We start from the raw sequence: 57671 nt of genomic DNA, 5'->3' as shown, positions 1-57671 counted from the left end.
AAACCAAATACATATGTATATTCACTTGGATTTTTACTACCAAGCCCATAAGCAAATCCGTACCATATTATAAAATTGATAATAGCAAGTCCAAGACCAATTAACGCTTCTCTATGGGCGATTCGAAAGCGTGGATCATCATGATAATTCTTCATTTTTCTCCCTCCTCTCACGATGTATTATTGTACCATTGTTCTTCTAGTTTTTCCTACTAGAAAGCAAAAACAAGCAGGATTTTTTATAATCATATAGAAGACTTTCTTACATTACATATTTTTTACAATTGTAACACAAATGAAATTTGAATTTTCAGTATTTGTTAATTATGATTTTAATTAGAGGCTTTCCATCTAGTTTCCACATCCTTGATTTCGGAATAAACGCCGTCTCGTACTGCGTTTACATTATATTTTCAAGGGGGTTATACAATGAGTCAACTAGCTGTAAATCTTCATGAAAAGGTAGAAAAGTTTCTTCAAGGTACAAAAAAGTTATATGTGAATGGATCTTTCATTGAAAGCGCTTCCGGTAAAACGTTTAACACACCTAACCCAGCAACTGGCGAAACACTTGCCGTCGTTTCTGAAGCTGGTCGCGAAGATATTCATAAAGCTGTCGTTGCAGCTCGCATAGCTTTTGACGAAGGTCCTTGGTCTCGCATGAGCACTGCTGAGCGAAGCCGGCTTATGTACAAGTTAGCTGATTTAATGGAAGAACATAAAGAAGAGCTTGCACAGCTTGAAACGTTAGATAACGGAAAGCCAATCCGTGAAACAATGGCAGCAGACATACCACTTGCAATTGAGCATATGCGCTATTATGCTGGCTGGGCGACGAAAATCGTTGGTCAAACAATCCCTGTTTCCGGTGATTACTTTAACTATACACGTCATGAAGCTGTTGGTGTCGTTGGTCAAATTATCCCTTGGAACTTCCCACTTCTTATGGCAATGTGGAAAATGGGAGCAGCGCTTGCTACAGGATGTACAATCGTTTTAAAACCTGCAGAACAAACTCCACTATCTGCCTTATACTTAGCTGAATTAATTGAAGAAGCTGGATTCCCGAAAGGTGTTATTAATATCGTTCCTGGATTCGGTGAATCAGCTGGACAAGCTCTTGTTAATCATCCACTCGTTGATAAAATTGCATTTACTGGTTCTACTCCAGTCGGTAAGCAAATTATGCGCCAAGCATCTGAAACATTAAAGCGTGTTACACTTGAGTTAGGCGGTAAATCACCAAATATCATCTTGCCAGATGCTGATTTATCTCGCGCGATTCCTGGTGCACTTTCTGGTGTTATGTTTAACCAAGGACAAGTATGCTCTGCTGGATCACGTTTATTTGTTCCGAAGAAAATGTATGATAATGTCATGGCTGACCTTGTCCTTTACTCTAAAAAATTAAATCAAGGTGCTGGCTTAAGTCCAGAAACTACAATCGGTCCTCTCGTTTCCGAAGAACAACAAAAACGTGTAATGGGCTACATCGAAAAAGGGATTGAAGAAGGTGCTGAAGTACTTTGCGGAGGAAGTAATCCATTTGATCAAGGCTACTTCGTTTCTCCTACAGTATTCGCTGACGTAAATGATGAAATGACGATTGCAAAAGAAGAAATTTTCGGTCCAGTTATTTCTGCTATACCGTTTAACGATATTGATGAAGTAATTGAACGTGCAAATAAATCACAATTCGGCTTAGCAGCTGGTGTGTGGACAGAAAATGTTAAAACAGCACACTACGTTGCAAGTAAAGTACGTGCTGGTACAGTATGGGTAAACTGTTATAACGTCTTTGATGCAGCATCTCCATTTGGAGGATTTAAACAATCCGGTCTTGGCCGTGAAATGGGATCTTATGCATTAAATAACTATACAGAAGTGAAGAGCGTTTGGCTTAACTTAAATTAAAGAGAAAGAACCTGACCTATCCGGTCAGGTTCTTTTCATTATGTATGTCTTTAAACTTGCAGTCCCCCGCTCACATTTAATACTTCTCCTGTAATATAGGATGCGTATTCTGATGCTAAGAAGGCAGCTGCGTTCGCAATATCTTCTGGCGTTCCAATTCTACCAACCGGAATCGCGCCGACCATCTTTTCTTTCACTTTATCTGGTATCGTTTTTGTCATATCTGTATCCATAAATCCTGGGCAAATCGCATTACACGTAATACCGAAATTTCCAACTTCTTTCGCTGCCGTTTTCGTTAAACCTACAACGCCTGCCTTCGTAGCTGCATAGTTTGCTTGACCTATGTTTCCTTCTCTACTAATTGAAGATATATTAATAATACGTCCATACCCTTGTTGTCTCATGTAAAGCAGCGCTGGTTGCATACAATAAAAAACTCCAGTTAAGTTCACTTGTAATACTTGTTCCCAAGCAGACTTCTCCATTTTATGTAACATTGCATCCCTTGTAATCCCAGCGTTATTCACCAAAATATGTAATGTTCCGAATTTTTGAACCGCATATTCAATTAACGACTTTGCTTCATTTTGATTACTCACATCACATCGATATAAGCTCACTTCATATCCTTCATCCAAGAACTCACGTGTCGTTTTTTGTAATTTCTCTTCATTTACATCGCTAATTAATACTTTCGCCCCTAGTTTTGCATACACCCTTGCAATCTCTTTTCCAATTCCCTGTGCAGCTCCTGTTACAACAGCTGTTTTCCCGTTTAAAAACTCCATACCTATCCCCCATTTCTATTACTTATACTGTATATTTCGGCTTTTTACTTTCCAATTCCTCTTTGTATAAAAAAGTCTATTTGTGTCAAACTAACTTTGCAACGTCGCATAAAGTGCAACTTTAATCAGTGGGATTTTCTTCATCCCCACTGATTATCAGCCCTCACCAATCGGACTTTTATGGGCAGTTGATTCCCCACCTCACTTCTTTGCTTTCACTAAATTTTAAGGTGGGGGTCTTACTGCCCATTAAAGCGGGATAAAGTGCAAGGAGATTGTGTCGAATGAACAAAAAAAATTTCAAACAAAACAAAGCTACTGATGGCATTGATGTAGAGTTCTCTCGTGAACTTGCTGACCACAATGACTTAGAAGCAAACGCACGTGCAAATGCCGCTGATGCACGTCAAAAACGCCAGTCAACTGAAAAATAAGGAAAGCACAACCTTATTCTTTTCAACAGGGACCTACTACCCAACAAAATAAACCGAGAGATATCTCTCGGTTTATTTTCTATATTTTTTTGTATAATGTGCCAAAGTAAGTAGCGGATAAATTTGGGCATAGCTATGATAACGAATATAAAACCCACCAGGTAAACCTGTTCCAGTAGGATATTTTTCATTCACATAAGGATTCGCAAGCAAATATGAAATGCCTTTTCGAATAGCTGGCGTTTCTGTATCATAGTAAGAAATGAGAGCATCTAACGCCCATGCTGTTTGAGATGGTGTACTAAATGGTAAAGTAATGAATCTTTTCTCCATACTACTTTGGCATGATTCTCCCCATCCACCATCTTCATGCTGTATATGTTCAAGCCATAAAGCTGCTCGTTTCAATGATGGATTGTTAGATGGAATTCCGAGTGACCGTAAACCTGTCATAACAGCCCACGTACCATATATATAACAAATCCCCCATTTCCCATACCATGATCCATTTTCCTCTTGTGCATTCATTAACCAATTTATCGCACTTTGTTTTTGTTTCTCAGGTAATTCATTTTGCGTATATGTCCCGAAAAGCTCTAACACTCTTCCTGTAATATCTGGTGTGGAAGGATCTGTAATCATATCACTTGCATTTTCGATTGGTAAATTTGCTAATAATTTGCTCGTCACACCTTTTTCAAACGCTCCCCAGCCCCCATCATTATTTTGTAATCCTTTAACCCAATCAATCCCTTTCTGCCAAGCATTATTTACCTTTTCATTCTCTCTACTTCTTGCCAACACTCTTAGTACAGCAGTTGTATCATCAACATCTGGAACTGTCGTATTTACATCCGAAAAACCCCAACCGCCAGGAGTAAGTGCGGGAGCATGTACGCTCCAATCAGCTTTTTTTGTATGCTGTTTTTTTAATAAATATGTTATTGTCTGTTGAATCATCTTGTGATCTTTCGGAACTTGTGCCTCTTGTAACGCATAGCTGAGTAAAGCCGTATCCCATACAGTTGAAGGAGAGTTTTGCAAGTGACTCCCTCTTTCCATCTTCCATATATAAGATGTTATACCAGCTATAGCCTTTTGAATCATTGATGATTGAAGAGAATGCCCTAACGCAAGTAAAGCATAAATCATATAAAACGAGGCAGTTGCGTAACTATATAACGTTCCATTTTCATCAATACGCTCTTTCATGAAACGTTCGACTTCCTCATATCCTTTATGATGTAACGAAAGTGGATACGAGATAATTTGTTTTACATCACTTAATAACGTTTGAAACAAAGGAGACCGATCCTCCCGAAACCATTCTCCGCCCCCGCCCGCAATATGATTTAAATTTGGCAATAACTTTTTCCCTACTCGAAATCTTTTATTTAAACACACCATCATCGGAATTAAATGGATACGTGCTGAGCTACTCAATTCAAATATACTGAGGGGGGAATCATTCTGTAGAAACATGATTGGTGTTGGTACATGAAAGAGTGAAGGATATTCATATTCTCCATGAATTGCTAATAAAAACTTTGTCATAAAATGAGCACGCGCCACGCCTCCGCGTTCCTTAATGAAATTTTCCGCTCGCTTCATATTCGCATCTTCTTTTGTATATTTTTGCGAAGCAAGTAAGGCGGCATAAGATTGAATGGTAGCTGATAAATTACCTCCCACTTCATCTTCATACAATTTCCACGTTCCTTCATTTGTTTGAAGTGATGCTAACCTTTTTACAAACGGTTCTATCTCTTTATCTCTACCTAATAATTTTAATAAAAAAATCATATGGCAATCTGTTAATGGAGCTCCTTCAAAACAAAATCGCCACGTACCATCTTGCCGTTGCATCGTTTGAAGTGCAGTTGCTCTTCTCGCTATTTCTTCATGCACTTTTTCATATAATAACAAGTTACTCACCCACCCTTTCGAAATCCGTATAACGATATTCAAGAAAGTAGCTGAATATGTATGAATACAAAGAAAAGCAGAACATATAAGATGCTCTGCTTATAAACAATATCCTACTCCGACAATAATCCCTAATAAAGCACCAACTACTACTTCATACGGCGTATGCCCGACAAGTTCATTTAACTTCTTATATTCTGTTTGTCTACCGTGAAAAAACTCATTCAATATTTTCGCCTGTTTACTTACTGCAAGCCTTACTCCTGAAGCGTCATACATAACTATAATGGCAAAAATAGCAGCAATTGCAAATAAAGTACTTTCCACACCTTCCACAACGCCAACACCTGTCGCCAGTGCTGTAACAGTTGAAGCATGAGAACTTGGCATCCCACCTGAAGCGAAAAACTTTGCAAAATCAAATTCACCCGTTTTAAATAATTTAAAGACTACTTTCGTTAATTGTGCTAAAAACCATGAAATTACAGCGGCCATAAGCGGATCGTTATGTAAAATCGTTTCCACGTTCTCAGCTCCCTACTAGCTATAATGGAAATCCTATAGTATCAGTATAAAGAAAAATGCGTAGAAAATACTACGCATTACGATACTTTTGCTGATTTATTTTTTATAAATTTCGGTTGTTTCTGCACCAAGAACTTTGTTTTCGCTACCGAGAATACAACTAATGCAACCCATATACAGAAAAATGCAATCATATGAGTAGATGTGAAATGTTCACCAAATACGAATACACCTAAAATCAAACTAATTGTTGGTGCAATATATTGTAAAAACCCTACCATATAAAGCGGAATAAGTTGGGCTCCTTTTGCAAAATAAAAAAGTGGCAATGCTGTAACAATGCCCGCTCCTATTAATAGTAATGTCGATGACATTGAGATCGAGCCAAATGAGCCGAAACCATGTACTCCTGTCATTACTAAATAAATAATCGCAAACGGCGTTACTAACATCGTTTCCATCGTAAGTCCAATTGTCGCATCATAGTTTAACATTTTTTTTGTTAATCCATATAATCCAAATGAAAGGGCAAGTGATAAAGAAACCCACGGAATAGCCCCGAAACGTACTGTTAAAATGATAACCCCTACTCCAGCTAAGCCAACTGCAACGTATTGCCAAAAGTTTAACTTTTCCTTTAAAACGACTGTACCAAGTAAAATACTAATAAGCGGATTAATATAATAGCCAAGACTTGCTTCAATGACATGATTATGATTAACGGCCCATATGTAGACAAACCAGTTTCCGCTAATCAAGACTGAAGCTATTGTTAATGACATTAATAATTTAGGTCGTTTAAAAAGATTCACGAACTCCCCAATAAACTGACGAAATCTCTTCGTAACACCTAATACGATTAACATAAACACGAATGCCCAAACGATGCGGTGTGCTAATATTTCATCTGCTGGGACTTCCTCAACCCATTTCCAATAGATTGGTAGTATTCCCCACATCGTATACGCACCAGCCGCATATATAATCCCTTTTTTTTGCTCTGCTGATTGACTCCCCATCTTCCTTTTTCTCCTCTTCTCATTTTTTCTCCATTATACGTTCCCACGTGCTCACTTTACCAATAATCAATCTGCATTTCTTTCGACATTTCTCATACAACGAATAATAAACATACCGTTATTACAACAAGTAACGGTATGCCGAAAACAAATTTCTTTTTATGAGTTTTATGATGAAACATATACATACCGATCCAAGCACCAACTGCGCCCCCAGCTGCCGCTGATAAAAACAACGTACTTTCTGGCGTTCTCCACTGTTTCTTCTTCGCTTTCCGTTTATCAAGCCCCATAAGGCTAAAAGCTATAACGTTAATAAGAATAAAATAAATCCATTTCATCGCTTTCTCTCCCTATGAAAAATTCGCTTAATCGTAACATGAAAAAACGATGGAAACAACTGAAGAACACTTTTTATCAAACTAGTTTAATTCATTACTTGCATATTTATATAACCAATTAAAATCGCAGTTATAGCAATTAAATAGAAAAATGTTATGAGCAAAATCTTATACTTCATTTCCTTCACCCACGACCATATCATCGAAAAAACTTCTCTCAATCACTTTTTCATCAAAGTGAAGAACTACAATTAGCCCTACATATAAAGAAACGAAATTTAAAAACCATTCCCCATTATCATCCTTATTAGCTAAACATTTAAATATCTCTTGAAATTGCATACGCTCGTCTATAGCAACAACCGGTCGCACACCAAAATATTTCAATACGAAATGTAAATCAAGCTGCACGGATAAGGATAAAATATATTTTAATAACTCCGTATAATGAGCAACATTTTTTTGACTATATAGCTTCACGAGCTTTTGATGAAAATGAGCAATCGATAATTCTTCATCAGTCATTTTTGTTGCTTCTATCGTTTCAATCATCTTCTTCATATTCATTACATTTACCCCTCCTGTTACAAAACAAAAGCCAAAGCTTATTTATTTTATAATCAGCAATAATTGAGTATTTCTCGTCTCTCTTTCTTCTTCACTAACTAAGTCATACTTTTTTAGAAGATGAAAGACATCATTTAATATTTCTTGTGAGTGATTACCTTGCAAAAAATTTTTTAATCCTTTAAAAATCTCTTCAGATAAAAAACTCTTTTGACTTTCAAGTTTATTCATTACATCTTCAATAGAATGATCGATATTACACACCATAAAAATCCCTCCTCTATCCTTTATAAATAATATCTTCTGCTAACGCTGTAAACACTTCTCCAACAAGAGAATCTTCATCATATACAGATGAACCGTTATTTTCTTCACGTTTTGCAAAAGGTACTTGTGCGATTACTTCTGTTTTCAATTGTTCTGCCAACATTTCGCCGCCGCCTTTGCCGAACAGATAATTTTTCGATCCATCTTGTTCTTCATAATAAGCCATGTTTTCCACAATACCTAAAATCTCGTGTTTCGTATGTTTTGCCATTACACCTACTCTAGATGCTACGAATGAAGCTACATTGTGCGGAGTTGTAACGATAATTTCTTTCGCCTGCGGAATCATTGCTGCAACATCAATAGCAACATCTCCTGTACCAGGTGGTAAATCAAGAAGTAAATAATCTAATTCTCCCCAGTGCGTATTCGCAAGGAAATTTTGAATCCATTTATTTAACATCGGTCCGCGCCACATAACCGGATTATTTCCTTCTGTAAAAAATCCCATAGACATAATTTTAACACCGTGACTAATAACTGGAATTGCTGTTTGATCAATCATCGTTGGTTTTTGATTCGTTTCCATCATAGCTGGAATGCTAAAACCATATATATCTGCATCTAATATCCCCACTTTTTTGCCCATACGAGCTAAAGCTGTTGCAAGATTAATTGTTACAGTTGATTTTCCGACTCCACCTTTTCCGCTCGTTACAGTAAGAAATTGTACTCCTGAATCAGGACGAAGCATGCTTGGCATACCAGTTTCTGTTCTAGTATTTTTCTTTAACTTCTCTGTTAAGACTGCACGTTCTTCTTTTGTCATAGAACTAAATGTTACAGCCACTTTAGAGGCACCAATTGCGTGAAGCGATTCTTCAATATCTTGTTGAATTTTTGATTTTAACGGACACCCTTGAATCGTTAGCACTACTTCAAGTTTAACCTCTGTTCCATTCATTTGTATATTTCTAACCATGTTTAACTCCACAATACTTTTGTGTAATTCTGGATCCTCTACGTGTTTTAACGCATTCATTATTTTTTCTTGAGTAAGCATAGAACTCATCCCTTCTCGTATTCGAATTTATATATAGCATCTTCTTATCGTTTCAAGAAACGCTTATTATCCACCACTAACAGGCGGGATGAATGCGACAATATCTCCAGCTCGTATCATCTCTTCATTCGTTACAAACTCTTCATTAACAGCCACCATCACTCTATCAAGCGATTGTAAACTATAGTTTGCTTTGAGCCATTCTTTTAATTGCTGCACAGTCATTTCTTGTTTTTCAGAAATTACGAATCGATCTAACCCGACTTCCTCACGCAAATTTGCAAACAGTAAAATTGTAATCATTTTCTCATTCTTCCTTCTTCGGTTTTCCTGCTGGATATGGTGTATTTTCAAGTTGATCGCCAATCCACATCGTCCCATCTTCCCAAAATTCTTTTTTCCATATTGGGACGATTCGCTTTATACGTTCAATTGCGTATTCATTCGCTTCATAAGCTACTTTACGATGCGGTGATGAAACTGCAATGACTACCGCAATATCCATTATTTCTAGCCGTCCTACTCGGTGCGTAATTGCTATTTTTGCGTCCGGCCATCTTTCACTAATTTCTTCACCAATTCTCATAAGTTGTTTTACTGCCATCGTTTCATATGCTTCATACTCTAAATGTAGCGTTCGTCTTCCTTTTGTTAATTCTCTCACTGTACCAATAAAAGTTGTAATCGCACCTGCGTCTCTTCTTGCAACCTTATTTGTTACTTCTTCAACTACAATCGGTATATCTACAATTTCAAATAGCACTTGTCCCATTAGAATCACCTCTCACTTTATAAAATGTCCAAGGCCATTCACTACCTTCGTTATCTTCCAACAAGAGAACATCTACGAACATATCTTTTTTATACCCTCTCGTACCACCTGGAAGTACAATAAATATATTTGTCTCTGCTAGAGAAGAAACTGAGCTAGATTTATCAAACCCTGACGGATAAGCGATTAACTGCCCTTCGTTATATGTTAGTTTTCCTCGTACAAATCTTGTAAATGGATTTGGCTTTAAAAAGTCTTCTCCTAATAACGCTTTTTCTCTTTTTACATGTGCTTTTTCACTAAACATATACGTCCGAATACAAGGTCTTACAAACAATTCAAACCCTACGTAACAAGCAGATGGATTTCCTGATAAACCAAATAATAACTTTCCATTTAATTGCGCTACAGTCGTTACACTTCCTGGCCGCATTGCAACTTTATTAAAAAGAACTGATGCACCTAATTTTTCGTATATAGCTGGCAAATAATCGTAATCCCCTACGGATACACCACCTGTTGTAATGAGCATATCTACTTGGCTTAATGCTTCTTTTACAGCCGTAAAACACGTATGAAAATCATCGCTAAACTTCCCAAAATATTTTACTCTTCCGCCTGCTCTTCGGATTTGAGACAATATCATATACGTATTACTATTTCGGATTTTCCCTGGCTGTAATGAATCGTTTACATCCAGTAATTCACTGCCAGTCGCTAATAGTCCAACTACAGGCTTTCTCGCAACTGGCACCTCGCTATACCCGAATGTAGCAAGAAGAGCTGAAATACCTGGATTAATGTATGTTCCTTTCTTTACAAGAACCGCTCCTTTACGAGCATCTTCACCTTGAAAAGAAATATTATCGCCCGCTTTGAATGACCGCTTCAATTCCATATACTTACTGCCAGCCTCCTCATATTGACGAGTCAGCTCTAGCATAACAACTGCATCACATCCATTCGGAATTTGCGCTCCCGTCATAATTCGAACTGCTTGAAACGGACCTACTTTCTCATCGAATAGCGATCCTGCACCAATTTCACCCACTACTTCAAATACAATTGGCGTTTCATAACTTGCTAAATTCGTATCTTCTGCTCTAATAGCAAATCCGTCATACGGGGAACGATTGAATGAAGGTACGTCATAGTCAGCTACTAAATCCTCCGCTAATACACGTCCATAAGCTAATTCAATAGGTAGTAGCTCCTTTAAACCCTCATTAGCAAATTCCATTACTTTACGAACAGCTTCTTCAACCGTAATTGGCACTCTTCTTTCCATTATTGACAACCCTTTCTATTAACCGAATACGCGATAATATAACTGTTTCGCTTTTGAAATATCATTTGTACCATGAATGAAAACACGACCATCTCGAAAAATAACGACGCGGTACTCATCTAGTTGGCAAGATAGTAAATACGGATTCCGATCTACTTCCCCCAGTTTTTTTAATACTTTTTCTATATCATCAAAATTGTACTGTCTACTTTCTACCGTTCTAATTTGAACTGTATTTCTTCCGCACAAAACAGCTACCTTCGTTTGATTTTCGTATGATAAATAAGGATAAGTTCGATTCAAACCGCACGAAGGGCAATCGTCTGTCTTGATTTTTCCTAGTTTTATAAAATGGTTTTGATTACTCCATATATCAAACATAAAAAATGTTTTTCTAATTGCTGCAAAATCTTCTACTAAAATTTTGAGTGCTTCCGCCACTTGATATGCTGCAACGATTTGAACAGTCGGACTAATAATTCCAGCTGTATCACACGTCACACCTGTAACTGGAACGTTCTTCAGCACACAATGTAAACACGGTGTCTCTTGCGAAATAATTGTATAACTCATACCGTACGAGCCAACGCAAGAACCATATACCCACGGGATATTATATTTTTGTGATAAATCATTTATTATAAATCGGATATCGAAATTATCTGTTGCATCAATGATTACATCAACATTTTCTAATAGTCCTTCCAAGTTTTCTGCACATGCATCCATTACGAAAGCATCTATTTGTACTTCCGAATTAAGTTTTTCTAGCCGATTTTTAGCAGCGATTGCTTTTGGAAATTTCTCTCTCGCATCTTCTTCAGAGTACAGTTGTTGTCTTTGTAAATTACTCCATTCAACATAATCACGATCAATAATCGTCAACTTCCCAATGCCTGCACGTACGAAACTTTCAGCACTTGCACTTCCTAATGCGCCTGCCCCTACAATTAACACATGTTTATTTCGAATCTTTTCTTGTCCTCTACCCCCAATCGGTTTGAACAACTGTTGTCGTGAATACCGCTCAGCCATTACATACCCTTCCTCTCACGAACTCTATTTCATATTAGAATGCTGTTTTTGATAACAAGCATAGTAAGCAAACCCAACAAATCCAGCTCCTCCAATTACATTCCCGATAAAAACAGGAACAAAATTTCTAGCAAGATCCATCCACGTCAGATGCCCTGCAAAAATGACTGCTGAGATGACGAACATATTTGCTACTACTTGCTGAAATCCAATCACTACAAATGCCATTATTGGAATCCAAATTCCGATTATTTTTCCGACAAAATCACTCGTCCCATAAGCGAGCCAAAGCGCCAAACAAACGAGCCAATTACACCCAATTGCTAAAATTAAAGTTCTTCCAAAAGATTCATGTAACTTGCCTTCTGCTATCGCTACCGTTTTATTTAAATAATCCCCCTCTGTTAATCCGCCAAGATGACCGAAACAATACGCTACGAAAATAGCTCCTACAAAATTCATGAAAGTAATCCAAATCCAGTTATTTAGCACACTAACCAATGTAATTTTCTTTGCATAAAGCGCCATAGACATTGACATCATATTTCCGGTAATTAATTCTCCTCCTGCTAATACGACGAGCATGAGTCCAACAGGAAAAACCGCGCCTCCTAAAACATTTACTAAACTCCCCCAGCGCTCAGGTAAATTACCTAAAACGCGAATGTTAAGTAAAAAACCGAGCGAAATAAATGCTCCTCCTAAAAAACCGAGAATAAGCATTGCTGGCAAGGTCTGACTTACTTTTTGAACACCGGCCTCAATAACAAGCTCAGCAATTTGTTCCGGTTTATGAAATGACATTACCAATTCCTCCATTTTCTCCAAATAAAAAAGCAGCTTCAAAAAACCTCTTCAAAATAAAGGTTTTTGAATGCTGCTTAATTTCTCTGCACATCTTTTACAGAGAGATCAATCATCACTTTTACTATAAAATAGAAAATCTACAATTCTTGTACACCTTCCATTTTTCACTTTTATGTCAACTTTATATTAACCACCGATATGTGACATTTCAATTTTAGGCATAGCTTTTTTATTACTATTACTTAACCGTTCATCTGAATAACGATCTTCTCGGTTGTTCCATATGTCCCGTACGACATCTGTTATTTCCTCGTCAGTGCAGTCAGATCGAAGCAGGTCTCTCAAGTCATTTCCTTTAGAAGCGAATAAACAAGTATATAATTTTCCTTCTGCAGAAATACGAGCTCTCGTACATGAGGAGCAGAAGGAGTCTGTTACTGATGAAATAATACCTATTTCTTCATCACTTCCAATATAACGATAGCGAGTCGCAACCTCTCCTGCATAATTCGCTTCTATTCGTTCTAATGGCATAACTTGATGAATCGTATCTACTATTTCTTGTTTAGAGACAACCTCTTTTAAATCCCAACCGTTATAATTTCCAACGTCCATATACTCAATAAAACGAAGAATATGTTTATTTTCCTTAAAGTATTGCGCCATCTGCAAGATGTCCTGTTCGTTTTTCCCCTTTTGAACGACCATGTTTATTTTAATTTTCATACCGACTTCAGCTGCAGCTTGTATTCCTTCCAGAACCCTTTGTACTTTGCTTCTATTACCATTCAAATAGAAAAACCGCTCTTCTTCTAAGGAATCTAAACTAACTGTCACACGTGATAAACCCGCCTTATATAAATCAGGAGCAAACTTTTTAAGTAACGACCCATTAGTTGTTAAACCGATATCCTCCACACCATCTATTTTATTCAGGCGTTCGATAAGCTGCGGAAGACCTCTTCGAAGTAACGGTTCTCCGCCTGTAATCCGTAATTTTCTAACACCTAAAGAAACGAAAATACGCGTTATCCTTTCAATTTCATCAAAAGATAAAATTTTATCATTAGACAAAAACGAGTAATCAGGACCAAATATTTCTTCTGGCATACAATATCGACAGCGAAAATTACAGCGATCAGTAACTGAAATACGTAAATCCTTTAACGGACGTTGTAGTTTGTCTAATGTGACAGATTTCATATTTATTGCCTCGCTTTTACTTAGTTTATATTTAAAACACGCTCCGGATGCGTATATACATTTAAGGATTCATTCCGAATAAATCCTATCGTAGTAATACCTAATTCTTCAGCTAGCTGTAAAGCCAACTCAGTTGGAGCTGATTTTGACAGTATAATTTCACAACCAATTTTTGCAACTTTCAATAATATTTCCGAAGAAATACGACCGCTAAAAACAATAATTTTATCTCTTATAGAAATATTATTTTTTAAACAATAACCGTAAATTTTATCTAACGCATTATGCCTTCCGATATCCATTCGACTTAAAATAATACCATTCACATTGCACAAAGATGCATTATGAACGCCCCCTGTATGACGAAATGTCTCCGCAGATTGCTGCATTTCTTTCATTAATCGAAAACAGTCTTCTGCAGTAACCTGTACATGGACGCCATTCATTTTCTTTGCGCTTAGTGCATCATTTGCAAAAACAAATCCTTGTCTACTCATACCACAGCATGAAGTAATATAACGTTTATTTTGCATTTGTTCGTAATACGGATTTACTTTTGCCGTCGTGACATGTACAAATCCTTCTTTCTCTTGTACCCATATGTCATCAATATCTTCATACTTCCGAATGATTCCTTCAGATGCTAAGAAGCCTATTACCATATCTTCTATATATTCTGGAGTACTAACCATTGTAACAAACTCCTGTCCGTTCATTTTAATCGTGACTGGAAACTCTGTTACAATGCTGTCCTCTATATGTTTAAACGCCCCTTGTTCATAACGAAAGATTTCTCTTTCTACCTGTATCGGTTTCACGATCAGTATCCTTCTCTCACGTTATATTTTTATCAAAAACAAATACCGAAACTGCAATATCTTCTTCTACTTTCATATCTGAAAATAGGTTCACTAATTTCGCTCCAACAAGTTCCTCCAAATGTTCACGGGAATTTGCAGCATACACTTCTTGAATCATTTTCGTTCTAGCCATATGAACCATTTCCGCACCGTCCATCGTACTTGAAATGAATTTTTCAGTAGGTGTTAAGTTTCCGTAAAGAGTCGCAATCGCCATATTTTCAGCGAAAACAGTATGAATTCGTTCTGGCCCTTTTCCGAAAAGTTCCTTTCGAAGTTTTCGAATCATATCATTAAATTCATGTACTTTTTTTGACATACAATTATACCTCCCAAAAAACCTCATTTTACTTTATTATATATTTTACCAAAATGAGCCTTCCGCCCAAACTATTTCGTACAAACATTTGGGCGAAAAGATTCACTTCGTGAAGGTTACTCGTCTTTTAACCCTTTACCCATACCTTTTAAGAAATGAAGCCCAAATCCGATAGCACGGTTAATGTCTGGGTCTTTCAATACTTTCATAAGATCGAATACCCCTACCTTTTTATTACTCTCTAGATGTTCATTACCTTCTTCTAGCCCTACCAATAAGCTACCTATAAGCTTTTTCGTAAGCTCCGGATCAAGTTCTGTTAAAGCACCCGCAGCCCCCATCATATTATTAATTAAATTTGTAACGGGCTCACGAGTCACTTGACCAAGAACAATCTTTGCGATTGGTTCTTTCGCCTTTAGCATAGAATTTGCTGCTTCTAGCATGCCAATATCATTCAATTCCCCTACTATATTAAACATTTGATTTAGAGCGTCTTCATTATTAGCTAGAAGCTCTTTTAAATCGTCTAATTTTTTCTGTTTTATTTCTTCCTCAGTTAATTCTTGTTTTTGAATCATTTTTATAGGTGCAGCCATATTTTTCTCCTCCTACTTATCCGTTAAATGCACATACCCTGGACGTGCCCACTTACGATGTACCTCAATACCAGATTGAGGATGACGTTTTTTATTACGCGGGTTCGCTTTTGGCATCGGATTTTCGCCATCAACTTCCAGCACTTCCATACGCACTTTCGTCTGTTTATAAGCAGGTGTGTTCGTACGCGTATCAACGGCAGGACCTGTTAAGAAATTAATTGCTGTTTCATTATCTGTAGAGTTCATCGGTAAATATAACTCATTCGCTTTTACACGATCTGTTACAAGTGCACGTAATTTTAACGCTCCAAACGGAGAGACAAGACGGACTAATGAACCAGTTTTTACTCCACGTTCTTTTGCAAGTGCTGGAGAAACTTCAACGAAAACGCCAGGCACTTTCGTTTGAATACCTGTTGATTTATTTGTCATATTCCCTTCATGGAAGTGCTCAAGCATACGACCATTGTTAATATGAAGGTCGAACTCAGCTGGGAATTCAGCTGGGCGCACCCAGTCAGCAATCGCAAAACGAGCTTTTTTATCCGGGAAGTTAAATCCATCTTGGAAAAGAAGCGGTGTATTCGTTCCATCAAAACTTCCCCAATGGAAACTATTCCATCCTTCCAATACTTCATAGTTTGCTTGTGAAAATAGTGGTGATAAACTTGCCATTTCAGCAAAAATTTCACTTGGATGACTATAACTCCAGTTTGCACCTAATTTATTCGCAACTTCCTGCACAATCCACCAGTCTGGCTTCGCATCTCCAAGCGTAGGAAGAACTTGATATAGTCTTTGAACACGACGCTCTGTATTTGTAAAAGTACCTTCTTTTTCAAGAGATGGCGCTGCTGGTAATACAACATCTGCATATTGAGCCGTTTTAGATAAGAAAACATCTTGCACAACGAAGAAATCAAGGCTTGATAATACTTCATGTACATGATTCGCATTAGAGTCTACAAGAGCCATGTCTTCTCCGACAAGATACATAGCTTTCATTTTCCCTTCGTCAATCGCGTGAAGCATTTCAATATTATTCAGACCTGGTTCGCTATTAATTTTCACTCCATAAGCCATTTCAAATTTCGCACGTTCCATATCGTTCGTAACGTGTTGATATCCAGGAAGCCATCCTGGTAAAGTACCCATATCACAAGCACCTTGTACGTTATTATGACCTCGAAGCGGATATGCACCAGCGCCTGGACGACGATAATTACCTGTTGCAAGTAGTAAGTTTGAAATCGCAGCGGAAGTATCAGATCCACCTGTATTTTGCGTTACCCCCATTCCCCAAAGGATACATGTACCATCTGCATCACGAATCATTTCAGCCATTTGAATCAGTGTTTCTTTTGAAATACCAGTCATTTCTTCTGCATATTCAAGTGTATATGCTGTAAGGCTCTCTTTGAAATCTTCAAAGAAATTTACATTCTCATCAATAAATCGTTGATTGTGCCAGCCTTGATCAATCATATATTTCGTAACAGCCATTAACCATACTTGATCTGTTCCTTGTTTTGGACTAATAAAGACATCTGAACGCTCTGCCATTTCTGTTTTACGAAGATCAGCCACAATTAATTTTTGTCCGTGTAATTTATGTGCACGTTTAATACGTGTAGCTAAAACAGGATGACCTTCTGTCGGATTACAACCTACAATAATAACAAGACCAGATTGTGCAATATCTTTAATCGTTCCAGCATCTCCGCCCATACCAATTGTACGGAATAATCCGTCTGTCGCTGGTGATTGACAATAACGTGAGCAGTTATCAATATTATTCGTTTCAAATACTTGTCGAGCTAATTTTTGAATCACATAATTATCTTCATTCGTAATTTTAGATGAAGAAATAAAACCGATAGCATCTTTACCGTACTCTTCTTTAATCGATCCTAATTTACTTGCAACTACATTCAACGCTTCTTCCCATGTTGATTCAACAAACGTTCCATTTTTACGAATTAAAGGTTTCGTAATTCGTTCTTTAGAATTTACGAAATCCCAACCAAATTTTCCTTTTACACAAGTAGAAATTGCGTTAACTGGCGCATCAGAAGAAGGTTGTACTTTAAGAATTTTACGCCCTTTCGTCCACACTTCAAATGAACAACCTACACCACAAAATGTACATACTGTTTTCGTTTTCTTCGTACGAGTATCACGCATGGCCGCTTCCACTTCTGATACCGCAAAAATACCGCTATATCCAGGCTCTACTTCTTTAATTAAATCTACCATCGGTTCAAGAATATCTGGCTTTAGTCCCGTCATAAATCCAGCTTCACCGAGCATCGTTTTCTCCATTAAAGCGTTACAAGGACAAATGGTTACACATTGACCACAACTAACGCATGAAGAATCATTAATATTTACTCCTTCATCCCAAATCACTCGTGGGCGTTCCGCTTCCCAGTCTATCGATAATGTTTCATTTACTTGTAAGTTTTGACACACCTCTACACATTGACCACATGCAATACATTGATTCGGGTCATAACGATAAAACGGATGCGTCATATCAACTTCACTTACATCTACTTTCGGTTCATAAGGATATTTTTGATGTTCAATTTCCATTAATTCTGCTGTATTATGCAGTTTACAGTTCCCATTGTTGTTGTCACATACTGTACAGTATAATAAATGATTTTCTAGTAACCGATCCATCGCCTCTGTTTGTGCTTCTTTCGCACGAGTAGAATTACGTTCAATGTTCATACCTTCTGTCGCTACTGTCGAACAAGAGCGCATTAACTTTCCGTCAACTTCTACAATACAAGTGTCACATGTTTGAATAGGATCTACTTCTGGCACGTAACAAATTTGCGGATGTTCAATCCCGTTCTCATTTATCACACCCAATATCGTTGAACCGGGCTCCGCTGTATACTTTTTTCCGTCAATTGTAATATGAACCATGTTGTTATTCATGGTCTTTCCCCCTTTTTGAGAATAAAAAAACTCCACCACGAAAATATACGCACCACATTTCGGCACGTTATTATCATGGTGGAGTAGTTTATTAGCACATCTTGCTAAAATACCAATCCATTTATTCATAAATAAAACGATAGAGTCATAACAGGTCATATCACGATTCCATCTTTAACACTATAATTATAGCGTTAAAGTTAAAAATATACAATATAAAATTTAAACTACGCATATGTCCGTATGGAACTATCCATAATAACCCATATAAAGTGAAACTTTAATCAGCCCTCACCAATCGGGATAAAACATAACAAGGAGTAAGCAAACAAATGGGGTCTTTTAATAAATGGATTCGTGGTGAAAAATCTTTTTCTAACCAAGAGCAAGCTGATCACACATTAAATAAATCTATTTCTTCTTCCCTTTCCCTTAATTTAAAGCACTTGTCCAAACTGTTTAGCGGTATTCCAGAATTAATAACACGCAATTTTCCATTAAAAAACGGACAGGAAGCTGCACTTATATATATGGAAGGACTTGTAGACAAAACTGTTATTAACGTAAACATCCTTCGTCCTCTCTTATTTAAAGAGTGGAATGAAGACGATTTTTGGGAAGCCTCTGTTTCTATCGGAAATATTAAAAAGATTGAGCAGTGGACAGACATTGAACAATCTCTTTTACACGGCAAAAGTATTTTATTTATAAACGGGCAATTATCCGCTTTAGAGCTTGATACGCAAGCGGCACCAAAAAGGAGCATTGAAGAGCCTACAACAGAGAGCTCCATAAAAAGCTCACACGAAGGATTTAATGAAGTAGCGAGCGACAGCCTTGCACTTATTCGTCGATATATTCCAAATCGCGAATTGAAAGTGAAGGAATTCACTGTTGGTGAACGAGCTACTTCAAAGGTTTTTTTGCTTTATCTAGCAGATGTTGCGGACGAAGATGTCGTAAAAGAAATGGCATCCCGTATCGAATCAGTAAAAGTGGATGCGATTCTTACTACCGGAGAATTAGAAGGATTTGTTGAAGATAATTCCTATACTCTCTTTCCGCAATTATCAATAACTGAACGTCCTGACACAACAGCACATCATATTCTAGATGGGCGAATTGCTGTTGTTGTAGATCGTTCACCAGGCGTATTAATAGGACCAATGACTTTTTCAGCTTTTTTTCAGACGATAGATGATTACAGCTTCAGACCAATGATTCCATCTTTTATACGATTACTTCGTTTCACTGGATTATTTATTGCAATTTTTGCTCCTGCTCTTTATATTGCTATGATTTCCTTTCATTATGAAGTGATTCCACTTAAATTATTGTTAACGATTGGAGAATCTCGAGCTAAAATTCCTTTTCCTCCTATATTAGAAGCACTTTTGATGGAATTAGTACTTGAAATGCTCCGCGAAGCTGCAGTTCGGCTTCCGGGTCCCGTTGGACAAACCATTGGCGTCGTAGGAGGGATTGTCATCGGACAAGCTGCAGTTCAAGCAGGAATAGTAAGTAATGTCATGGTTATCGTCGTATCTATTACTGCAGTCGCTTCTTTCATCATCCCTAATCTAGAAATGTCTGCAGGAATTCGACTTCTTCGCTTCCCAATGATGATAATTGCCTCTTTATTTGGTGTCATTGGCATTATGGTTGGGATGGCAATCATTATTATTCATATACTTTCTATGGAATCTCTCGGTGTTCCTTATGGTAGTCCTTTTTCTCCGTTATTTGCTTCGGATTTAAAAGATATTCTTATACGTTTACCATGGAAAATAATGAAGAAGCGCCCACTATCCCTTAACTTAAAACAAGAGAATCGACAACGCGATATAGAAGGAACGGAGGAAGAGAAGTGACAAAGCGTGCAAAGAGGGAGATTAGTTTATTTCAATACATTTTAACGATTAGTGGTGTTCAAGTAGGATTCGGTGTCCTTACACTTCCTCGTGAAGTTGCACAAGGGGCGAATACAGATGGATGGATTTCTATTATTATTGGATGCGCTATCACTACTTTAGTCAGTCTATGTATTGTAAAAATTATGGAAAAGCATCCTGGGTATACTTTACTTGATGTGCTGACTCGTTATCTTGGGAAGTGGCTAGGAAAATTCGCTATGCTTCTTTGGATTTTATACGCTATACTTGCTGCGGTCTCCTTAATCTTTTCTCTTTTATATGTCATTCACATTTGGATTTTACCTAGAACTCCAATGTTTTTAATTATGATTTTGCTTTCTATTCCAATGCTTATGCTTGCATGTAAAGGTGTACTTATTATTAGTCGCTTTGCCGTTTTCACTGTGCTTTTTACCCTCTGGATACCATTACTATTGTTTATCCCTCTTAAAGATGGTCATTGGATATATCTTCTTCCCTTTCTAAAGGAAGGATGGCTACCAGTTGTAACCACAGTGAAATCAACTATCATTGCGTCTCTCGGATTCGAGTTTGCATTCGTCCTTTATCCCTATCTAACTAACAAATCAGCTGCAAAAAAAGGCATCGTTCTTGCAAATATGATTACGTTATTCGTCTACCTACAAGTTACGTTCGTTTCTTTCGTTTATTTTAGCCCAGATGGTATAACTAAGTTTTTATGGCCGACTCTTTCTCTTATTACACCATTTCACTTTTCATTTCTGGAACGGTTTGAAATTATCTTTTTGTCATTTTACCTCTTCATTATTTTCGATTCGTGCATTCCTTATATTTTTACCGCTTCAGATGGAATCAATCAATTACTTAACAAAAAAGGGAGTTCGTTACCTGTTTGGATTTTATTATTCGGATGCATTTTCGTTCTATTCTTTTATATCCCTTCCTCTTACCAAATAAGTGCGTTGCGAGAATTTTGGGGAGCTGCCAGTTATTTTATCGTTTTTCTATTTCCAGTCGTATTTCTCTTATACATGACACTATATCAGTATTGGGAAAGGAGAAGAGTTTAAATGAGGCGCTTTATTCATTTCACTATACTTTGCTTTCTCATAACCTTTTTAACAGGCTGTGGAGATCGTCTAGACTTAGAAAAACAATCGATTTCATTAATTTACGGCTTTGACGCAAAAGCAAAAGGTAAATTAATTGTGTACCACGTAAACCCTATTTTTAATGAAGATGTGGAGAAAAAGTACGAAACTCATGAAGCGAAAGTACGTACACCCCGAGAAGCAAAAGCAACGTTTAATAGTTCAAGTAGCGGTTTAGTGTCTACAGAAAAGTTACAGCTCATTTTATTTAGCACGAAATTTTTAAAACAAGAAGGTGCTATGCCTTACCTTGATGTTTGGTACCGCGATCCTAAAAATACCGGAAACATGCGCATGGTTGCAGTAGACGGGCCAATTTCTTCTGTTATATATAATAACTTTAAAGATAAACCTGCTCTTCCTGAGTATTTAACAGATTTAATTAATACAAATAAATTATACAATCGGACAGTTTTCACACCATTTCATGAATTTCATAGACAAACGTTTAATAAAGGTATAACACCTGCTATTTCAGAAATAAAAAAAGGAAAAAAAGATGTTATCGTTACAGGCTCTGCACTTTTAACTTCTCGCGGAATTTATAAGATGTCTTTAAATCGCTATGAAAGTGCCCTTCTGCTCATGTTGCAAAAAAAAGCTAATATACCTGTTTCACTTACAATGAAAATCCCTTCGCATTCAGTTGAAAGTAATAGTCATCTAAAAGATACAGAAGGTGAAGATTTCGTATCAATAAACGTTCTTAGCATGAATCGTGATATCCGTACAGGCTATAGCGATAACCACTTCAAATTTAATATTAAAATAGATTTAAAAATTGCCGTATCTGAACTTACATTCAATATGGATATAGATAAAGATAGGAAGAAATTAACTTCTCTTATTACAAAACAACTAAACAAAGATTTGAACAATTTAATCCACAAAATTCAAAAACAACAACTCGATCCATTCGGATTTGGTGATTATGCGAGAGCGTTTCAATATGAAGAATGGAAAAAAGTTGAAGACGCTTGGCCGAGTGTCTTTTCAAAAGCTAACGTGAAAGTAACACCTACGATTAAAATTTTAGAAAATGGGATTATTAAATAGCAAAAAAACACGCTACTTGCTCTTATACGTTTAAAGAGTAAGTGGCGTGTTATCATTTTTATTTTGAAGCTTCTTATACAGTTACACTTCTGTTTCTTGTTCTTCACTTTCCGCTTGTTCCAATCTTTGCTGCTCCGCAATTTCAGCTGAAATCATCCCATAATAAATTTCTGGATACAATCCAAATATTTGATATACACTTCCTAAAAATGGCATCGGAATCCCTCTTTTCTAAAGTTGTATTGCCACTTTTAAGGATTCCCTTTTCATTCATTATACATTCGTTTTTGGCGTTTCTTCTTCATCATGAACGCTTAATAAATTTTGCCATTTTTTATAAGGCGCACTATTTGGATCTACGTATCCTTTCGCGTACGAACGATCCCACAATTGTTTAATAAACATTTCTTTCTCTTTCTTGGCAACCATATCGGCACCTGTACCGTAATAGTTTTGGAAATATAACTCAATTTCATCAAGGAATAACCTTAATAATTCATCAGAAGTTTCTTCTAACGTTGGATCATATTTCGCTTCACGGTCATACATTAAAATCATATCTAAAATATTATGGACATGCTCTTTACGTAGCCATCTAATATCTTGAGCACCTAATACAAATGGATGTGTATATAAATGCCCACCTTGTATCATCGCCTTTTCTTGTTCTTCTTCAAACCTGGATAAGATGTTTTCATAAATGAACGGATTATGAAGTAACGCTCTGTGCAATTTATAACTTTCGCTTGAAATATTTTTCCCCATCGACTGAATTAAGAAACTACGTCCAACGCCGTTATATTGATACACGAATTGACCATCAACAGCAACTAAACTAATCCAGCGATATATATACGCGTATAGAAGAGCTCGATTACATTTATCATAATCTAACTTCGTTTGCGTTGCATTTAAGTCTGGCATGAATGCTGGTAAGTGCCAATACTTATCTAAATGCGGTGTTAAACTAGATTTTTTACTATTCAACTTGTTTACACGGCGATAGTACGACTGAAAATAATCACCTTTATCATTCATAAATCCATTTGCAATATGTCCAGACGAAAGCTTAGGAAAGTCTTGTAGTGATAAACCGTAATGTGCACGATAACAAATGACTTCAAATGGCGAGAAAGCTTCATTTACTGTATCTTTTTCTTTAAACATTTCTTGCATTAATTCCTCTTGCAGTTCTTTCTTTAAAGATGGGTGTATACCCCAATATTGTAATTCCCTATGATGAGAAACTTTCGGCACGAATGGACTTGCTAAATGGAACAAGTCTTCAATTTTCTCACGAACATATTCATCACGATCACGATTCTTATAATCCGCTTCTTTTCGTAATGCCTCAACGATATTCAGCTCTAATTTATCGCGATAGCGTATTTGTAATTCATCATAGCAATAACTTAGTATGTGCTCACGATAAAAGTCTTCTACCTTTTTCGATTGAATTTCTTCTGTTTTCGCATCCCGGCAATATTCCCCGTATAAGCTCATATAAATTTCTGCTGATATATCTTTCGGTAATACACCTAAATTTAAATGTTGTTGCATATCTTGCCATATCTTTTCTTGTAACTTCTCTTCCGCTAATACGTATACATTCGTTGGGTTTGTTTTCCCTTCAAATTCTTTGCTTCGTTTTTGAATTTCGAACAATAAATTTTCACGTGTTTCATGTAAATTATCAAAAAACCTTTCCCAATATTGAATCATTTTATTAACCGCTTGATATAACGATTGATAAACGAGTTCTAATAGCATTTCTTTACGGTATTCGTTTAATTTGTGTACGTACTGCGTTACAATATCCTCAAATTCCTTTTTAAATAAACGCTGCTGGTTATTAATCATTTTTCCGAACCAACCTTGTTGTTGCGCAATTTCTACTCGGCGTACAGCTGTTACCGTTCCATCAATGTTACTCACATTAAATTTCTTATCGTAATTTTGAATTAAATTACGCTTTTGTTCATTATTTTCATGTAGTCGATTCATTTTTTCCACTAACTGCTTTCGAATTTCATACAACATAAAACGAGCTGCTACTGGATGAACTGGATCTGTTTTCTTTAAAAACCATGTATTTAATTGATATGACTGGCCTTCAGAACCACTTGGTGAAAAACGGTCTGATTCAATCATGTCATATAAAAGTGTCGTTACATGTTCATGTACACGGCTCGGAATCGCATACGCATATAAACGAACCGCATGATCGACCCTTGCTACTTCACCTTTCATTTGTTCCGTCATTTTTAGCTTCGCAGCCGAAATTTTACACTCATGCTGCAGACGATTTAATTCCTCGTCTTTTTGTACCGTACGCTGTACATAACTCTCTACAGCTTCTAAAAACAGTTTAGATTTCGCAACACCAACCTTGCCGCCTTCTGCTCCTTCACGCGTTTCATTGTACATTTGTCTATAGAAAATATGAGCCTGCTCTGGACGAGTAGCAAGATGTTCTAAATCTTCTAAATAACTTTTCCCGCGCTCTGGCTTTTCACGCTGCATACCACGTTTTACATCTTGGTCATATCTATGCTTCTTCTCTTGAAACAATTGATCTAAATGAAGCCACGATTCATCTAAACCTTGCACGGCCCATTTTAAAGCACAATATTTTAACACATGCTCATATGGATAAATAATCTTTGCCGTTCCGGCCCCGCAATATCGCCCTTTCCCGCTTGATTCTGCTAATTGCTGAATTTGATTATCTTCCTGTGCAAAATGATTTGCAGACATCGGACTAAATAATTGTAAATAAATCGTATTTGCCATTTGCTCCATATAATCTGATAAATTATGCAGATGGTGTCCATGTAAATTTTCGTAATCGTATAAAAAACAATAATTGTACGGTAAATGGTGTTGTTTAATCGTGTGATTTGTTCTCCCATCCTCATCTACTTGATCCGGTCGATACTCTAATTCAATCGTAACCCCGCCGCGTTTGGATAGTTCTCCTGTAGAACCGAGCGTAATGGCATGTAATTCTTTTAACGAGGCATAGCCGTTTGCTTGCACCGTTTCAAACTCTTTCGCACTAACTGTTCTCGTCTTCACTAACACATCCGGCATTAGAAACGCACCACGTATTAAAATGTTGTGATGTTGCAGTTTTTTTCGAAGCATTTCACGTAAATATAATGCAATTTGTAGAAACATTCCTGAACCTGTTCCGCCCGCTAGTGATGTTACGATAATGACACGTACTCCATATTCCGTTTGATCGCTTGTAACTGGAAAAATCTTCTCGATTTCTTGCCAAAAGGACGTTAATTTATCTTCTTTCATCGCAGCACGTAACGCTAAACGGGAAATGACGCGTAACTGTCCTGCTCCTTCTGTTAATGGTTTATCAAGTATAGTTGGATCCATCGGAAACCACTCTGGAATCGTCGGATCTCCCGCAATATACTCCCTAGGTGTTTTACTAGAGCTCGTTTGCGTCTTAAACTTTCGAATATGATCGAATTTACTCAATGTATTCACATCTGTATCAAATACGTGCATTGCTACTTTTTTCCGACGCTCCTCAGGTAGTCTTTCATATATTTGATGTGTCACAGTACTACCGATTCCACCTAAACCAATTAATATTGTTGGAACTTGTAACGTCATGTGAACCACCTTCCTATTCTTGCTTGTTTGAAAAAAGGAGGGAAAAATAATACTCTCCTCTTTTCCTCATCTACTATTCACACTCGTATTTGTAAATCTCCTTACCATATCCTCTATCAATTACTAAAAGTTCATTTGGATATAGTGTCTTATGTTCCATTCCAACCTCATCCTCTGTTATAAACATCCCATCAATAATCATTCCTACTACTTGTGACTCTTTCGCTACAAATATCGATTTCGATCCTTTCTTTGCTATAAACGTAACGGATTGCACAGTCTTTCTTTCTGCTCTATACGGAATACCAAAATAATGTTTCCACCATTTATTTTTGAGTAACTCTGGCTCAGATTGATATAACCAATCTTTCGCTACCTCTTGATCCCATTCGTAATACAATAATGCTTTCCGGTGAAATCTTGGACGGACAATCCATCCTAAAACGATTATTCCTACTATTAACAGTAATAAAGTGATAGGAATAACAAGCTTAAAAATAAGCGCATACTTTTCATAAAACGGCGCATTTTGAATATGGAGTGTTATATCTTTCTTTACTTTTGGTAATTTTGAATCCTGCACTACGATGGTAGCTTCTACGGTGCCGGTATCTGTAAAATTGAACGTGTCGGAGTAATGCGGTCGAGGATAAATGTAAATTTGATTACCATGCTGTTTTATTTCATAGTTGATTGATTGTTTAGATGTGACACCAGTAGATTTTAATAGTTTTTTTACAGCCTCTTCTGTCATCGGCTTATCATCTAACTGTGGTTGTATAATAAATGGTTTACTATTCTCTAAATTTGTTACTTTTTCTTCATAATCTTTCGTGACAGTTTGAAGTGATAATTTAGGCTTTTTCGTTGTTTCGATTTTAAATTCTTTCGTCTGTCTGTAAAACCCCTTTATGTTCATATGAACTTTCCCGCGTACTAATCCTTTAGTAAGCTTCGTTTCGTAATAAAATACATGTCTTTTATCGTCCCACTTCATCGCATATTGCTTCCCGTCTATTTCTACTTCGGCCTGAAAGTAAGAAGACTGAACTGGCAACTCAGTAGGTTTTGCTTCAATAACAGCTGTCACATCTTCATACATTTCCTCAACATTTTTTCTATCCTTATCCTCTTTGTCATAAGTAGAAACAGTATAATTAAGTGCCGGTTCGACTAGTACTTGTAACCCTTCTTTCTCAATATCCTGGTCCACTTCTATCGTATAAGTTCCTGGTTTAATAACTTCCTCATTTTCCGTACTTATATGAACTATATTTCCGAACAATTTCGCTTCGCCTGGTGCATGTATAGAAAAAGAAGATTGTAATTGTAATGGTTTAGAAATTTGTGTGACCTGATAATCGGGCAGAGAAGGCGATTGTCGCACAAGCGTCATACGCTTTAACGGAAATGGTGTTGTAATCTCTACTTTCTTCCCTACTACTTTCGTTTTTACAATCGATTCAACAGAGGAGAACGGATCACGATTTGCAACTAATGCCGCCACTTGATTGACGCTTTTTACAATACCATCCTCTCCACTAGATGGCATCGTAACTCCATTTATCTCTTTCTTCCATATTTCTTTAAACGTATTTAGTTGTGCCTTTTCTTGCTGTCCTAAATCCTCTTCCATCGTAATTAAAATTGGATGTAACGATATCTTTTTTGCATCCATTTCTTTCTTAAACTGTACTAACTTCTGTGTAATTTGTTCTTTTCCGCCAATCTTATCTTTCTCTAAATCATTAAATGCCCCGTCAGTTAACACAATAAGCCAAAATTCACGTTTCCCATCTATATCTGCTTCCTTTTTTATAGATTGCATCGCCGTTTCTACTGCGCTAAACGGAGTATTTAAATACGTTTTCCACGCTCCAATTCCCTCAATTTCCGTTTGTCTCTTATCCTTCGTTAACGAAATGTTTAATTGATCATTCGGCTTGCTCATTGGAACGTAAGAAAATGTATCTTTTTCATCTAATAGCGCAACTAAACTTTGCAAAGCATAATTGGCATATTTCCAGCGATCGTTATTTCTCATGCTGCCCGAATCATCATATACAAGTGAAACGACCCTTTCCTTTGCCTCCTCTCCTTTTGCAAAAGTCCAAAAAGGATGTAACCATATAAATAGAAACAACATGAATGTGGCACAAATTCGAATTTTCATGATGAGGCTTCGCCACCTTTGTAGACAAATTCCTATGTTTAAATTTATGAGAGGATACAAGATATATGACTTGTATTTTAGGACAACGAACGTAGCATAACTTTATTATGTAAACAGTTATAAAAACTGAATATGATTCCTTCTAGCGTTTTCTATCCGATCATATAAGTAAAAAAGCCTGTTTAAGCTCTACACTTAAAACAGACTTTTCCTACTTTTTATTTTAAAAACACATAACAAAAAGTTTGATTTTTGACTTAACACATCACTTCTATTGTAAATCCACCAGGTGCTTCAACGTAAAACGTATACGCATGTGCACGTTTAGGAGCCTCAACCAAAAATCCATCTTCCTTCAATCTTTGATTTATCTTATCTACTTGTTCTTCACTTTCTTGTGGAAATCCTACATGAAATGTTTTTGGATACTGAACTTCTTTTCCTTTCATTAAAGTTAGTATAAATCCATCATTATCACGCATAACTGCAAAGCCATTTCCCCTTGTTCCGCTACAAGTTAAGCCAAAATACTTTTCTAAAAACTCGCTCGCAGCTACTACATCTGCAACTGTTAAATTAAGATGTTTAATTTTCAAACCATCAACACCTTTCTTAATTTTCTAACATTTTATCATAAAATTAAAAAACACGCCTTCACAGCGTGTTTCATTTCTTCACATACACTTCAACAATCGGATTATCTTTATGATCCGCATGTAAGCGTATATTCTCTTCACTTGTACGATAAATGCCAGCTAATAACATAATCGTTAACACGTTAGGAGTTTTTGCATCACTCCCGTATTTCCTTTCCAGCGCTTCCTTATATTCAAAATCCAAATCCCCCTGCACATATGTATACACTTCAAAACCATCTTCTAAATTGCAAACTACTGTATCAATAATATCTGTCCCTACTTGCTTTTTCATTTCCTCTCGCAATGCTTCAATAAATTCTTCCCACGGTACTTCGTATGTCTGAAACTGATCTGTAGATTTCATGCCTTTTCCTCCTTATATATCCTCTTCCTATATTTCCCCTTTCCTATAACAATTATGATAGTTAGGGCATTCGTACAAGCCGCACTTGTCCCCCTTACATATCGTATTACTGTAATGGGGAAGGAGGAATGAATATGCATAGACAAAAATGTTATGATACGTGCCGACGTTACTTCGGAAAAGTTGTTCGGATTGAAGACCGTGATGGCCGTATACATTTAGGTAAAATAATCGATGTGACACAAAACTCTGTATGGATTGAACCGGTGCAACAGCGCTCATCTTTTGATTCAGGATTCGGATACTATGATGCATATGCAAACGGTGGTTGTGATCTTTGCGGCGGCCTTAGCAGATGTGATAGTTGCGGATTTGGTTGTGGTGGTGGATTCAGCGGCTGTGGATGTGGTGGTCGTGGTTGTAGTAATTGTGGTTGCGGTGGCTGGGGAGGCGGCGGTTGTGGCTGGGGTGTTGAACTCGGATTTGGTTTCATCTTCGGAATTACATTAGCTGCATTATTTTTCATTTAACATAAGTAAAGAGTTGACTATCTTTGGCCAACTCTTTTTCTTTATTTTTCACATATAAAAATACGATGACCTAAAATATGTTGGTACATAAGTCGTACATTTTCATGCTGTACCCATGCCTCATATAACTCATTCGGAATAAATTGTGATACATTCCATTCCGGCTCTTCTATATAGCTAGAGATTGTTTCTGCAATTGTACCACCGCCAGCAATAGTAACCCGCCGAAAATTTGCTTTCTGAAATAATTGTACCCACTCGCTCTCAGTTAATAGTTCTTTCATCCCGTATAATTGAGCGATTTTTTCTTCCTCTCCCTTATCAATGTGCCTATCAATAATCATTTCAATGACAACAAGCTTACCGTCTTTCTGTAATACACGATAACACTCTGAAATAACCTTTTCTTTTTCTGTAAAAGCGAGTATCGATTCTCCGAGTACGAACTCAAATGAGTCATGTAAACAAGGTAATTGCTCTACACTTCCTTCAATTAATTGAATATCTATTCCCTCAAACGACCATCTATCTTTCGCCTTTTGAAGCATAATCTCATTCTGTTCAACCGCTGTTACTCTATAACCATATTCTTTTGTCATATACGCTGCTGTTTTCCCCGTACCGCAGCCGAGTTCAAGGACATTTGCTCCATATCTAAAAGGCAATTGTGCTAACAGTTGTTTTGTTAACGTAAAACCACCAGGATGAGCACTCCCTATTCCATAATAAGCTAGGAAATCAATGTATTTGTTTCGTTTCATAAAATTCTCCTTTAAATTTTCTATAATACATATATTCACCCATCCATAATTAGTGCACATAAAAAAGCATTCCCAAGTGCGATACCGCAACTTGAAAATGCTCTTCTCTTTTTTATTTCTCTTCAATATACGCCCATTTAAAGCTATATTCCGGACTAATATTATGTTTCACAATTCCCTTTACATTCGGTTTCATAACATATGATTTAGCACTTTGATATAAAGGTACGAGCGCTACATCTTCCTCAAGTAATAATTTCTCTGCCTTACCTAACTCTGTCCAACGTTTTTTTGCATCAGCCATCCATTCTGTCTTACTTTTAGTAATAATGTCATCATATTTTGAATTTGAGTAGCTCATCTGGTTTTGCGAATTTTTTGTTTCAAACATATCAAGATATGTCATTGGATCCGCATAATCTGGATTCCAGCCACCATATGAAAAATCATAATCTTGGTCTGATTCTAATTTTAGTTTTTGTTTAAATGGTTGCAACTTAATATTTACTGTCACACCTTTTAAATTCTTTTCAACTTGATCTTTTACATACTCCCCAACTTTTTTCGCATTACCAGTATCATAATTTAATAACTCTATTGTCACTTGATCTTTTCCAAGTTCTTTTTTCGCTTCTTCCCATGCTGCTGCTGCCTTTTTGGAGTCTTGTTTTAAACCATTCTTAAACGTTTCTGCGAAATCTTTACCGTCTGGTCCACTTGCTAAACCTTTTGGTACTAAGTAATCCACTGGTTTTGAACCATCATTTAAAATAACATTCGTTAAAGCTTTCTTATCAATTGATAACGCAATTGCTTCACGTAATTTTTTACTCTTTAGAGGTGTATCTTGACCACCACGTTTTTGATTTAGACGTAAGTAAAACGTACTTGTTTCCGAATAGGCCCCAAACTCTTCTTTATTGTTTCTATACTTATCCACGAATTCACCTGATAATAGCGCGAAATCAATTGCACCTGTATCATATAAATTTACTCTAGTAGCTGGTTCTTTTACTACACTATAGTTGATTTCCTCTAGTTTTACAGTCTTTTTATCCCAATACTGATCATTTTTCTTTAATTTCCAGCCTTGCTCATGTTTCCAGTCTGTAAGCACAAATGGACCATTATACAGTGTTGTATCAGACTCTAAACCGAATTTATTTCCTTTTTCTTTTACGAACTTTTCATTTAATGGATAGTATGACGCAAATGCCATTAAGTTCAAGAAATAGGGTACAGGTCTTTCTAGTTCTACTTCAAGCGTATAATCATCTACCGCTTTTACACCTAATGTCGAAACTTCTCCTTTTCCTTGATTAATCGCTTCTGCATTTTTAAGATAGTAAGCAATAAATGCATACTCAGCAGCTGTTTTTGGATCTACTAGACGTTGCCATGCAAATACGAAATCTTTCGCTGTTACAGGATCACCATTTGACCATTTTGCATCTTTCCGTAATTTAAATGTATATTTTTTGCCATCCTCGCTTTTTGTGCTAGATTCCGCTACAGCTGGGATTGGCTTATTATCTTTATCAAGGCGATATAAACCTTCCATTGTATTCCCTAAAATTTGTGAGCCAAGTGTATCTGTATTTTTTGAAGTATCCATCGTCGGAATTTCATTCGTTTCTGTACGATTTAGCACTTGCTTTGCCGCATATTTAATATCAGATTTCTTCTCTTCTCCACCATTATTAGATGTCGTTGTCGTTTTCTTCTCCCCACCTGAAGATCCAGAACACGCTGTTAACGCCATACTCATCGCTAAAACTGGTGCTACAACCGCCGTAAACTTTTTCATCTTTTTCTTCATTCTTGTACCCTCCCCAATTTATATGTACGAAACTAACTTTGAGAGATTTCTAATTTAAATTATCAGAAAATTATTACTAATTATTATTCTACTAATTTCCCTTGGAATGTAAAGTGTTTTTAAAATATTCATAATAATTAATTTATTTACTTCGATAACAATCTATTACTACTATACGAATTCTCCCCCATCTACTATATGTAAGTACCACTTTTCTTATTCTTCTCTATCTATTTAAATTTAATTGGATAGCAAAAGAGCGTTTTAAAAAAATAAATAATATATTTTTCAAACGCTCTTTTTTCTTATTTCCCTTCCGTTACATACGCCCACTTAAAGCTATATTCTGGACTAATATTGTGTTTCACAATTCCTTTAACAGTCGGTTTCATTACATACGCTCTTCCTGTTTGATATAAAGGAACTAGCCCAGCATCTTCTTCAAGGAATAGTTTTTCAGCTTTTCCTAACGTTTCCCAACGTTTCTTCGCATCACCCATTAATTCATTACCTGCTTTTTGTACCATTTCGTCGTATTTTGCATTTGAATAACTCATTTGGTTATATGGACTCTTCGATTCAAACATATCAATAAATGTCATTGGATCCGCATAGTCTGGACTCCAACCTGCATAAGAAATTTCATAATCTTGTGCAGTCTCTAATTTTAATTTTTGTTTGAACGGCTGAATTTTTGTATTAATTGTTACACCTTTTAAATTTTTCTCAATTTGATCTTTAACATAATCAGCAATCTTTTTCGCAGTTCCATCATCATAGCTTAGTAATTCAATTGTAACTTGATCTTTTCCAAGTTCTTTTTTCGCTGCTTCCCAAGCTGCTGCACCTTTTTTCGGATCATATTTCAGGCCATTTTTAAATGTATCTTGGTAATCTTTACCATCTGGTCCTGTCGCAAGTCCTTTTGGTACTAATTGATCTGTTGCTTTTGAACCATTATTTAAAATAACGTTTGCCAGTCCTTTTTTATCAACCGATAATGCAATTGCTTCACGAAGCTTTTTGCTCTTTAACGGCGTATCTTGTCCGTTACGCTTTTGATTTAAACGTAAGAAGAATGTACTTGATTCTGCATACTCGCCATATTCTTCTTTGTTCGATTTATATTTATCTACAAACTCTCCTGATAGTAGTGTGAAATCAATTGACCCTGTATCATATAAGTTTACTTTCGTCGCAACTTCTTTCACTACACTATAGTTAATTTCTTCTAATTTTACAGTCTTCTTATCCCAATACTTATCATTTTTCTTTAGCTGCCATCCTTGTTCATGTTTCCATGAAGACATCACGAACGGCCCGTTATACACCGTTGTATCTGCTTCTAAACCGTACTTATCGCCTTTTTCTTTTACGAATTTTTCATTTAACGGATAGTATGACGGGAATGCTAGTAAATTCAAGAAATATGGTACTGGCTTTTCCAATTCTACCTCTAGTGTATAATCATCTACTGCTTTTGCCCCCAAATCTGTTAGAGGTTTTTCACCTTTATTAATTGCTTCTGCGTTTTTAATATAGTAAGCAATAAATGCGTATTCTGACGCTGTATTTTTATCAAGTAAGCGCTGCCATGCAAATACGAAATCTTTCGCTGTTACAGGATCACCATTCGACCATTTTGCATCTTTACGTAATTTAAATGTATATTTTTTTCCATCCTCGCTTTTCGTACTAGATTCTGCAGCAGCTGGGATTGGCTTATTATCTTTATCAAGACGATATAATCCTTCCATCGTGTTCCCTAAAATTTGTGACCCTAACGTATCAGTAGATTTAGACGTATCCATCGTCGGAATTTCTTGATTCTCTGTACGATTTAATACTTGTTTTGCTGCGTATTTAATTTCGGATTTGTTCTCTTCCCCACCACCATTAGACGTCGTAGTTGTTTTCTTCTCCCCACCAGATCCAGAACAAGCTGTCAACGCCATACTCATCGCTAAAACTGGCGCTACAACCGCCGTGAACTTCTTCATCTTTTTCTTCATTTTTGTACCCTCCCCAATTATATGTACGAAACTAATTTTGAGAGATTTTCTAATGTTTATTTATCAGAAAATTCTTATTAATTAATATTCTACTAATTTTTCCGGTTTTGTAAAGTTATTTTTAAAATATTCTAAAAATTATTTTTTTGTGATAGTAACGAGTATTCTTTACAATTATCACGATACAAGTTCTTTCCTACATCTATCTATTTATTCGCATGTATTCTCATAATAAAAGAGCATTCCAAAAGTAAATAGTCTACTTTTAGAATGCTCTATCATTTTATCTTTCTATAGTGGATAATGAGATTCTCACTACAAAATAAGCTAAGAAACCTATATAGATCCACTTAAATATAGCCTCACTGCTTAAAAATTATTTTCCATCTTTTTCAGTCATGTACGCCCACTTGAAGCTATACTCTGGGCTAATGTTATGGTGAACGATGCCTTTTGCATTTGGTTTTTGAACGTATGCATCACCACGTTGGTATAAAGGTACAAGTGCTACATCTTGCTCAAGAAGTAATTTCTCAGCTTTTCCTAGCTCTTCCCAACGTTTCTTCGCATCACCCATTAATTCTCCGCCAGCTTTTTTGATCATATCATCATATTTCGGATCAGCGAAGCTCATTTGGTTATGAGAATGATTAGACTGGAACATATCTAAGAATGTCATTGGGTCAGCGTAGTCAGGTCCCCAACCAGCATATGATAAATCATAATCTTGCTCTGTTTCTAATTTCAGCTTTTGTTTGAATGGCTGAAGTTTAATATTAACAGTTACACCTTTTAAGTTTTTCTCAATTTGATCTTTTACATATTCCCCAACTTTTTTCGCATTACCAGTGTCATAGTTTAATAGCTCAATTGTAACTTGGTCTTTTCCAAGTTCTTTTTTCGCTTCATCCCATGCAGCTGCTGCTTTTTTTGCATCTGGTTTAATACCGTTTTTAAATGTTTCTTGGAAGTCTTTACCGTCTGGTCCAGTTGCTAATCCTTTCGGTACTAAGAAGTCCGCAGGTTTAGATCCATCATTCAAAATAACGTTTGATAGATTTTTCTTATCGATTGAAAGTGCGATGGCTTCACGTAATTTTTGGCTCTTTAACGGTGTATCTTGTCCGCCACGTTTTTGGTTCATACGTAAGAAGAATGTACTTACTTGTGAGTATGTGCCAAACTCTTCTTTATTATTTCTATACTTATCAACGAATTCACCTGATAATAGCGCAAAATCAATTGCATTTGTATCATATAAATTCACTCGAGTAGCTACTTCTTTTACTACACTATAGTTAATTTCATCTAGTTTTACAGTCTTTTTGTCCCAATATTGATCGTTTTTCTTCAGTTTCCATCCTTGCTCATGTTTCCAATCAGTAAGAACGAACGGTCCGTTATATACTGTTGTGTCAGACTCTAAACCGAATTTATCTCCTTTTTCTTTTACGAATTTCTCATTTAATGGATAGTAAGATGGGAATGCTACTAAGTTTAAGAAATATGGTACTGCTTGTTCTAATTCAACTTCTAAAGTAAGGTCGTCTACTGCCTTTACTCCTAATTCTGCTACAGGTTTTTCACCTTTATTAACCGCTTCTGCATTTTTAATTGGGAATGCGATAAATGCATACTCGGCAGCTGTTTTTGGATCTAATAGACGTTGCCAAGCATATACGAAATCTTTTGCTGTTACAGGATCACCATTTGACCATTTTGCATCTTTACGTAGTTTAAATGTATATTTTTTACCATCCTCATTCTTCGTGCTTGATTCTGCCGCAGCTGGGATTGGTTTGTTATCTTTATCTAATCGATATAAACCTTCCATTGTGTTCCCTAAAATTTGAGAACCTAATGTATCTGTATTTTTAGAAGTATCCATTGTTGGAATCTCATTTGTTTCAGTACGATTTAGTACTTGTTTCGCTGCTAATTTTTCTTCTGATTTGCTATCTCCGCCAGAGCTAGAATTTGTGCTTGTCTTCTTATCTCCACCTGATGTAGAACATGCTGTTAATGCCATACTCATTGCTAAAACTGGTGCTACAACTGCTGTTAGTTTTTTCATTTTTTTCTTTTTCACTTTCTGTACCCTCCCTAATTCTTAACGCTCTCATTTAAGAATTTTCTGATAATTCTGTTTTTCTTTATATATTTATCAGAAGATTCTTATTAACTATTATTCTACTAATTTTTCGAGTTTTGTAAAGTGTTATTATTGAAAATTTTTAAAAAATTATTTTATTACAGTAATATTCATAAAAATTCCATAATCTTTCGAAATACTATGTCTTATTGAATCTTATGTATTGATTTAATAGTCTTTATATCCTTCCACTATAAAAAACCTGTAAATTATTGTTAATAAATAATGTATATCGTAACAAACCTCTTTTCTACAAAAATAAAAAAGTCAGCAAAGCTGACTTTTTATCCGGCCATTTTCTCTTTTTTCATTTCCTCTATTACTCTCGTATACTTCTCTTCATCAAATTCATTTTCACTTTTTGCAACAACTACAGTCGCAATACCGTTACCAATTAAATTAACGATAGCACGTGCTTCTGACATGAAACGATCTACACCAAGTAATAGCGCTAACCCTTCTAATGGAATAACATTCATCGCAGATAAAGTAGACGCTAGTACAATAAAGCCTCCACCTGTTACTGCGGCTGCTCCTTTAGATGTAACTAACAAAATAGCTATTATCGTTAATTGTTGACCTAGTGAAAGATCGACGTGAAAGACTTGTGCTAAAAATATAGTAGCCATAGATAAATAAATTGTTGTTCCATCTAAGTTAAAAGAGTAACCTGTCGGAATGACTAAACCTACTACTGGCTTCGAACATCCGAAGTCTTCCATCTTTGTCATCATTCGCGGCAATACTGATTCTGATGATGATGTCCCAAGAACAATAAGTAATTCTTCTTTAATGTACGCTAAATATTTCCATAAACTAAATTTATACAATTTACAAATAAAATTTAAAACAATAAAAACAAATAATGCCATTGTCGCATATACACAAATCATTAGTTTACCAAGTGGTATGAGCGTACTTAAACCATATTTACCAATTGTAAATGCCATCCCGCCGAATGCTCCAACCGGTGCTAATTTCATAACGATTGATAAAATGTTAAAAAATACTTTCGATAACCTTTCAAAAAAGTCGATTACTGGCTGTCCATTTTTCCCTAACATCGTTAACCCTGCTCCAAATAAAATAGAGAAAAATAAAACTTGTAAAATATCACCTTTTGCAAATGCTTCAAACATGTTAGACGGCACAATATGTAAAAAGAAATCCATCCATTTCATTTCTTGTCCGCTTTGTACATATTGTGAAACATCTCCGCCCTTTAGTTTTGAAGGGTCTAATCCGTCTCCTGGACGCACAACATTCGCTACAATGATACCAATTATTAAAGCCGCTGTTGTAACAATTTCAAAATATAATAGTGCCTTCCCGCCAACACGACCTACCTTTTTCATACTTCCCATACTTGCAATACCAAGCACAATTGTTAAAAAGATAATCGGTGCAATAACCATTTTAATCATATTGATGAACGTTTCACCAATTGGCTTCATCTCTTGTCCAACACTCGGCCAAATCGCTCCTACTGCAATACCACAAATAATGGCCACAATAACTTGAAATGTTAAATTCTTTACAATTCTCATTTTTAATACTCCCTTATTTTTTCATTTCTCCCAAACTATTTTCATCAATAACATTTATTCTATGTGATGGCCCTCTGTTATGTAACTTAAACCTTAACTTTATGTTACACTATTATGTTAATTTTGAAAATAGTATATAACATTTAATGATAAACGACATACTATTAGACATAATAAAAAGCAGACATTTCGCCTGCTTCAATTTTCCTCAATCTCCTTTTCACTTAATCCTAGATGTGTTCTAAGAGTATTACTCAAACTCTGTAAATCTTTTTTATTAGGGTTATAATAATATACACGTTGGCCGTTTGAGCCATTAGGTAAGTATAAATCATCACCTGCTAATTGAATTTTTTCAACCGAACAATTTAAACCGTATTTATAAAAAGATAAAATATCATCCATTGCTAAATTTGTTTTAAAATCACCGTCAACCGCCTCAACTATTTTTTCTAGCTTCGTAATTGATCCTACACTTTTTAATTTACTTAAAATCGCTTCCATAACAAGTTGTTGCCGCTGCCCTCTCATTGCATCACTATCAATATGACGCGTTCTTGCTAATGCAAGTGCTTCTTCTCCTGTTAATTTTTGTAGTCCTTTTTTCAAATGGATCGCGTCAGGTTCATCTTTACTATTTTGCTCCGTAAATTCAACTGGGACATCTACTTCAATCCCATCTAATCCATCAACAATTTTAGTAAATGAATTAAAATTAAACTTTACAAAATAATCAACAGGCACTTGTAATAACTTTTCTACCGCTTCCACTGAAGCTTGCGGCCCTCCATCTTTACCATTTTTAACGAAACCACTTCCATATGCATGCGTTATTTTATCTTTTTTCTTTTCAACCGGAACATATGTGTATGTATCACGTGGTATGCTCGTCAATTTCACAGTCTTATCATCTTTATTAAAAGTAGCTAACAGCAGTGCATCTGTATGAAATGCACCATTATACTCCTTTTGTCGCTCTTGATTTTCATCAATTCCCATAATTAAAAGTGAAACATTATTAGTAATCGGTTTTACCGTTTCCTCACGTAAATTTGATTTTTCACCACGTGCCAAATTAACATTTGATTTTTGTACGAGATTAGAAGTTTTCATATATACGTAAGTACCATATCCAAATCCGCCAAATAGTAATATTGCTAACAATACACTTATTATCGTTGTCTTTTTATATTTTCGTTTATTTTTCTTTTCTCTTGAAGAAGAATGATTCTCCATATAGTTTCCTCCGTTTTCTATTCATCTAATATATTTTTCACTTTCTCATAATTAGTGCTTTCCTTTTGAAATGTATTCTCTTTCAATCCTTTGTTTATTTGTATCCATTCAGTTGTAATCGAATATTGAATCATACCTTCGTGGAAACTAAGGAATTTCAGCATAATCCCTGTATTTTTCTCTACAACCATTTCAAATTTCCCTCTTAAATCTTCAGATGTACTTACAGGCATTTCTATATTTATTGTCCCTTCTATTTTGTAGCAATCCAGTCCAAGATACTTCGTTTCTTTATAATTCCAATCTTTATATCGGATTAATAGATCAGCAAATTCGGATTGAATACTATACTTCGCGAATCCCACATATTCATCATCATATCTTTTTTTCTCAACTGATTTTCTCAATAACCTTCCCGTAGGATTTAATTTTAATAGTTCATAGTTTCTTTCTTTCGGGCTCCATTTTGTTTCTTTGTACGTATACTTCTCATCATCAAATTCTTTTTTCTTGCCCTCGTTATATATAATGGTTCGTTTTTTCGCTAGTTTATCTTCTTTCGAAGAGATACCTCTTTGTTGCTCCGTATCAATCGCATATTTGTATGTTGTAGCAATTCTTGACGAACTAGAATATTCCTCAAATTGTCCTGAAATATTATTAAAATGATCAATGGAATCTAGCATCTTTTCATGAATCTTTTCTTTATCTGGATAATTTGCATTTGCTTTTATTTCCTCTTCGTTTTCGTAATCAGAAAATGCCTTTTTCTTTACATATTCAAACACTCCGCCGTTTTGAGCAAAAATTTGATCAGAAAACTCCGACATAGACACAATGGAAAGTGCTAGAACAGCAGCACTTATAACCATCATATAAACTCTGTAACCTTTCTTTTTTACCGGAAGACTATGTAGTGTACGATTAATCTTTTCATTTAACTCTGGCGGTACTATAACATTCTCTTCGTTTATTCTCTTTTTTAATTTCTCATCAAATATTTTTTCATTATCCATCCTTTGCACCCCCTATTCCATCTTTAATCGTTTCTGTAGTTGTTCCCTCGCACGTGCCAATCTCGATTTCACTGTTCCTTTTGGTACCTCTAAAAGCTTCGCTATACTCTCTTGATTCATATCTTCATAATAATAAAGTACCGTAACAGCTCTTAACTCTTCATGTAACGATTGAATCGCATTACACAAATCTATATCTTCATACTGATCGCACGCACTCATATTGTAATCATTCTCTTCTGTCACAATTATCTTTTTATACGTTCTAATAATGTTGTTACATTCATTCATTAAAATTCGAATTAACCAAGTTTGAAAAAACTCTTCCTTCTTTAATTTTTTTATATTTTCATAGGCTTTTAAAATTGTTGTTTGTATCGCATCCTCTATATTTGTCTCATCACGTAACATAGCCTTTGCAATACGATACATCTTCACTTTTTCTGTATGTATAAGAGTCATAAAAGCTTCATGATCACCTTTTTTCGCTAAGGAAACATCTGTTTCTTCTTTTACCAACATTTTATATAAAGGGATTACTTTCACAATTGCTCCTCCTGTTTCATCCTCGCTTCAAATTTAACTTTACATGTATTAGACGTATGAGCCTAGAAAAAGGTTCATTTTTTTGAATATTTCCATAAAAAAAGGTAAACATTTTTCATGTTTACCTTTTTTATACGTAACTCTGAGGAGATATCCATTTGGATCGACAACTTTAAAGCAATTATTTTTTTATAAAACAATAATGACTTTTCTACATCATTTACATATAGCTGCAACTCATTCGTTTCCTCCTCATCAAAAAAAGTCCACTCATATAGTGGACTTTCTACTCTACAACGGTAAATCCCTCTTCTTAAACAATACAATCGCTACTATAAAAATACAAAGCGCTCCCGCAGCTAAACCTATACTTACCGGCCATATATTATACGTTCCTTCCGCAATTTCTTTTGGACGAAACAGTGTAAATAACGATAGACTTTTCATCCACTCTAACTTATCACTTAATTTACCTACCATATTTAGTACAAAAAATAAAATAGTTAAACTTGCTGAGTAGCTAAGTGCTTTTCTTTCATCATTACATATACAAGAAAAGAAAAATGAATATGCACTAACGACTAAAAATATGAGCCCTCCGACTATATTTATCTTTAGGAATAATTCTTTATTTAAGTTATTATCACTTAAAAACCATTCTGCACCTACTATGCCCGCTACATACGTAACAACTACAATAATTAGTAGTCCTAATATGAGAACAGAGGCTTGCGTGATTGCAATTTTCACTCTAGATACAGGTGTCGCCAATAAATATGCCATCGCCCCTTTATCTACATGCCGGGCAATTAAATGTGTTGCAACTGTAACGCAAAAAATTGTTAATATGATAATAAACAATAGACTATAGTACTCACCAGCTAAAAAATCCATTACGTTTTGAATCGGACTTTCCATGCCAACAATTTTTTTCACACTATCAGGCATAGCGCTTATTAATTCATTTAAACCTTTCGCTGATACCATTGAAGGGAATATCCAAATTAACAACCATAAATATAGAGCTGCACCAGTTGCGTAACTCAAAATACTTTTTTGCGTCTCTTTCAAACTAGCTAAAAACAATTGCTTATTCATGCTTTACCCCTTCTTTCTTATCGTAATAATGCATAAATAAATGTTCTAAATCCATCGCTCTCGTTTGAAGTGCCGTTACATTATAGTTTGAAAGTATTTGTAAAACAGTTTGATAGTTTCCTTGTACAATAATCGATGCCTCTCTACCTTTTACCGCTTCAAATTGCAAATTACATTTTGTAAGAGAATCAATCTCTTCCTCTGATGATACGGTTACATCTATCACTTGTCGTCTCATCCCTTGTAAATCATGAATATTTTCAACCGTTACAAGGCGCCCATCTTTAATAATCGCTACTCGGTCACATGTACGCTCAATCTCAGTGAAAATATGTGAAGACATAAGAATCGTTTTTCCTCTTTGCTTTTCCTCTACTATTAAATCTATAAATACTTGCTGCATAAGCGGATCGAGTCCTGAAGTCGGTTCATCTAAAATTAACACTTCCGGATCGTGCATAAATGCAGCAACAATTCCTACTTTTTGTTTCATTCCTTTAGACATTTTGCGAATTGGTGTTTTCACATCAAATTGCAGACGTTCTATTAGTTCATCTCGTCTTTTCGTATCCTTTAGCCCACGCATTCCTTGCATTAACTTCAGAAATTCTAATCCGTTCATTCCTTCAATAAAAGAAATTTCTCCTGGTAAATAACCAACTTCCCTTTGAATCTTCGCGGCGTCATTCCAACAATCTAATCCGAAAATGGAAGATTTTCCAGATGTCGATTTTATAAATCCCATTAAATTACGAATCGTTGTGGATTTCCCGGCACCATTTGGTCCTAAGTAACCGAATACTTCTCCTTCTTTTACATCAAATGTAATATGAAACAAGCCTTTTCCATTTGAAAACTGTTTTGTAACATCTTGAACTGAAATCATAATTCCACCTCATTTTTTGAAATATTTAATATGTGATATTTCAAAATTATTGTACTCCTCATCTTTTATATTCGCAACAACTTTTTGAAATATTTATATGTCTATATTTCAAAATTATTGTTTTTCATTATTTTTTCTTGTATATTTTAATTGAGGTGATTGCATTGAACGGCTTTGAAAAAGTGAAAGAAAAGAAAAAACGTGCTATTAAAGAGGCAGCCTTCTTATTATTTTCAGAACGCGGATTTAATGAAGTGAAAATAGAACATATTGCAAAAGAAGCAAACGTTTCTCAAGTTACCATTTATAATCATTTCGGAAGTAAAGATGCGTTATTTCGAGAGCTTATACAAGAATTTATTATATCTGAATTTCAATATTATAAAGATCTTGCAGCGGAAAAATTACCTTTTCATGATATGATGCAAAAAATGATTGTAAGAAAAATGAATACTGGTGGGTTATTTCAGCCGGATATGTTACTACAAATGATGCAAAGAGATGAAGAGCTCCGAAAGTTTATTTATAGTTATCAAAACGAAAAAATCTTGCCTTGGTATTTAGAAATATTAGAACAAGCACAGCAAAAAAATGAAATTAACCCTCACCTTACTAAAGAAATGATGTTACTTTACATTCAAATGTTTACTAAATTAGGTGATGATTTTGGGGTACAGCTTCTTGAAGGAGATCGCGAAAAACATATTCAAGATATTGTCACTATGTTTTTCTATGGTCTTTCTGTTCCACAAAAATAAAAAGACACGAAATTCGTGTCTTTTTATTTTACAGTGATAACTCTACCTGTTTCACTACTTTCAACCGCTAATTGAATCAGCTTAATAACTTCTAAACCTTCTTGTGCTGTTACAGGTAATTTCTCACCACTTATAATACTATCTCTTACACCTTTATAGTACATGTCATAACAGCCGACTTCTGTTGGAATACGTACTGACTCTTCTTCTGTTTCTAGAGTAGCAAAATTCTGTTCAATGTCTACCCCATAACCGTTATCGCCTGGCTTCATTCCATTTTTTAATTGTTCTTCCTGTGAATCCATACCGTATTTCACGATAGAACCTTTATCTCCATGCAGTGTAAAGTGTGGACCTGCCTTTTTCACATAACTGCTACTACGTAAAATGACACGTTTAACTCCGTAGTGAAGTACTATGTGGAAATAATCATCCACCTCTGCACCTGGGCGTTGTTTGATTATATCTGCACGTATCGCGTCTGGTTTCCCAAATAATGATAATGCTTGGTCAATTAAATGCGATCCTAAATCATATAATATTCCTGATCCTGGTAAGTTCTTTTCTCTCCAGCGATCACGTACATGTGGACGGAAACGATCAAAATGCGCTTCATATGCGTATAGGTTCCCTATTCTATTTTCTTCTAATAATTTCTTAATTGTTAAGAAATCATTATCAAAACGACGATTATGATATACACTTAATACGACATTATGCTGCTCTGCTAATGAAATAAGCTCTTCTCCTTCTTCAATTGAAACAACAAATGGTTTCTCTACAACAACATGCTTACCGTTTAATATTGCTTCTTTTACATATGGAAAATGAGTTGTATTTGGTGAAGTAATAACAACTAAGTCAATATCAGCTCGCTTCACCAATTCATCAATTGTACTCACGACGTTAGCATTCGGTAATGTTTCTTTTACTACCTCTTCTTTTGAAGATAATACGGCACGAATATCGTATTCTTCTATCGTTTGTAATAATGGGATGTGAAATGTTGTACTAGAAAATCCAAACCCTACAATCCCTACACCTATTTTTTTCATATTGCTGCCCCTCCATTTATCCCGCTATTTGTGGGTAGTAAGTCCACTTCATGAGAACGATTTCATTCAGTTATTATAACAAGATTATTATAATTTACATAATAAATTGCCTAGAAAAAAGCATCTTGCCATTATTCATGACAAGATGCTTTTTTTATTCCGGTCGTTTTTTCGTCCACGTTTCAATAACTTCACCAGTATCATTAACATCTAGTACTAAACTACCGTTACTATACCTGTCCTTATTTCGATACGCTTTCGGATCAATTTCTTCTACGATGTGTTTCTCTGTCTTCATGTAAACTAGTTCATCGTCTCTAACGATTTCAATACCGACAATGCGGTATGGATTACGTTTTAACTCTTTGAAAATAACAAGACCTCGCTTTGCCCTCGTTGATTTCTCAATTTCTGATGCTTTTAGGCGTTTTACAGCACCGCGCTGCGTTACGAGAATAAGTTGATCTTTATCAGCATTTAATGGTTTACCAGAAGCGACATAGTCATCTTCTTTTAAATTAATTGCTTTCACACCAGCGGCTCTTACACCGACTGGACTTACTTCATCTTCATGGAAAATAAGTGCATATGCACCATGTGTAGCAAGAACGATATCACTCGTTCCATCTGTCGCAAATATATCAACAACTTCATCATCTTTTTTCAAGTTTACAGCAACGAATGCTCTTGAGTAACGCTGTACTTTATATTGGTTTAATTCTGTCTTCTTAATCATACCGTTCTTCGTTACAAATACGATAAATCGCTTTTCTTCCTCAAAGTTCGGTACGACAGTTGCCCAAATAATGGTTTCATCCCGGTCAAGTGAAACGATATTAGCAACGTGCTGCCCTAAATCTTTCCAACGAATATCTGGCATTTCGTATACTGGCAGATATATATAGTTTCCTTTATTCGTAAATAAGAGGACTGTCTCTGTCGTATTCGTATCGAATCTTTCAAGTAAGATGTCACCCTCTTTCATACCGAAGTCTTTGCCATTTGAGGCATTATGTGAGCGCCATCCAGTACGTTTCACATATCCTTCTTTCGTTACAGTAACGATGACATCTTCTTGTGGGATCATCACTTCTACATCGATTTTAATTTCCTCGATTTGATCTTCAATAATCGCGCGTCGATCATCACTATATGTTTTCTTAACTCTCTTTAAATCTGTTTTAATTACTTGAAGTAATCTTTTTTCACTTTGTAAAATTGCCTGTAGCTCAATAATTTTCTTATTAAGCTCATCTGCCTCTTGTTGTAGCGCTGTAATATCTGTATTCGTTAAACGATATAATTGCAAGGATACAATTGCTTCCGCTTGCGCTTCTGTAAAACCAAATTTCGCACTTAAATTATCTTTTGCATTACGCTTATCTTTTGAAGCACGAATCGTTTCAATAACTTGGTCTAAAATCGATAATGCTTTCTTTAAACCTTCTACAATATGTTGACGATTTTCTGCCTTTCGTAATTCATATTGTGAACGTCTCGTAACAACTTCTTTTTGATGGCCAATATATGCATCTAAAATTTTCGGTAATGTCATAAGCGTTGGACGACGATTATTAATCGCTACCATATTAAAGTTATATGGAATTTGTAAATCTGTATTTTTATATAAATAATTTAAAATACCTTCAGAATTTGCTTCTTTTTTTAATTCTACGACAATGCGAAGACCTGTACGATCTGTCTCATCACGTACTTCAGCAATGCCATCTAATTTTTTATCTAGGCGTAACTCATCCATTTTCTTAACAAGGTTTGCTTTATTTACTTCGTATGGAATTTCAGTAATTACGATTTGCTGTTTCCCGCCACGAACCGTTTCAACCTCTGCTTTCCCGCGAATAATAATTTTACCTTTACCTGTTTCATACGCCTTTTTAATACCATCAATCCCTTGAATAATACCACCTGTTGGGAAATCTGGTCCTTTCATAACTGTTAATAAATCATCAACAGTACTATTCGGTTTATCAATACGCATCATTGTAGCGTCAATAACTTCTCCAAGATGATGCGGAGGAATTTCTGTTGCATAACCTGCGGAAATTCCTGTAGATCCGTTCACTAATAAGTTCGGGAACGCTGCTGGTAAAACAACCGGTTCTTCACTCGTATCATCAAAGTTTGATACGAATTCTACTGTTTCTTTATCAAGATCACGTAATAACTCCGATGCAATTGGTGATAATCGTGCTTCCGTATAACGCATTGCTGCTGCCGGATCCCCATCAACACTGCCGTTATTACCATGCATTTCAACTAAAACATTACGTACTTTCCAAGTTTGGCTTAAACGTACCATCGCCTCATATACAGAGGAATCACCATGCGGATGATAATTACCAATAACGTTACCGACTGTTTTAGCTGACTTACGGAACGCTTTATCGTGCACGTTTCCTTCTACATACATAGAATATAAAATACGTCTTTGTACTGGTTTTAAGCCGTCACGCGCATCTGGAAGTGCGCGATCTTGAATAATATATTTACTATAACGTGCAAAGCGATCACCTAACACGTCTTCAAGCGGGAGGTCATGAAACTTCTCTGCTTGCATGTTATTCCACCTCCGTCTCCATAATCATTTCATTTTCTAAAATATTTCCTTCTTCTTGCATACCAAACTGTACATTGCGCTCAATCCATTTACGGCGCGGTTCTACTTTATCGCCCATTAATGTTGTTACGCGGCGCTCTGCCCTCGCTGCATCATCAATTTTCACGCGAATTAATGTACGCGTTTCAGGATTCATCGTTGTTTCCCATAATTGATCCGCATTCATTTCGCCAAGTCCTTTATAACGCTGTAACATGTAACCTTTTCCAACTTTTTTCGTTACTTCATCTAATTCATCATCTGACCATGCGTATTCAATTACTTCACTTTTTCCTTTTCCTTTACTTACTTTGTATAAAGGAGGAAGTGCGATAAACACTTTACCAGCTTCGATAAGTGGTTTCATATATCTGTAGAAGAATGTTAATAACAATACTTGAATATGCGCTCCGTCTGTATCGGCATCGGTCATGATTACAACTTTATCGTAGTTAATGTCTTCCACATCGAATTCATTGCCTACACCGCCGCCAATCGCATAAATAATTGTATTAATCTCTTCATTTTTAAAGATATCAGCAAGCTTTGCTTTTTCTGTATTAATTACTTTACCACGCAATGGTAATACCGCTTGGAAGCGTCGATCTCGCCCTTGTTTTGCAGAACCACCGGCAGAGTCACCCTCTACTAGGTATAGTTCATTTTTCTGCGGGTTACGTGATTGTGCAGGTGTTAACTTACCACTTAATGTACCTTCTGATTTCTTTTTCTTTTTACCAGTACGCGCTTCCTCTCTCGCTTTACGAGCAGCTTCACGTGCTTGCGCTGCTTTAATTGCTTTTCTCACAAGAAGTGTGGCTACGTCCGGGTTTTCTTCTAAAAAGTAAGCTAAATGCTCTGATACAATGGCATCAATTGAAGAACGAGCTTCACTTGTACCTAGTTTCCCTTTTGTTTGCCCTTCAAACTGAAGTACTTCTTCTGGTACACGTACAGAAACGATAGCCGCTACACCTTCACGAATATCTGTACCTTCTAAGTTTTTATCTTTTTCTTTTAATAGTGAAACTTTGCGAGCATACTCATTGAACACACGCGTCATCGCTGTCTTAAATCCAGCTTCATGTGTTCCACCATCTTTTGTACGTACATTATTTACAAACGAAAGAATATTTTCTGAGTAGCCATCGTTAAATTGAAATGCTAGTTCTGCTTCAATCCCATTTTGTTCACCAGTGAAGTATACAACTGGGTGAATTGAATCTTTTTCTTCGTTTAAATAGGAAACGAAAGCTTCAATTCCTGTTTCATAATGAAAGACATCTTCTAAATCATTTCTTTCATCTTTTATTGAGATTTTCATCCCTTTTAATAAGAATGCAGATTCACGTAATCTCTCACATAATGTTTCATAATTGTAATTTGTTGTGCTGAAAATCGTTGTATCTGGTTTGAAATGCATTGTCGTACCAGATTCTTTCGTCTTTCCGATTTTCTCAAGCGTCGTTACAGGAACACCGCCATTTTCAAAGCGTTGTTCATAAATATTTCCGTCACGCTTAATCGTTACGACTAACCATTCAGATAAGGCGTTTACAACTGACGCCCCAACACCGTGTAAACCACCACTGGTTTTGTAACCACCTTGACCAAACTTACCACCGGCATGAAGTACAGTTAAAATAACTTCTGGTGTAGGTTTTCCAAGCTTATGCATTCCCGTAGGCATTCCTCGCCCTTTATCTATAACGCTAATACTATTATCTTTATGTATTACGACAGAAATTTCGTCGCCAAATCCCGCTAACGCTTCATCAACGGAGTTATCTACTATTTCGTATACTAAATGATGCAATCCACGGCTGTCCGTGCTCCCGATATACATACCCGGGCGTTTTCGAACGGCTTCAAGTCCTTCTAACACTTGAATCGCATCTTCATTATATTGGAACTGATGCTTCGCCAAACTCCTTGCCCCTTTCCTAATCCAAAATCAGAACATATGTTTCCATTATAGAATAACGCCTCGACTATAGTTTTGGCAAGTTATCTTATCTCTTTTATATACCATTTTCAATAGAAAAATCCTTGTTTTTTCACAAGGATTCCTCTAGGCTACTATTTCAGAAAAATAATCGTTTGTCAACGAGAAATGGATATGTATTCCAAGATTACACATTCCAAACCTTTATTATGATCCAAATGATCAAGATCCAAAACGGGATTACAAGTAACAATCCCCAAAAACAGCCTTTAAAAAATCTCATGATGAACACCTCGTTCATCGGCCCTACTTATTATCATGAGGGCTGAAGCAATCTTCCTACCTTTACAATCTATACTATTTTGTCATCGCATGTTCTACTTTTATACAACGATCCATTATTACAGTATAGTCTTTTTCTTTTAAAAGTTTGTATGTATCTTCATCTTGTACTCCTAATTGTGCCCAAAAAACATCTGCATCAATCTCTACAAATTCTTTTGCAACATCCATTAAAAACTCTGAGCGACGAAATACATTTACAATGTCAACGTGTTCCTTAATATCCTTTAGTGAAGCAACTGCCTTTTCTCCAAGCACCTCATCTACTGTTGGGTTAACTGGAATAATGCGGTATCCAGCATCTTGCATTGCTTTTGAAACCATATACGATGTACGTTCTGGCTTATCCGATAAACCAACAACTGCAATCGTTTTGCTTTTCTTTAATACTTCACCAATTTCCGTACGAGTTGGGTTTTCAATTGTCATAAATTATCCCTCCTATTCCTTTAGTATAGCCGATAAAGAAAGTCTCTTTCAATATGAAAGAGACTTTCTTTTATTCCGATTATTGATTCTTTGTAGCTGAGTTATCTGCTAAAGTAGCTGTTTTCGTCATTTTTTGACCGTTACGATAGAATGTAACTTCTACCTTCTCTCCTACTTTTTTCTTTTCATATAAATATTTACGGAATTGAAGTGAATTTTCTACTTTTTGATTATCTAATGCTACTACAATATCATATTGCTCTAAACCTGCTTTTTCAGCCGGTGATATTGGGTAAATTTTACCTAATACAACACCGTTTGTTACTTCTTTCGGTACTTTCAATTGATTGACTGCATAAGCTTGCACATCTTCTAATGAAACAACACCTACTCCAAGCGCTGGACGTTTTACTACTCCATCTTTTTCAAGAGATTCAATAACTGGTTTTGCGATATTAATTGGAATAGCAAATCCAATTCCTTCAACTTCTTGTTGTGCAATTTTACTTGAATTAATCCCAATTATTTCTCCGTTTTGGTTAAATAACGCACCACCACTATTACCAGGGTTAATTGCTGCATCTGTTTGAATAACTTGAGCATTCCAATCTGCACGTTTATCGCCATCAATATCAACCGGAATTTCGCGTTCTTTACTACTAATAATACCTTCCGTTACACTTCCATCAAATCCTAGTGGGTTACCGATTGCAATTGCTTTTTCACCCGCACGGATTTTACTAGAATCACCTAAAGTGGCAACTTTATTTACATTAGCACCATCAATTTCAACAACAGCTAAATCTAACCAAGGGTCTTTCCCTACAAGCTTCGCATCTACCTTCTTGCCATCACTCAGTTTTACAGCAAGTTTATTTGCACCATCTACTACATGATTGTTCGTTACAATATATGCTTTATTTCCTGCCTTTTTATAAATAACACCTGATCCTGAACCAGCTTGTTGTTCTTGACCCGTCGGTTGCATTGCAAATGGATCAATACTTTGTTGCATATTAATAACACCTACAACAACATCTTTCGCGCCTTCAATCATACCAGGTAAGTCCGTTTCATTTTTTGCTTTATTGACAACAGGAACTACAGTACCTTCAACTTTTGAATCTGAACTAAAAGATGATACAGTCGCTCCATTATTTTGAGCCCATGGCATATATGGTGCCGCAAAACTAATTGAAACAGCCCCAACTACAGCTCCGACTAAACCTGTGAAAAAATAGCCTTTTTTACTGCCCGATTTTCTCACTTCTCTCGTTTCACTATGCTCTTCATTTAAATTTGGTCCGTCGTAATATCCCATGTTTACTTCCCCTCTCTAGTGAATTCGTATTTTTAGTATAGTCACGTTTTGTGTCCTTCTTGTGAACTCATCGTGAAATCCAATTAAAAAAATACACTTATTTAACATTGTAGACAAAAAAAGCATTTTTTGTACATTCCACCTGCAAAAGAGGATATAAAATTGTTATTTTCCTAGACTGAAGCACACAATACGTTCCAAGTTATTCTTCAAATTTATAACCAACACGAATAACAGTACCGATATGCTTCGCTTTATCTCCTAGCTTATTTCGTAGTTTTTTAATATGAGTATCAACAGTTCGGTCATCACCGTAATAGTCATATCCCCATAACTGATCTAATAAATGTTGACGTGACAACACAATTCCTTTGTTCTCCATTAAATAAACGAGAAGTTCAAATTCTTTATGTGTTAATATAATTTCTTCTCCATCTACTAAAACAGTTCTAGATAGACGATTCACTTCTATTCCAGCTAAAGACATAGCATTTTCTTCTGCTACCCCTACCACGCCATCCGCACGTTTCAGTAACGTCTTCGCGCGAGCTACTAACACTTTCGGGCTGAAAGGTTTCGTTACATATTCATCTGCACCTAATTCGAACCCTAGTAATGTATCATCCTCATCCGAACGTGCTGTTAGCATAATAATTGGTACTGCTGATTCTTTTCTAATTCGTCTACAAACAGACCATCCATCTATTTCTGGTAACATAATATCTAACATAATTAAATCAATTTCATGCTCTGCAAATAATTCTAACGCTTTTTTTCCGTCTTCTGCTTCGATTACTTCAAAGCCTTCATTGCGAAAATAATCGCTGACAATTTCACGTAATCTTCTTTCATCTTCAACAAGTAATACTGTTTTATTCATAATAATCTATCCCGCCTTTTTACTCTTTCAATCGAATAATACGTTGATTGGAGCTTCCGCGAAATGGAAGTGTTAAATCTTTTTTCTCGATTTCAAATCTTCCATCGACTAAAACATCCCCATAATGTAACAACTCTATCATATCATTATTTTGAGAACTCTGTATCTCTTCTAACGTATAACCTGTATACATCCATAGATTTTTTTTCAAATCTTTCACAGCTTTTGCTACTTTTTTCACTTCAGCAGCTTGGAAAAATGGATCTCCACCTGAAAATGTTACATCAGTTAATGGATTACTTGCAATCTCTTTCACAATTTCTTCTACTGTCATTTCAGTTCCATTACAAATATTCCACGATTTCGGATTATGGCAACCGAAACAACGATGCGGACAGCCCGCAAAAAACACGACTGTCCGCAACCCTTCTCCATCTACTACACTATCATGAATGATGTTCATCACTTTCATTTATGTTTCACCCGATCCATCTCTTCACTACGTTTCGCACTATTCCACTTCGACATATCTCCTACAAGATAACCTGTTATACGGCGAATTCTTTCTATATTAGCCTCATCTTCATTTCCGCAGCTCGGACATTCATTTCCAATAACTCCGTGATAACTACAGCACTTACAACGGTCAACAGGGTGATTAATTGAACCGTATCCAACGCCATGTTCTGCCATCGCTTGTACAATTTGTTTTAATGCCTTTTTGTTATGCATTGCTGCTCCATCTAGTTCAATATACGTAATATGTCCCCCGTTACATAGAGCGTGGAACGGGCCTTCTAAACGAATTTTATTTATCGCTTGCATGTTATAATAAACTGGAATATGGAATGAATTCGTATAGTAATTATGATTTGTTATACCGCTAATCACGCCAAATTCTTCTCTATCTTTTTTCACAAACTTCCCTGATAATCCTTCTGCCGGAGTTGCAATTACCGAGAAATTCAGTTCATGTTCTTCTGTCGCTTTATCCATTCTATCTCTCATAAAGGAAATGATTTCATACCCGAGTTTCCATGATTCTTCATCTTCTCCATGATGCTTTCCTGTTAAAGCTACTAAACACTCCGCAAGACCGATAAAACCAAGACTTAACGTCCCTTGCTTTAAAATGGATGCTACAGAATCTTCAGGCTGTAACTTTTCTCCACCGCGCCATACACCTTGTGAGTATAAAAATCGAAAATCTCTTGCTCGTTTCGTACATTGATACTCAAATCGCTCTAATAATTGCTTAATTCCTAAATCTAAATAATAATTTAACGCTTCAAAAAACGCTTCTTTTGAACCACTAATTAATGCTAATTTCACTAAGTTAATAGATGTAAATGATAAATTCCCTCTTCCAATCGCCGTTTCTTCTCCATGTATGTTCGACATAACACGAGTACGACATCCCATGTAACATACTTCACTTTCCGGTCGTCCATCATAATGCACAGCATTAAATGGCGCATCTAAAAATGAAAAGTTAGGGAATAATCGTTCAGCCGTTGTCTCTAACGCTAATTCAAATAAATCATAGTTCGGATCACTTTCTTCAAAGTTCACACCTTTTTTCATTTTAAAAATTTGAATAGGAAAAATTGGTGTTTCTCCTTTACCAAGACCAGCTTGTGTCGCTTTTAAAAGTTGTTTAATTAAAAGTCTTCCTTCTTTTGATGTGTCTGTTCCATAATTAATAGAAATAAACGGTACTTGCCCGCCGCCCCTACTATGCATACTATTTGAATTATGAATGAAAGCCTCACAAGCCTGATACGTATCATTTTCTGTTTCTTTCCACGCAAATTCTTCTATTTGTTCTTTCGTGAGCGGATATGACTGTAATCGTTTCTTATGTCTCTCTACGGTTTTTCTCACATATGGAGCTAAATCAACATCAAAGAGTGCAAACGATTGACCACCGTGCTGCATATTTTGATTCGCTTGAAAAATAATAGATGAAAGAGCTAATGCACTTTTAATGTCTTGCGGTTGTCTCATATGTCCATGTCCGGTATGAAAACCGTTCGCAAGCATTTGCGCTAACGGAATTTGTGAACAAGTCGTCGTTCCTGTCGCATAAAAATCTAAATCATGTGGATATAATATATTTTCATTTATCGCTTTTTTCACTTGATCTGACAATAAATTTTCCACAGCATAATATTTTGCACTCTCAGATGCGAACGTTCCCATTACTCCCATTGGAGAGCGGCCGTCTACATTTGCATTTTCTTGCATTAAATCTTGTTCATTGCCGTGGACAATCGTCTCAAACACTCTCATTAATTCTTCTCCACGTGTATTTTTTTGTAACATTTATAACCCTCCACCAATATGTTGTTGTCTTTTGATTAAAATGTTACTACATATAGTCTTATTGTTTCTGTGAGAAATGTAACATTCCTGTGAAATTTTTTGCACGAAATAATGAATTTTTCATTTACAAAAAAGAAATGTGCTCTTTACAAATGTATGGTACAATATACGGGAAAAACTCTTTTTACCCTTTATCAACACATTTGAATAAAGGAGACTGAACTTATGGTTACTACATATCTTTTATTTATCGTTGCCTACTTACTTGGCTCGATTCCATTTGCACTAGTCGTTGGAAAGATTGGTTATGGAATTGACATTCGTGAGCACGGAAGCGGTAATTTAGGCGGAACAAATACATTCCGCACATTAGGGAAAAAAGCAGGTTTTATCGTTACAATTGCTGACATTTTAAAAGGTACATTAGCAACGAGTCTACCGATTATTTTCGCGTTAGATGTTCATCCACTATGGTTCGGATTAGCAGCTGTTCTTGGACATGTGTATCCGATTTTCGCGAAATTCCGTGGTGGTAAAGCAGTTGCAACTTCTGCTGGCGTGCTATTATGCTACTCACCAGTTGTTTTTGCAATTTTAGCTGTTGTCTTTTTCAGCCTTTTATTTACAACAAGATACGTATCACTTTCTTCTATGGTAACAGCTGTCGTTGCCGTTATCGCATCAATTGTTAGCGGGGATAAAATCTTCATTATTGCGATGTGTTTATTAGCAGGTATGGTTATTTATAAACACCGTGCAAATATTGGACGAATTATAAATAAAACTGAACCGAAAGCAAACTTTTCAAAAAAGCAAAAATAAGATCGTAACCCACATAACGCAAAAAGAAAACGTGAAGCATATTAATAGCGTCTTTTTGCGTTATTTTTTATACTAAAGAAAAAGCAACATAATTTGGAGGAACTATACATGAATCTTTCCGTAACAAAAGAAGCAGCACAATGGTATAAAAACGAATTAAACTTACAATCAGGTGAAACACTACGCTTTTTCGTACAATACGGTGGTTGCAGTACTGTGCAAAAAGGACTTTCTTTAGGTATTCGTAAAGATGATCCTGCACATCCTGCTGTGCAAATTCAAGAAGAAGATATTAACTTCTTTATTGAAAGCGATGATGAGTGGTTCTTCGATGGACATAATTTAGTTGTTACATTTAACGACGGTGATGATTTCCCGCAATTTAATTATGAAAAATAAAAAAACGTGGCTTCCGCCACGCTTTTTTATTTTTTCTTAATTTCCTCATATTTCGCATACCACTCTGGATAGAACTTTTTAAATGATACAGGGCGGAACCCTTCTTTTTTTGCACAAATATTCGTTGTACTTGCAGTAATACAAAGTTCGCCATCACCATTATAAATTTCATATCCATATACAACGCGAAGCGGGCTCACTGTATCAACCCACGTTTTTACAATTGCTTTTTCCCCGTAGCGCATCGCTTTACGATAAGAAATTTGCAAATCTAAAACAGGAGAAATAATTCCTTCCTTCTCCATTTCAACATATGAAAACCCTAAATCTTGTATAAGTTTCGTGCGACCTAGTTCAAGCCACACTAAATAGTTTGAATGGTAAACAACACCCATTTGATCTGTTTCCGCATAACGGATTTCAACTTCATGTTCTGCTACAAACATATGTATTCGCCTTCTTTCACTTCTGGTGCCTTACATACATTTAATCATAATACAGTGACATCAAAAATAAAATAAAAATAGTGAATCTTTTACCGAAAGGAGCAAGCATATGATTCAAATTGTAACGGTTCGTAGCGGTGATAGCGTATATAGCTTGGCATCAAAATATGGATCAACACCTGACGAGATAGTAAAAGACAATGGATTAAATCCAGCTGAAACACTCGTTGTTGGTCAGGCACTAATTGTGAATACGAAAGGAAATAATTATTATGTACAGCCTGGCGATAGCTTATATCGAATCTCTCAAACATATAACGTTCCTCTCGCTAGTTTAGCTAAAGTGAATAATTTATCTTTAAAATCCATTCTCCATGTTGGCCAGCAATTATATATTCCAAAAGGGACGAAACGAGCAGTAGAATCCATCGCTTATTTACAACCTTCAACTATCCCCATTAAAGAAAGTTTAGTTAATTCTACACGTGCTATTAATCCATTTTTAACATACTTAGCCTACTTCAGTTTCGAGGCAAAAAGAGATGGTACGTTAAAAGAACCAACTGAAACAGCTAAAATTGCTAATATTGCAACGCAAGGAAACACCATTCCTATGCTCGTTATTACAAATATTGAAAATGGAAACTTTAGTGCCGATCTAACATCCGTTATTTTACGTGATGCAACGATTCAAAATAAATTTATTACAAACATTTTGCAAACAGCTGAGAAGTACGGTATGCGAGACATTCATTTTGATTTCGAGAGCGTGGCACCTGAAGATCGCGAAGCGTATAATCGTTTTTTACGAAATGTGAAAACACGCTTACCTAATGGGTACACACTAAGTACAACACTTGTACCGAAAACAAGTTCAAATCAAAAGGGAAAATTTTTCGAAGCTCATGATTATAAAGCACAAGGTCAAATTGTTGATTTCGTCGTCATTATGACATACGACTGGGGTTGGCAGGGCGGACCACCGATGGCTATTTCTCCTATCGGTCCTGTAAAAGAAGTACTTCAATACGCAAAATCTCAAATGCCTCCGCAAAAAATTATGATGGGACAAAATTTATACGGATTCGATTGGAAACTTCCATTCAAAGAAGGAAATCCGCCTGCAAAAGCAATT

Annotated in this window: 53 protein-coding genes (2 of these 53 cut by a window edge); 10 read left to right on the top strand and 43 right to left on the bottom strand. The window is 36.0% G+C overall.

All coding sequences use genetic code 11. The features are described 5' to 3' along the window. A protein-coding gene (locus PDQ40_RS18430) for a YhdT family protein (RefSeq protein ID WP_000800722.1) crosses the window boundary here: on the bottom strand, positions 1-155 show its 5' portion. It extends 124 nt beyond the left edge of the window; 155 of the gene's 279 nt are visible here — the first part of the coding sequence; the start codon lies at positions 153-155; the stop codon falls past the left edge of the window. A 273-nt stretch (positions 156-428) separates the two neighbouring features. Between PDQ40_RS18430 and dhaS the strand changes: the two genes are divergently transcribed. Next, positions 429-1913 (top strand): aldehyde dehydrogenase DhaS, encoded by a 1485-nt coding sequence (dhaS, locus tag PDQ40_RS18425; protein WP_000080286.1) that lies wholly within the window; start codon positions 429-431, stop codon positions 1911-1913. Positions 1914-1963: 50 nt separating this feature from the next. Here dhaS and fabG read toward each other — a convergent pair whose 3' ends face one another. Beyond that, complete coding sequence (gene fabG, locus PDQ40_RS18420; protein WP_000395021.1) at positions 1964-2704, bottom strand: 3-oxoacyl-ACP reductase FabG; 741 nt, start codon at positions 2702-2704, stop codon at positions 1964-1966. A gap of 284 nt (positions 2705-2988) precedes the next feature. Here fabG and PDQ40_RS18415 point away from each other — a divergent pair, with 284 nt between their 5' ends. Then, a complete protein-coding gene (locus tag PDQ40_RS18415; RefSeq protein WP_001035808.1) occupies positions 2989-3138 on the top strand; it encodes a YfhD family protein in 150 nt (49 codons plus the stop codon). A 72-nt stretch (positions 3139-3210) separates the two neighbouring features. Here the strand turns inward: PDQ40_RS18415 and PDQ40_RS18410 are convergent, their stop codons facing one another. The 17 genes from PDQ40_RS18410 to fdhF form a co-directional block, all read right to left on the bottom strand. Next, entirely contained in the window at positions 3211-5064 is a 1854-nt protein-coding gene (locus PDQ40_RS18410; RefSeq protein WP_000928135.1) for a terpene cyclase/mutase family protein, read from the bottom strand. A gap of 99 nt (positions 5065-5163) precedes the next feature. Then, positions 5164-5589 (bottom strand): divergent PAP2 family protein, encoded by a 426-nt coding sequence (locus PDQ40_RS18405; protein ID WP_000447815.1) that lies wholly within the window; start codon positions 5587-5589, stop codon positions 5164-5166. Between the two features lie 77 nt (positions 5590-5666). Further along, a complete protein-coding gene (gene rarD / locus PDQ40_RS18400; RefSeq protein WP_000535534.1) occupies positions 5667-6608 on the bottom strand; it encodes an EamA family transporter RarD in 942 nt (313 codons plus the stop codon). Positions 6609-6700: 92 nt separating this feature from the next. Beyond that, the gene (locus tag PDQ40_RS18395; RefSeq protein WP_000871337.1) at positions 6701-6949 is read right to left on the bottom strand and encodes a DUF1294 domain-containing protein; all 249 of its coding nucleotides are present in this window, start codon (positions 6947-6949) and stop codon (positions 6701-6703) included. 168 nt (positions 6950-7117) lie between these two features. Next, the gene (locus tag PDQ40_RS18390) at positions 7118-7516 is read right to left on the bottom strand and encodes a hypothetical protein (RefSeq protein WP_001056285.1); all 399 of its coding nucleotides are present in this window, start codon (positions 7514-7516) and stop codon (positions 7118-7120) included. 42 nt (positions 7517-7558) lie between these two features. Continuing rightward, the gene (locus PDQ40_RS18385; protein ID WP_000227057.1) at positions 7559-7783 is read right to left on the bottom strand and encodes a hypothetical protein; all 225 of its coding nucleotides are present in this window, start codon (positions 7781-7783) and stop codon (positions 7559-7561) included. 13 nt (positions 7784-7796) lie between these two features. Beyond that, a complete protein-coding gene (locus PDQ40_RS18380; protein WP_000957490.1) occupies positions 7797-8846 on the bottom strand; it encodes a P-loop NTPase in 1050 nt (349 codons plus the stop codon). Between the two features lie 66 nt (positions 8847-8912). Continuing rightward, positions 8913-9149: a molybdopterin converting factor subunit 1 gene (moaD, locus tag PDQ40_RS18375; protein ID WP_000628477.1), complete on the bottom strand. Its 237-nt coding sequence runs from the start codon at positions 9147-9149 to the stop codon at positions 8913-8915. A 4-nt stretch (positions 9150-9153) separates the two neighbouring features. Beyond that, entirely contained in the window at positions 9154-9618 is a 465-nt protein-coding gene (moaE, locus tag PDQ40_RS18370; RefSeq protein ID WP_061131688.1) for a molybdopterin synthase catalytic subunit MoaE, read from the bottom strand. Beyond that, positions 9599-10906 carry a molybdopterin molybdotransferase MoeA gene (gene moeA / locus PDQ40_RS18365; RefSeq protein WP_048557169.1) on the bottom strand — a complete coding sequence of 436 codons (1308 nt, stop codon included), beginning with the start codon at positions 10904-10906 and terminating at the stop codon, positions 9599-9601. Before moeA ends, moaE begins: the two co-directional genes overlap by 20 nt. A gap of 18 nt (positions 10907-10924) precedes the next feature. After that, positions 10925-11941: a molybdopterin-synthase adenylyltransferase MoeB gene (locus PDQ40_RS18360; RefSeq protein WP_214328259.1), complete on the bottom strand. Its 1017-nt coding sequence runs from the start codon at positions 11939-11941 to the stop codon at positions 10925-10927. A gap of 24 nt (positions 11942-11965) precedes the next feature. Continuing rightward, positions 11966-12745: a formate/nitrite transporter family protein gene (locus PDQ40_RS18355; RefSeq protein ID WP_095842749.1), complete on the bottom strand. Its 780-nt coding sequence runs from the start codon at positions 12743-12745 to the stop codon at positions 11966-11968. A 189-nt stretch (positions 12746-12934) separates the two neighbouring features. Continuing rightward, positions 12935-13951, bottom strand: a complete 1017-nt coding sequence (gene moaA, locus PDQ40_RS18350) for a GTP 3',8-cyclase MoaA (protein ID WP_061535924.1) — start codon at positions 13949-13951, stop codon at positions 12935-12937. A 20-nt stretch (positions 13952-13971) separates the two neighbouring features. Next, complete coding sequence (gene fdhD, locus PDQ40_RS18345) at positions 13972-14769, bottom strand: formate dehydrogenase accessory sulfurtransferase FdhD (RefSeq protein ID WP_000802675.1); 798 nt, start codon at positions 14767-14769, stop codon at positions 13972-13974. A gap of 16 nt (positions 14770-14785) precedes the next feature. Then, positions 14786-15130 carry a DUF2294 domain-containing protein gene (locus PDQ40_RS18340; protein WP_000039582.1) on the bottom strand — a complete coding sequence of 115 codons (345 nt, stop codon included), beginning with the start codon at positions 15128-15130 and terminating at the stop codon, positions 14786-14788. A 116-nt stretch (positions 15131-15246) separates the two neighbouring features. After that, entirely contained in the window at positions 15247-15729 is a 483-nt protein-coding gene (locus PDQ40_RS18335) for a DUF1641 domain-containing protein (protein ID WP_000729887.1), read from the bottom strand. A gap of 12 nt (positions 15730-15741) precedes the next feature. Continuing rightward, positions 15742-18681, bottom strand: coding sequence for a formate dehydrogenase subunit alpha (gene fdhF / locus PDQ40_RS18330; protein ID WP_001063650.1), 2940 nt, complete (start codon positions 18679-18681; stop codon positions 15742-15744). 332 nt (positions 18682-19013) lie between these two features. Here fdhF and gerSA point away from each other — a divergent pair, with 332 nt between their 5' ends. The 3 genes from gerSA to gerSC are packed head-to-tail and all read left to right on the top strand — an operon-like array spanning position 19014 to position 22783. After that, positions 19014-20552, top strand: a complete 1539-nt coding sequence (gene gerSA / locus PDQ40_RS18325) for a spore germination protein GerSA (protein WP_046198274.1) — start codon at positions 19014-19016, stop codon at positions 20550-20552. Then, complete coding sequence (locus PDQ40_RS18320; RefSeq protein WP_000166500.1) at positions 20549-21646, top strand: endospore germination permease; 1098 nt, start codon at positions 20549-20551, stop codon at positions 21644-21646. The genes gerSA and PDQ40_RS18320 overlap by 4 nt, the downstream gene beginning before the upstream one ends. Then, positions 21647-22783, top strand: coding sequence for a spore germination protein GerSC (gene gerSC / locus PDQ40_RS18315; RefSeq protein WP_262734740.1), 1137 nt, complete (start codon positions 21647-21649; stop codon positions 22781-22783). It abuts the gene before it with no gap. An 81-nt stretch (positions 22784-22864) separates the two neighbouring features. Here the strand turns inward: gerSC and PDQ40_RS18310 are convergent, their stop codons facing one another. From PDQ40_RS18310 to PDQ40_RS18290, 5 genes are all read right to left on the bottom strand, one after another. Continuing rightward, the gene (locus PDQ40_RS18310) at positions 22865-22999 is read right to left on the bottom strand and encodes a hypothetical protein (RefSeq protein WP_001116173.1); all 135 of its coding nucleotides are present in this window, start codon (positions 22997-22999) and stop codon (positions 22865-22867) included. Between the two features lie 57 nt (positions 23000-23056). After that, positions 23057-26419 carry a tubulin-like doman-containing protein gene (locus PDQ40_RS18305; protein WP_000175141.1) on the bottom strand — a complete coding sequence of 1121 codons (3363 nt, stop codon included), beginning with the start codon at positions 26417-26419 and terminating at the stop codon, positions 23057-23059. A gap of 73 nt (positions 26420-26492) precedes the next feature. Next, the gene (locus PDQ40_RS18300; protein WP_270691558.1) at positions 26493-28592 is read right to left on the bottom strand and encodes a vWA domain-containing protein; all 2100 of its coding nucleotides are present in this window, start codon (positions 28590-28592) and stop codon (positions 26493-26495) included. 257 nt (positions 28593-28849) lie between these two features. Next, positions 28850-29188, bottom strand: a complete 339-nt coding sequence (locus PDQ40_RS18295; protein WP_000693976.1) for a VOC family protein — start codon at positions 29186-29188, stop codon at positions 28850-28852. A 70-nt stretch (positions 29189-29258) separates the two neighbouring features. After that, a complete protein-coding gene (locus tag PDQ40_RS18290) occupies positions 29259-29594 on the bottom strand; it encodes a hypothetical protein (RefSeq protein ID WP_000842907.1) in 336 nt (111 codons plus the stop codon). Positions 29595-29728: 134 nt separating this feature from the next. Here PDQ40_RS18290 and PDQ40_RS18285 point away from each other — a divergent pair, with 134 nt between their 5' ends. Then, positions 29729-30124: a hypothetical protein gene (locus PDQ40_RS18285; protein ID WP_000554985.1), complete on the top strand. Its 396-nt coding sequence runs from the start codon at positions 29729-29731 to the stop codon at positions 30122-30124. Positions 30125-30165: 41 nt separating this feature from the next. Here PDQ40_RS18285 and PDQ40_RS18280 read toward each other — a convergent pair whose 3' ends face one another. From PDQ40_RS18280 to PDQ40_RS18235, 10 genes are all read right to left on the bottom strand, one after another. Further along, complete coding sequence (locus PDQ40_RS18280; protein WP_000827923.1) at positions 30166-30885, bottom strand: class I SAM-dependent methyltransferase; 720 nt, start codon at positions 30883-30885, stop codon at positions 30166-30168. Between the two features lie 112 nt (positions 30886-30997). Further along, positions 30998-32704 carry a peptide ABC transporter substrate-binding protein gene (locus PDQ40_RS18275; protein WP_000728470.1) on the bottom strand — a complete coding sequence of 569 codons (1707 nt, stop codon included), beginning with the start codon at positions 32702-32704 and terminating at the stop codon, positions 30998-31000. 305 nt (positions 32705-33009) lie between these two features. Then, the gene (locus tag PDQ40_RS18270) at positions 33010-34716 is read right to left on the bottom strand and encodes a peptide ABC transporter substrate-binding protein (protein WP_000728455.1); all 1707 of its coding nucleotides are present in this window, start codon (positions 34714-34716) and stop codon (positions 33010-33012) included. A 376-nt stretch (positions 34717-35092) separates the two neighbouring features. Then, positions 35093-36805 carry a peptide ABC transporter substrate-binding protein gene (locus tag PDQ40_RS18265; protein WP_270691557.1) on the bottom strand — a complete coding sequence of 571 codons (1713 nt, stop codon included), beginning with the start codon at positions 36803-36805 and terminating at the stop codon, positions 35093-35095. Positions 36806-37152: 347 nt separating this feature from the next. Beyond that, positions 37153-38415: a dicarboxylate/amino acid:cation symporter gene (locus PDQ40_RS18260; RefSeq protein ID WP_001223624.1), complete on the bottom strand. Its 1263-nt coding sequence runs from the start codon at positions 38413-38415 to the stop codon at positions 37153-37155. Between the two features lie 198 nt (positions 38416-38613). Then, entirely contained in the window at positions 38614-39651 is a 1038-nt protein-coding gene (locus PDQ40_RS18255; RefSeq protein WP_000427601.1) for an LCP family protein, read from the bottom strand. A gap of 17 nt (positions 39652-39668) precedes the next feature. Beyond that, positions 39669-40667: a hypothetical protein gene (locus tag PDQ40_RS18250; RefSeq protein ID WP_000368232.1), complete on the bottom strand. Its 999-nt coding sequence runs from the start codon at positions 40665-40667 to the stop codon at positions 39669-39671. Positions 40668-40679: 12 nt separating this feature from the next. Beyond that, a complete protein-coding gene (locus tag PDQ40_RS18245; RefSeq protein ID WP_000864753.1) occupies positions 40680-41213 on the bottom strand; it encodes a sigma-70 family RNA polymerase sigma factor in 534 nt (177 codons plus the stop codon). Between the two features lie 291 nt (positions 41214-41504). Continuing rightward, positions 41505-42311 carry an ABC transporter permease subunit gene (locus tag PDQ40_RS18240; RefSeq protein ID WP_001041449.1) on the bottom strand — a complete coding sequence of 269 codons (807 nt, stop codon included), beginning with the start codon at positions 42309-42311 and terminating at the stop codon, positions 41505-41507. Beyond that, complete coding sequence (locus PDQ40_RS18235) at positions 42304-43197, bottom strand: ABC transporter ATP-binding protein (protein ID WP_000626578.1); 894 nt, start codon at positions 43195-43197, stop codon at positions 42304-42306. The genes PDQ40_RS18240 and PDQ40_RS18235 overlap by 8 nt, the downstream gene beginning before the upstream one ends. A 155-nt stretch (positions 43198-43352) precedes the next feature. Between PDQ40_RS18235 and PDQ40_RS18230 the strand changes: the two genes are divergently transcribed. Continuing rightward, positions 43353-43955, top strand: coding sequence for a TetR/AcrR family transcriptional regulator (locus PDQ40_RS18230; RefSeq protein ID WP_113732406.1), 603 nt, complete (start codon positions 43353-43355; stop codon positions 43953-43955). 23 nt (positions 43956-43978) lie between these two features. Here PDQ40_RS18230 and PDQ40_RS18225 read toward each other — a convergent pair whose 3' ends face one another. The 8 genes from PDQ40_RS18225 to PDQ40_RS18190 form a co-directional block, all read right to left on the bottom strand. Then, positions 43979-45010 (bottom strand): oxidoreductase, encoded by a 1032-nt coding sequence (locus PDQ40_RS18225; protein ID WP_000719756.1) that lies wholly within the window; start codon positions 45008-45010, stop codon positions 43979-43981. A 154-nt stretch (positions 45011-45164) separates the two neighbouring features. Next, positions 45165-47588, bottom strand: a complete 2424-nt coding sequence (gene parC, locus PDQ40_RS18220; protein WP_001147475.1) for a DNA topoisomerase IV subunit A — start codon at positions 47586-47588, stop codon at positions 45165-45167. A gap of 1 nt (position 47589) precedes the next feature. Then, positions 47590-49554 (bottom strand): DNA topoisomerase IV subunit B, encoded by a 1965-nt coding sequence (gene parE, locus PDQ40_RS18215; RefSeq protein WP_001062205.1) that lies wholly within the window; start codon positions 49552-49554, stop codon positions 47590-47592. Positions 49555-49929: 375 nt separating this feature from the next. Further along, positions 49930-50343 carry a CoA-binding protein gene (locus tag PDQ40_RS18210; RefSeq protein ID WP_000151382.1) on the bottom strand — a complete coding sequence of 138 codons (414 nt, stop codon included), beginning with the start codon at positions 50341-50343 and terminating at the stop codon, positions 49930-49932. 79 nt (positions 50344-50422) lie between these two features. Continuing rightward, on the bottom strand, positions 50423-51664 hold the full coding sequence (locus PDQ40_RS18205; protein ID WP_000542648.1) for a S1C family serine protease: 1242 nt from the start codon (positions 51662-51664) through the stop codon (positions 50423-50425). Between the two features lie 202 nt (positions 51665-51866). Then, positions 51867-52544, bottom strand: a complete 678-nt coding sequence (locus PDQ40_RS18200) for a response regulator transcription factor (protein ID WP_001044683.1) — start codon at positions 52542-52544, stop codon at positions 51867-51869. Between the two features lie 19 nt (positions 52545-52563). After that, complete coding sequence (nrdG, locus tag PDQ40_RS18195; RefSeq protein WP_000867061.1) at positions 52564-53016, bottom strand: anaerobic ribonucleoside-triphosphate reductase activating protein; 453 nt, start codon at positions 53014-53016, stop codon at positions 52564-52566. Then, entirely contained in the window at positions 53013-54869 is a 1857-nt protein-coding gene (locus PDQ40_RS18190) for an anaerobic ribonucleoside triphosphate reductase (protein ID WP_000939608.1), read from the bottom strand. Before PDQ40_RS18190 ends, nrdG begins: the two co-directional genes overlap by 4 nt. A 225-nt stretch (positions 54870-55094) precedes the next feature. Between PDQ40_RS18190 and plsY the strand changes: the two genes are divergently transcribed. Both plsY and PDQ40_RS18180 read left to right on the top strand, forming a co-directional pair. Continuing rightward, positions 55095-55691 (top strand): glycerol-3-phosphate 1-O-acyltransferase PlsY, encoded by a 597-nt coding sequence (gene plsY, locus PDQ40_RS18185; protein WP_000258966.1) that lies wholly within the window; start codon positions 55095-55097, stop codon positions 55689-55691. 108 nt (positions 55692-55799) lie between these two features. Continuing rightward, positions 55800-56090: a HesB/YadR/YfhF family protein gene (locus PDQ40_RS18180; RefSeq protein WP_001054442.1), complete on the top strand. Its 291-nt coding sequence runs from the start codon at positions 55800-55802 to the stop codon at positions 56088-56090. 26 nt (positions 56091-56116) lie between these two features. Here PDQ40_RS18180 and PDQ40_RS18175 read toward each other — a convergent pair whose 3' ends face one another. Continuing rightward, complete coding sequence (locus tag PDQ40_RS18175) at positions 56117-56536, bottom strand: acyl-CoA thioesterase (protein ID WP_000495810.1); 420 nt, start codon at positions 56534-56536, stop codon at positions 56117-56119. Between the two features lie 109 nt (positions 56537-56645). Between PDQ40_RS18175 and PDQ40_RS18170 the strand changes: the two genes are divergently transcribed. After that, a protein-coding gene (locus PDQ40_RS18170) for a glycosyl hydrolase family 18 protein (RefSeq protein ID WP_000614849.1) crosses the window boundary here: on the top strand, positions 56646-57671 show its 5' portion. It continues 267 nt past the right edge of the window; the window shows 1026 of its 1293 coding nt (coding positions 1-1026); it begins with the start codon at positions 56646-56648; its stop codon lies off the right edge, out of view.

The sequence above is a fragment of the Bacillus cereus group sp. Bc061 genome, from assembly GCF_027715825.1.
Taxonomy (GTDB): Bacteria; Bacillota; Bacilli; order Bacillales; family Bacillaceae_G; genus Bacillus_A; species Bacillus_A paranthracis.
This window is presented reverse-complemented; position numbering and strand designations above follow the sequence as displayed.

What these genes read in the sequence shown, in the direction of transcription:
- dhaS (WP_000080286.1), top strand. Translation starts at nt 429, where the DNA reads ATGAGTCAACTAGCTGTAAATCTTCATGAAAAGGTAGAAAAGTTTCTT.
- fabG (WP_000395021.1), bottom strand. Translation starts at nt 2,704, where the DNA reads ATGGAGTTTTTAAACGGGAAAACAGCTGTTGTAACAGGAGCTGCACAG.
- PDQ40_RS18415 (WP_001035808.1), top strand. Translation starts at nt 2,989, where the DNA reads ATGAACAAAAAAAATTTCAAACAAAACAAAGCTACTGATGGCATTGAT.
- rarD (WP_000535534.1), bottom strand. Translation starts at nt 6,608, where the DNA reads ATGGGGAGTCAATCAGCAGAGCAAAAAAAAGGGATTATATATGCGGCT.
- PDQ40_RS18395 (WP_000871337.1), bottom strand. Translation starts at nt 6,949, where the DNA reads ATGAAATGGATTTATTTTATTCTTATTAACGTTATAGCTTTTAGCCTT.
- PDQ40_RS18390 (WP_001056285.1), bottom strand. Translation starts at nt 7,516, where the DNA reads ATGAATATGAAGAAGATGATTGAAACGATAGAAGCAACAAAAATGACT.
- PDQ40_RS18385 (WP_000227057.1), bottom strand. Translation starts at nt 7,783, where the DNA reads ATGGTGTGTAATATCGATCATTCTATTGAAGATGTAATGAATAAACTT.
- PDQ40_RS18380 (WP_000957490.1), bottom strand. Translation starts at nt 8,846, where the DNA reads ATGCTTACTCAAGAAAAAATAATGAATGCGTTAAAACACGTAGAGGAT.
- moaD (WP_000628477.1), bottom strand. Translation starts at nt 9,149, where the DNA reads ATGATTACAATTTTACTGTTTGCAAATTTGCGTGAGGAAGTCGGGTTA.
- moaE (WP_061131688.1), bottom strand. Translation starts at nt 9,618, where the DNA reads ATGGGACAAGTGCTATTTGAAATTGTAGATATACCGATTGTAGTTGAA.
- moeA (WP_048557169.1), bottom strand. Translation starts at nt 10,906, where the DNA reads ATGGAAAGAAGAGTGCCAATTACGGTTGAAGAAGCTGTTCGTAAAGTA.
- PDQ40_RS18360 (WP_214328259.1), bottom strand. Translation starts at nt 11,941, where the DNA reads ATGGCTGAGCGGTATTCACGACAACAGTTGTTCAAACCGATTGGGGGT.
- PDQ40_RS18355 (WP_095842749.1), bottom strand. Translation starts at nt 12,745, where the DNA reads ATGTCATTTCATAAACCGGAACAAATTGCTGAGCTTGTTATTGAGGCC.
- moaA (WP_061535924.1), bottom strand. Translation starts at nt 13,951, where the DNA reads ATGAAATCTGTCACATTAGACAAACTACAACGTCCGTTAAAGGATTTA.
- PDQ40_RS18340 (WP_000039582.1), bottom strand. Translation starts at nt 15,130, where the DNA reads ATGTCAAAAAAAGTACATGAATTTAATGATATGATTCGAAAACTTCGA.
- PDQ40_RS18335 (WP_000729887.1), bottom strand. Translation starts at nt 15,729, where the DNA reads ATGGCTGCACCTATAAAAATGATTCAAAAACAAGAATTAACTGAGGAA.
- fdhF (WP_001063650.1), bottom strand. Translation starts at nt 18,681, where the DNA reads ATGAATAACAACATGGTTCATATTACAATTGACGGAAAAAAGTATACA.
- gerSA (WP_046198274.1), top strand. Translation starts at nt 19,014, where the DNA reads ATGGGGTCTTTTAATAAATGGATTCGTGGTGAAAAATCTTTTTCTAAC.
- gerSC (WP_262734740.1), top strand. Translation starts at nt 21,647, where the DNA reads ATGAGGCGCTTTATTCATTTCACTATACTTTGCTTTCTCATAACCTTT.
- PDQ40_RS18310 (WP_001116173.1), bottom strand. Translation starts at nt 22,999, where the DNA reads ATGCCATTTTTAGGAAGTGTATATCAAATATTTGGATTGTATCCAGAA.
- PDQ40_RS18305 (WP_000175141.1), bottom strand. Translation starts at nt 26,419, where the DNA reads ATGACGTTACAAGTTCCAACAATATTAATTGGTTTAGGTGGAATCGGT.
- PDQ40_RS18300 (WP_270691558.1), bottom strand. Translation starts at nt 28,592, where the DNA reads ATGAAAATTCGAATTTGTGCCACATTCATGTTGTTTCTATTTATATGG.
- PDQ40_RS18290 (WP_000842907.1), bottom strand. Translation starts at nt 29,594, where the DNA reads ATGAAATCTACAGATCAGTTTCAGACATACGAAGTACCGTGGGAAGAA.
- PDQ40_RS18285 (WP_000554985.1), top strand. Translation starts at nt 29,729, where the DNA reads ATGCATAGACAAAAATGTTATGATACGTGCCGACGTTACTTCGGAAAA.
- PDQ40_RS18280 (WP_000827923.1), bottom strand. Translation starts at nt 30,885, where the DNA reads ATGAAACGAAACAAATACATTGATTTCCTAGCTTATTATGGAATAGGG.
- PDQ40_RS18275 (WP_000728470.1), bottom strand. Translation starts at nt 32,704, where the DNA reads ATGAAGAAAAAGATGAAAAAGTTTACGGCGGTTGTAGCACCAGTTTTA.
- PDQ40_RS18270 (WP_000728455.1), bottom strand. Translation starts at nt 34,716, where the DNA reads ATGAAGAAAAAGATGAAGAAGTTCACGGCGGTTGTAGCGCCAGTTTTA.
- PDQ40_RS18260 (WP_001223624.1), bottom strand. Translation starts at nt 38,415, where the DNA reads ATGAGAATTGTAAAGAATTTAACATTTCAAGTTATTGTGGCCATTATT.
- PDQ40_RS18255 (WP_000427601.1), bottom strand. Translation starts at nt 39,651, where the DNA reads ATGGAGAATCATTCTTCTTCAAGAGAAAAGAAAAATAAACGAAAATAT.
- PDQ40_RS18250 (WP_000368232.1), bottom strand. Translation starts at nt 40,667, where the DNA reads ATGGATAATGAAAAAATATTTGATGAGAAATTAAAAAAGAGAATAAAC.
- PDQ40_RS18240 (WP_001041449.1), bottom strand. Translation starts at nt 42,311, where the DNA reads ATGAATAAGCAATTGTTTTTAGCTAGTTTGAAAGAGACGCAAAAAAGT.
- PDQ40_RS18235 (WP_000626578.1), bottom strand. Translation starts at nt 43,197, where the DNA reads ATGATTTCAGTTCAAGATGTTACAAAACAGTTTTCAAATGGAAAAGGC.
- PDQ40_RS18225 (WP_000719756.1), bottom strand. Translation starts at nt 45,010, where the DNA reads ATGAAAAAAATAGGTGTAGGGATTGTAGGGTTTGGATTTTCTAGTACA.
- parC (WP_001147475.1), bottom strand. Translation starts at nt 47,588, where the DNA reads ATGCAAGCAGAGAAGTTTCATGACCTCCCGCTTGAAGACGTGTTAGGT.
- PDQ40_RS18210 (WP_000151382.1), bottom strand. Translation starts at nt 50,343, where the DNA reads ATGACAATTGAAAACCCAACTCGTACGGAAATTGGTGAAGTATTAAAG.
- PDQ40_RS18205 (WP_000542648.1), bottom strand. Translation starts at nt 51,664, where the DNA reads ATGGGATATTACGACGGACCAAATTTAAATGAAGAGCATAGTGAAACG.
- PDQ40_RS18200 (WP_001044683.1), bottom strand. Translation starts at nt 52,544, where the DNA reads ATGAATAAAACAGTATTACTTGTTGAAGATGAAAGAAGATTACGTGAA.
- nrdG (WP_000867061.1), bottom strand. Translation starts at nt 53,016, where the DNA reads ATGAAAGTGATGAACATCATTCATGATAGTGTAGTAGATGGAGAAGGG.
- PDQ40_RS18190 (WP_000939608.1), bottom strand. Translation starts at nt 54,869, where the DNA reads ATGTTACAAAAAAATACACGTGGAGAAGAATTAATGAGAGTGTTTGAG.
- plsY (WP_000258966.1), top strand. Translation starts at nt 55,095, where the DNA reads ATGGTTACTACATATCTTTTATTTATCGTTGCCTACTTACTTGGCTCG.
- PDQ40_RS18180 (WP_001054442.1), top strand. Translation starts at nt 55,800, where the DNA reads ATGAATCTTTCCGTAACAAAAGAAGCAGCACAATGGTATAAAAACGAA.
- PDQ40_RS18175 (WP_000495810.1), bottom strand. Translation starts at nt 56,536, where the DNA reads ATGTTTGTAGCAGAACATGAAGTTGAAATCCGTTATGCGGAAACAGAT.